The 57,349-nt window shown below is 64.1% G+C and carries 48 protein-coding genes and 2 pseudogenes (2 of these 50 running past the window's edge); 33 read left to right on the plus strand and 17 right to left on the minus strand.

Annotated features, from left to right (window positions below):
* Positions 1-665, minus strand: the 5' portion of a protein-coding gene (locus ACYG9Z_RS16725) for a L,D-transpeptidase (protein ID WP_023668871.1). Its footprint begins 103 nt before the window's first position; the window shows 665 of its 768 coding nt (coding positions 1-665); its start codon is at positions 663-665; its stop codon lies beyond the left edge, outside the window.
* 229 nt (positions 666-894) lie between these two features.
* Here ACYG9Z_RS16725 and ACYG9Z_RS16730 point away from each other — a divergent pair, with 229 nt between their 5' ends.
* The 3 genes from ACYG9Z_RS16730 to xylB all read left to right on the plus strand — a co-directional run bounded on the left by ACYG9Z_RS16730 (position 895) and on the right by xylB (position 4,404).
* Positions 895-1,518, plus strand: coding sequence for a LysE family translocator (locus ACYG9Z_RS16730; RefSeq protein WP_023715525.1), 624 nt, complete (start codon positions 895-897; stop codon positions 1,516-1,518).
* Positions 1,519-1,542: 24 nt separating this feature from the next.
* Positions 1,543-2,868 (plus strand): tetratricopeptide repeat protein, encoded by a 1,326-nt coding sequence (locus tag ACYG9Z_RS16735; RefSeq protein ID WP_023752434.1) that lies wholly within the window; start codon positions 1,543-1,545, stop codon positions 2,866-2,868.
* A gap of 81 nt (positions 2,869-2,949) precedes the next feature.
* Entirely contained in the window at positions 2,950-4,404 is a 1,455-nt protein-coding gene (gene xylB, locus ACYG9Z_RS16740) for a xylulokinase (protein ID WP_023752433.1), read from the plus strand.
* 221 nt (positions 4,405-4,625) lie between these two features.
* On the opposite strand, the gene ACYG9Z_RS16745 is transcribed toward xylB, so the two are convergent.
* On the minus strand, positions 4,626-4,988 hold the full coding sequence (locus ACYG9Z_RS16745; protein WP_023668867.1) for a nuclear transport factor 2 family protein: 363 nt from the start codon (positions 4,986-4,988) through the stop codon (positions 4,626-4,628).
* 113 nt (positions 4,989-5,101) lie between these two features.
* Here ACYG9Z_RS16745 and xylA point away from each other — a divergent pair, with 113 nt between their 5' ends.
* Together xylA and ACYG9Z_RS16755 are read left to right on the plus strand one after the other, a co-directional pair.
* Complete coding sequence (xylA, locus tag ACYG9Z_RS16750; RefSeq protein ID WP_023684279.1) at positions 5,102-6,427, plus strand: xylose isomerase; 1,326 nt, start codon at positions 5,102-5,104, stop codon at positions 6,425-6,427.
* Between the two features lie 205 nt (positions 6,428-6,632).
* Complete coding sequence (locus ACYG9Z_RS16755) at positions 6,633-6,836, plus strand: hypothetical protein (protein WP_023752432.1); 204 nt, start codon at positions 6,633-6,635, stop codon at positions 6,834-6,836.
* Positions 6,837-6,897: 61 nt separating this feature from the next.
* Here the strand turns inward: ACYG9Z_RS16755 and ACYG9Z_RS16760 are convergent, their stop codons facing one another.
* A complete protein-coding gene (locus tag ACYG9Z_RS16760) occupies positions 6,898-7,878 on the minus strand; it encodes a GlxA family transcriptional regulator (RefSeq protein ID WP_023752431.1) in 981 nt (326 codons plus the stop codon).
* A gap of 76 nt (positions 7,879-7,954) precedes the next feature.
* On the opposite strand from ACYG9Z_RS16760, the gene ACYG9Z_RS16765 reads away from it, so the two are divergent.
* From ACYG9Z_RS16765 to ACYG9Z_RS16795, 7 genes and pseudogenes are all read left to right on the plus strand, one after another.
* The gene (locus ACYG9Z_RS16765) at positions 7,955-8,878 is read left to right on the plus strand and encodes a beta-keto acid cleavage family enzyme (protein WP_023752430.1); all 924 of its coding nucleotides are present in this window, start codon (positions 7,955-7,957) and stop codon (positions 8,876-8,878) included.
* 14 nt (positions 8,879-8,892) lie between these two features.
* Positions 8,893-9,515: pseudogene (locus ACYG9Z_RS16770) on the plus strand (HD domain-containing protein).
* Between the two features lie 2 nt (positions 9,516-9,517).
* A complete protein-coding gene (locus ACYG9Z_RS16775; RefSeq protein WP_023752429.1) occupies positions 9,518-10,612 on the plus strand; it encodes a carnitine 3-dehydrogenase in 1,095 nt (364 codons plus the stop codon).
* A 5-nt stretch (positions 10,613-10,617) separates the two neighbouring features.
* Entirely contained in the window at positions 10,618-11,781 is a 1,164-nt protein-coding gene (locus ACYG9Z_RS16780; protein WP_023694246.1) for an acyl-CoA dehydrogenase family protein, read from the plus strand.
* Between the two features lie 3 nt (positions 11,782-11,784).
* Positions 11,785-13,863 (plus strand): acetate--CoA ligase family protein, encoded by a 2,079-nt coding sequence (locus tag ACYG9Z_RS16785; RefSeq protein WP_023752428.1) that lies wholly within the window; start codon positions 11,785-11,787, stop codon positions 13,861-13,863.
* Positions 13,856-14,638 carry a carnitinyl-CoA dehydratase gene (locus ACYG9Z_RS16790; RefSeq protein WP_023752427.1) on the plus strand — a complete coding sequence of 261 codons (783 nt, stop codon included), beginning with the start codon at positions 13,856-13,858 and terminating at the stop codon, positions 14,636-14,638. Before ACYG9Z_RS16785 ends, ACYG9Z_RS16790 begins: the two co-directional genes overlap by 8 nt.
* 124 nt (positions 14,639-14,762) lie before the next feature.
* Positions 14,763-15,698 carry an alpha/beta hydrolase gene (locus ACYG9Z_RS16795; protein WP_023752426.1) on the plus strand — a complete coding sequence of 312 codons (936 nt, stop codon included), beginning with the start codon at positions 14,763-14,765 and terminating at the stop codon, positions 15,696-15,698.
* Between the two features lie 5 nt (positions 15,699-15,703).
* Here ACYG9Z_RS16795 and ACYG9Z_RS16800 read toward each other — a convergent pair whose 3' ends face one another.
* The gene (locus ACYG9Z_RS16800) at positions 15,704-15,958 is read right to left on the minus strand and encodes a hypothetical protein (RefSeq protein ID WP_023752425.1); all 255 of its coding nucleotides are present in this window, start codon (positions 15,956-15,958) and stop codon (positions 15,704-15,706) included.
* 202 nt (positions 15,959-16,160) lie between these two features.
* On the opposite strand from ACYG9Z_RS16800, the gene ACYG9Z_RS16805 reads away from it, so the two are divergent.
* The 5 genes from ACYG9Z_RS16805 to ACYG9Z_RS16825 all read left to right on the plus strand — a co-directional run bounded on the left by ACYG9Z_RS16805 (position 16,161) and on the right by ACYG9Z_RS16825 (position 26,326).
* On the plus strand, positions 16,161-18,434 hold the full coding sequence (locus ACYG9Z_RS16805) for a hypothetical protein (protein WP_031244155.1): 2,274 nt from the start codon (positions 16,161-16,163) through the stop codon (positions 18,432-18,434).
* A gap of 10 nt (positions 18,435-18,444) precedes the next feature.
* Entirely contained in the window at positions 18,445-22,317 is a 3,873-nt protein-coding gene (locus ACYG9Z_RS16810; RefSeq protein WP_023752423.1) for a DUF7929 domain-containing protein, read from the plus strand.
* A gap of 375 nt (positions 22,318-22,692) precedes the next feature.
* Entirely contained in the window at positions 22,693-23,370 is a 678-nt protein-coding gene (rpe, locus tag ACYG9Z_RS16815) for a ribulose-phosphate 3-epimerase (RefSeq protein ID WP_023684266.1), read from the plus strand.
* 493 nt (positions 23,371-23,863) lie between these two features.
* Positions 23,864-24,601 carry a GntR family transcriptional regulator gene (locus ACYG9Z_RS16820; RefSeq protein WP_023752422.1) on the plus strand — a complete coding sequence of 246 codons (738 nt, stop codon included), beginning with the start codon at positions 23,864-23,866 and terminating at the stop codon, positions 24,599-24,601.
* 213 nt (positions 24,602-24,814) lie between these two features.
* Entirely contained in the window at positions 24,815-26,326 is a 1,512-nt protein-coding gene (locus ACYG9Z_RS16825; RefSeq protein ID WP_031244154.1) for a malonate--CoA ligase, read from the plus strand.
* A gap of 74 nt (positions 26,327-26,400) precedes the next feature.
* Here ACYG9Z_RS16825 and ACYG9Z_RS16830 read toward each other — a convergent pair whose 3' ends face one another.
* The 6 genes from ACYG9Z_RS16830 to ACYG9Z_RS16855 form a co-directional block, all read right to left on the minus strand.
* The gene (locus ACYG9Z_RS16830) at positions 26,401-28,455 is read right to left on the minus strand and encodes an ABC transporter ATP-binding protein/permease (protein ID WP_023752420.1); all 2,055 of its coding nucleotides are present in this window, start codon (positions 28,453-28,455) and stop codon (positions 26,401-26,403) included.
* A 71-nt stretch (positions 28,456-28,526) separates the two neighbouring features.
* On the minus strand, positions 28,527-29,639 hold the full coding sequence (locus ACYG9Z_RS16835; protein WP_352447207.1) for an NAD(P)/FAD-dependent oxidoreductase: 1,113 nt from the start codon (positions 29,637-29,639) through the stop codon (positions 28,527-28,529).
* A 9-nt stretch (positions 29,640-29,648) separates the two neighbouring features.
* The gene (gene nagA / locus ACYG9Z_RS16840) at positions 29,649-30,824 is read right to left on the minus strand and encodes an N-acetylglucosamine-6-phosphate deacetylase (protein ID WP_023752418.1); all 1,176 of its coding nucleotides are present in this window, start codon (positions 30,822-30,824) and stop codon (positions 29,649-29,651) included.
* Positions 30,821-31,852: an SIS domain-containing protein gene (locus ACYG9Z_RS16845; RefSeq protein WP_023703601.1), complete on the minus strand. Its 1,032-nt coding sequence runs from the start codon at positions 31,850-31,852 to the stop codon at positions 30,821-30,823. The genes nagA and ACYG9Z_RS16845 overlap by 4 nt, the downstream gene beginning before the upstream one ends.
* On the minus strand, positions 31,849-32,631 hold the full coding sequence (locus ACYG9Z_RS16850; RefSeq protein ID WP_023668847.1) for a GntR family transcriptional regulator: 783 nt from the start codon (positions 32,629-32,631) through the stop codon (positions 31,849-31,851). The genes ACYG9Z_RS16845 and ACYG9Z_RS16850 overlap by 4 nt, the downstream gene beginning before the upstream one ends.
* Positions 32,628-33,506: a glucosamine kinase nucleotide-binding domain-containing protein gene (locus ACYG9Z_RS16855; RefSeq protein ID WP_023752417.1), complete on the minus strand. Its 879-nt coding sequence runs from the start codon at positions 33,504-33,506 to the stop codon at positions 32,628-32,630. The genes ACYG9Z_RS16850 and ACYG9Z_RS16855 overlap by 4 nt, the downstream gene beginning before the upstream one ends.
* A gap of 198 nt (positions 33,507-33,704) precedes the next feature.
* Here ACYG9Z_RS16855 and ACYG9Z_RS16860 point away from each other — a divergent pair, with 198 nt between their 5' ends.
* The 6 genes from ACYG9Z_RS16860 (at position 33,705) to ACYG9Z_RS16885 (ending at position 40,504) form a co-directional block, all read left to right on the plus strand.
* Complete coding sequence (locus tag ACYG9Z_RS16860) at positions 33,705-34,661, plus strand: N-acetylmuramic acid 6-phosphate etherase (protein ID WP_023689957.1); 957 nt, start codon at positions 33,705-33,707, stop codon at positions 34,659-34,661.
* A gap of 1 nt (position 34,662) precedes the next feature.
* Positions 34,663-35,922 (plus strand): ABC transporter substrate-binding protein, encoded by a 1,260-nt coding sequence (locus ACYG9Z_RS16865; RefSeq protein ID WP_023668844.1) that lies wholly within the window; start codon positions 34,663-34,665, stop codon positions 35,920-35,922.
* A 245-nt stretch (positions 35,923-36,167) separates the two neighbouring features.
* Positions 36,168-37,097 carry a carbohydrate ABC transporter permease gene (locus ACYG9Z_RS16870; RefSeq protein ID WP_023707791.1) on the plus strand — a complete coding sequence of 310 codons (930 nt, stop codon included), beginning with the start codon at positions 36,168-36,170 and terminating at the stop codon, positions 37,095-37,097.
* A gap of 226 nt (positions 37,098-37,323) precedes the next feature.
* Positions 37,324-38,163, plus strand: a complete 840-nt coding sequence (locus ACYG9Z_RS16875; RefSeq protein WP_023745182.1) for a carbohydrate ABC transporter permease — start codon at positions 37,324-37,326, stop codon at positions 38,161-38,163.
* Between the two features lie 250 nt (positions 38,164-38,413).
* Positions 38,414-39,475 (plus strand): Gfo/Idh/MocA family protein, encoded by a 1,062-nt coding sequence (locus tag ACYG9Z_RS16880; RefSeq protein ID WP_023732573.1) that lies wholly within the window; start codon positions 38,414-38,416, stop codon positions 39,473-39,475.
* Positions 39,476-39,505: 30 nt separating this feature from the next.
* Entirely contained in the window at positions 39,506-40,504 is a 999-nt protein-coding gene (locus ACYG9Z_RS16885) for an ABC transporter ATP-binding protein (protein WP_023752416.1), read from the plus strand.
* A gap of 26 nt (positions 40,505-40,530) precedes the next feature.
* On the opposite strand, the gene ACYG9Z_RS16890 is transcribed toward ACYG9Z_RS16885, so the two are convergent.
* The 5 genes from ACYG9Z_RS16890 to ACYG9Z_RS16910 are packed head-to-tail and all read right to left on the minus strand — an operon-like array spanning position 40,531 to position 45,386.
* Complete coding sequence (locus tag ACYG9Z_RS16890; RefSeq protein ID WP_023752415.1) at positions 40,531-41,424, minus strand: ROK family protein; 894 nt, start codon at positions 41,422-41,424, stop codon at positions 40,531-40,533.
* Positions 41,421-42,224 (minus strand): alpha/beta fold hydrolase, encoded by an 804-nt coding sequence (locus tag ACYG9Z_RS16895; protein WP_023752414.1) that lies wholly within the window; start codon positions 42,222-42,224, stop codon positions 41,421-41,423. The genes ACYG9Z_RS16890 and ACYG9Z_RS16895 overlap by 4 nt, the downstream gene beginning before the upstream one ends.
* Positions 42,221-43,057 (minus strand): sugar phosphate isomerase/epimerase family protein, encoded by an 837-nt coding sequence (locus ACYG9Z_RS16900; RefSeq protein ID WP_023752413.1) that lies wholly within the window; start codon positions 43,055-43,057, stop codon positions 42,221-42,223. The genes ACYG9Z_RS16895 and ACYG9Z_RS16900 overlap by 4 nt, the downstream gene beginning before the upstream one ends.
* On the minus strand, positions 43,057-44,136 hold the full coding sequence (locus ACYG9Z_RS16905; protein ID WP_023752412.1) for a Gfo/Idh/MocA family protein: 1,080 nt from the start codon (positions 44,134-44,136) through the stop codon (positions 43,057-43,059). Before ACYG9Z_RS16905 ends, ACYG9Z_RS16900 begins: the two co-directional genes overlap by 1 nt.
* Before the next feature lie 14 nt (positions 44,137-44,150).
* Positions 44,151-45,386 carry an ROK family transcriptional regulator gene (locus ACYG9Z_RS16910; RefSeq protein ID WP_084566322.1) on the minus strand — a complete coding sequence of 412 codons (1,236 nt, stop codon included), beginning with the start codon at positions 45,384-45,386 and terminating at the stop codon, positions 44,151-44,153.
* Positions 45,387-45,506: 120 nt separating this feature from the next.
* Between ACYG9Z_RS16910 and ACYG9Z_RS16915 the strand changes: the two are divergent.
* Positions 45,507-45,704, plus strand: a pseudogene (locus tag ACYG9Z_RS16915) (ATP-binding cassette domain-containing protein); the annotation flags it as partial.
* An 81-nt stretch (positions 45,705-45,785) separates the two neighbouring features.
* Here the strand turns inward: ACYG9Z_RS16915 and ACYG9Z_RS16920 are convergent.
* On the minus strand, positions 45,786-47,588 hold the full coding sequence (locus tag ACYG9Z_RS16920) for a dipeptide ABC transporter ATP-binding protein (RefSeq protein WP_023752409.1): 1,803 nt from the start codon (positions 47,586-47,588) through the stop codon (positions 45,786-45,788).
* Positions 47,589-47,779: 191 nt separating this feature from the next.
* On the opposite strand from ACYG9Z_RS16920, the gene ACYG9Z_RS16925 reads away from it, so the two are divergent.
* From ACYG9Z_RS16925 to ACYG9Z_RS16960, 8 genes are all read left to right on the plus strand, one after another.
* On the plus strand, positions 47,780-49,138 hold the full coding sequence (locus ACYG9Z_RS16925) for an LLM class flavin-dependent oxidoreductase (protein ID WP_023752408.1): 1,359 nt from the start codon (positions 47,780-47,782) through the stop codon (positions 49,136-49,138).
* Between the two features lie 15 nt (positions 49,139-49,153).
* Positions 49,154-49,930 carry a DUF427 domain-containing protein gene (locus ACYG9Z_RS16930; RefSeq protein ID WP_023752407.1) on the plus strand — a complete coding sequence of 259 codons (777 nt, stop codon included), beginning with the start codon at positions 49,154-49,156 and terminating at the stop codon, positions 49,928-49,930.
* A gap of 36 nt (positions 49,931-49,966) precedes the next feature.
* Positions 49,967-51,610, plus strand: a complete 1,644-nt coding sequence (locus tag ACYG9Z_RS16935) for an ABC transporter substrate-binding protein (protein WP_023752406.1) — start codon at positions 49,967-49,969, stop codon at positions 51,608-51,610.
* Between the two features lie 37 nt (positions 51,611-51,647).
* Positions 51,648-52,607, plus strand: a complete 960-nt coding sequence (locus ACYG9Z_RS16940; RefSeq protein WP_031244152.1) for an ABC transporter permease — start codon at positions 51,648-51,650, stop codon at positions 52,605-52,607.
* Entirely contained in the window at positions 52,604-53,485 is an 882-nt protein-coding gene (locus ACYG9Z_RS16945; protein WP_023752404.1) for an ABC transporter permease, read from the plus strand. Before ACYG9Z_RS16940 ends, ACYG9Z_RS16945 begins: the two co-directional genes overlap by 4 nt.
* 99 nt (positions 53,486-53,584) lie before the next feature.
* Positions 53,585-54,070 (plus strand): hypothetical protein, encoded by a 486-nt coding sequence (locus tag ACYG9Z_RS16950; protein ID WP_023684247.1) that lies wholly within the window; start codon positions 53,585-53,587, stop codon positions 54,068-54,070.
* A gap of 165 nt (positions 54,071-54,235) precedes the next feature.
* Positions 54,236-55,675 (plus strand): aldehyde dehydrogenase family protein, encoded by a 1,440-nt coding sequence (locus ACYG9Z_RS16955; RefSeq protein WP_023746609.1) that lies wholly within the window; start codon positions 54,236-54,238, stop codon positions 55,673-55,675.
* Positions 55,676-55,690: 15 nt separating this feature from the next.
* Positions 55,691-56,272, plus strand: a complete 582-nt coding sequence (locus ACYG9Z_RS16960; protein WP_023715547.1) for a DUF1349 domain-containing protein — start codon at positions 55,691-55,693, stop codon at positions 56,270-56,272.
* 19 nt (positions 56,273-56,291) lie between these two features.
* Here ACYG9Z_RS16960 and ACYG9Z_RS16965 read toward each other — a convergent pair whose 3' ends face one another.
* Positions 56,292-57,071, minus strand: a complete 780-nt coding sequence (locus ACYG9Z_RS16965) for a helix-turn-helix transcriptional regulator (RefSeq protein WP_023715548.1) — start codon at positions 57,069-57,071, stop codon at positions 56,292-56,294.
* Positions 57,072-57,181: 110 nt separating this feature from the next.
* Between ACYG9Z_RS16965 and ACYG9Z_RS16970 the strand changes: the two genes are divergently transcribed.
* Positions 57,182-57,349 carry the beginning of a hydantoinase/oxoprolinase family protein gene (locus ACYG9Z_RS16970; RefSeq protein ID WP_023752403.1) on the plus strand. Its footprint extends 1,992 nt past the window's final position, so the window shows 168 of its 2,160 coding nt (coding positions 1-168); the start codon lies at positions 57,182-57,184; the stop codon falls past the right edge of the window.

Consider the following 57,349-nt stretch of genomic DNA (forward strand, 5'->3'; position numbering starts at 1 on the left):
CTCGCCCATTCCGGCGAACCGTGTATGCGGTAGCCGGTGTCCTTGCCGTCCTGGTAGATGTAAAGAGCGCGTGCGCCGAGCGGGTTGGTGAGGCCACCGGGCTGGCCGTTTTGCCACTTCACCAGTTCCGGCTTGCGCTGGATCATCTCCGGCGGCGGCGTCCAGGTCGGCCATTCCTTGCCGTACTGGATGTTGGCGCGGCCGGACCAGCGGAAGCCGTCCTTGCCGATGCCGACGCCGTAGCGGATGGCGTCGCCGCCCTCCTGCACCAGATAGAGCTTTCGCTCCTGCAGATGGACGACAATGGTGCCGGGCGCCTCGCCGGTCTCGTTGACGACGATCTGGCGGCGGAACTCCGGCTTGACCTTCTGATAGGGCACCGCCGGCACTTCGAAGCCGCCATCGTTGAGCGAAGCGTACATGACATCGGGGCCGGTGACGTTCTTGTCGACGCTGATCGCCGGACGGATCGGCCGCACCGAGCCGGTGACCGTGTCATCCAGCTGGAATTGCGGCAGCTCGAGCGTCGAAGTGCTGCAGCCGGCCATGCCGAGCAGCGTCATGGCGCCGGCCCCTGACAGGACGAAGCGGCGGGAATAGAGATGTTCGGTCTCGTTTGCGTCGCCATTTGCTGGCGGCGTCACATTCTGCGGCAACTCACGCATGCACCCAAACCCTACGCTGTCGGCGGGAAACACGGTCCGGCCGGATAGCAGGCAGTTTCGCCAAACATGGTTGAAAAAGGGTGAAGGCCCAACGACCGGCATTAAACTTGTGCCGCCAATAGCCGCAGCGGTCGGGCGAAATGGTCCGCCGTGCATTTTTGGGAGAGGGCTCTTTACATTCCTCCGCACACGAGGATTTATCCTTTTCTTTGCGCTCAAGGAGACAAAGATGTCGTTCGAAAACTGGGCCGCCTTCGCCGCCGCCTCCACCGTTCTGCTCATCATTCCCGGCCCGACCATTCTTCTGGTCGTGTCCTATGCGCTGGGCCAGGGCTGGCGCACCGCCTTGCCGATGTCCGTCGGCGTGGCGCTGGGCGACTTCACCGCCATGACCCTGTCGATGCTGGGCATCGGCGCGCTGCTGGCCGCGTCGGCGACCGTGTTCACCATTCTGAAGCTGATCGGCGCCTGCTATCTGATCTATCTCGGGGTAAAACTATTTCGCGCCGGCGGCGCGCTCAAAGCCGAACCACGCACAGATGCCGTCTCGGCCGCCAAGATGATGGCGCACGCCTGGCTGGTCACCGCACTCAACCCGAAGAGCATCACCTTCTTCGTCGCCTTCCTGCCGCAGTTCCTCAACCGGGAAGCCGATTTCTGGGCACAGATGCTGATCTTCGAAGCGACCTTCCTGGCGCTCGCCTTCGCCAATGCCTTCGGCTACGCGCTGATTGCGGCGCGCGCCCGCAACGTCGTACGCAACCCCAAGGCGATCCGCATCTTCAACCGCACCGGCGGCACGCTGCTGGTCGGCGCCGGGATCGCCACGGTGGCGATGCGCTCGGGCAATTAGGAACTGCGGAGCATCAGGGCCGATATGGCAGTAAGAGATCCATTCGGCCTAATGTTTTCGGGCGCGACCGAGGCCGGGTTTTCACCCTACAGCCAGGCCGTTCATGAATTGCAATGCTTCGTCGGCGACCCGGTCGGCTCCGTTGACCGCGCCATATCGGCGGATCCCGGTTTCGTCATGGCGCATGTCTTCAAGGGGTATCTGTTCGGCCTCGCCACCGAACGCGAGGCAATGGCGGTCACCCAGGCATGCCATGCTGCGGCACTGCCGCTTGCCGCGACGCCGCGCGAACAGGCGCATGTGGCGGCCCTTGGCCACCTTGCCGAGGGACGCTGGCATGACGCCGCGCGCCTGCTCGAAGATATCGCCATCGACAACCCGCTCGACGTGGTGGCGTTGCAGGTCGGCCACCAGATCGACTTCTTCACCGGCAATGCCCGCATGCTGCGCGACCGTATCGGCCGCGCGCTACCGTCCTGGCAGAGCGGCATGCCAGGTTATCACGCCATTCTCGGTATGCAGGCCTTCGGTCTCGAGGAGATGGGCGACTATATCAGAGCCGAAAGTTTTGGCCGACAGGCGATCGAGATCGAGCCGCGAGACGGCTGGGCGCAGCACGCGGTCGCCCATGTCATGGAGATGCAGAGCCGGCAACGGGACGGCATCGCCTGGATGCGCGCCAATCCCGAGGCGTGGACCAAAGAGAGCTTCCTGCAGGTGCATAATTGGTGGCATCTGGCGCTGTTCCACTACGATCTCGGCGAGACCGACGAGGTGCTCAAACTCTATGACGGGCCGATCTATGGCGAGCGTTCGACGCTGGCGCTGAACATGGTCGATGCATCCGCGATCCTGTGGCGGCTTTATCTCGGCGGTGTCGATGTCGGCGACCGCTGGGCAGCGCTCGCTGCCAACTGGGCGCCGAAGGCTGGAGCCGGCAACTACGCCTTCAACGATGCGCATGCGATGATGGCATTCGTCGGCGCCGGGCTCGAAGCGTCGGCCAAGATCTTGCTCGAAGCCCAGCACGAGGCGATGCGCGGCAGCGACGACAATGCCGCCTTTACCCGGGATGTCGGCCAGCCACTGACGGAAGGCATTAAGGCATTCGGCGAGGGCAATTACAGCGAAGCGGTGCGCCTGATTCGACCGATCCGCGCCATTGCCCATCGCTTTGGCGGCAGCCACGCCCAGCGCGATGTGATTGATCTCACGTTGATCGAGGCGGCGTTGCGCGCCGGCGACACAGCGCTTGCCCGGGCGTTGACGGCCGAGCGCGCACTGGCCCGGCCGGACAGTCCGCTGTCGGCGCTGTTTTCGCAACGCGCCGCCAATTTGTCAGAGAATTGACCCGCGGCGGATCTTGTTTTAAAAACTGGCAAGCCAGATTTTTTCGAGACCCGAAAAAATTAATGGCAATGGGAGGAATGCATGTATCTCGGCCTCGATCTCGGCACGTCGGGCGTCAAGGCGCTGTTGATGGATGCCGGGCAGAAGATCATCGGCTCCGGCCATGCTTCGCTTGACGTATCGCGGCCGCATCCCGGCTGGTCCGAACAAAACCCCACGGACTGGATCCGCGCCTGCGAGACGGCCATTGCCGAGCTGAAAGCCTCGCACCCGAAAGAGCTTGCCGCGGTCAAGGGCATCGGCCTTTCCGGCCATATGCATGGCGCCACCTTGCTCGATGCCGGCGACCAGGTGCTGCGCCCCTGCATTCTGTGGAATGATACGCGCAGCCACGCTGAGGCCGCGGCGCTCGATGCCGACCCGCGCTTTCGCCAACTCACCGGGAATATCGTCTTCCCCGGCTTCACGGCGCCGAAACTCGCCTGGGTGAAGAACAATGAGCCCTCCGTCTTCGCCAAAGTGGCGAAGGTGCTTTTGCCGAAGGATTTCCTGCGGCTGTGGCTGACCGGCGAGCATATCTCAGAAATGTCCGACTCGGCCGGCACCTCCTGGCTCGATGTCGGCAAACGGCGCTGGTCCCCCGAGTTGCTTGCGGCGACATCGCTCGACGAAAGGCAGATGCCGTCGCTGGTCGAAGGCACGGAGAAGGCCGGAGCCTTGCGCGCCGAACTGGCCGCCAGCTGGGGCATAGCATCGGGCACCCCGGTTGCCGGCGGCGCCGGCGACAATGCTGCTTCGGCCTGCGGCATGGGCACGGTCGGCGCCGGCCACGCTTTTGTGTCGCTGGGCACATCTGGCGTGCTGTTTGCCGCCAACGCTTCCTACCTGCCCAATCCGGCAAGTGCGGTCCACACCTTCTGCCATGCCCTGCCCAACACCTGGCACCAGATGGGGGTCATCCTGTCTGCGACCGATTCGCTGAACTGGCTGTCGGAGATTTCAGGCAAGAAGGCCGGCGAATTGACCGCCGAACTTGGCGATGTGCTGAAAGCGCCGAGCGGGGTGTCGTTCCTGCCCTATCTCTCGGGCGAGCGCACGCCGCACAATGATTCCGCCATTCGTGGGTCCTTCACCGGACTGGCGCATGAGTCGAGCCGCGCGGTGCTGACGCAGGCCGTGCTTGAAGGCGTCGCCTTCGCCTTCCGCGACAGTCTCGAAGCCTTGAAGACCGCCGGCACGGATTTGACGCGGGTGACGGCAATCGGCGGCGGCTCGCGCTCGCGCTATTGGCTGAAGGCGATCGCTACGGCGCTGCAGGTGCCCGTGGACATTCCGGCCGACGGCGATTTCGGTGCTGCCTTTGGCGCCGCCCGGCTCGGGCTGATTGCGGCGACAGGGGCTGATCCGCTGGCGGTGTGCACGGCGCCGAGGACGGATGCGACGATCGAACCGGATGTCCCGCTTGGCGGGGCGTATGCCGATGCCTATCAGCGCTACCGGGCGCTGTATCCGGCGATCAAGGGCGCCATGGCGTGAGTGAGCGCGGGGCACCCGGCAATCACATGAGGGAGCGCGAGGCACCCCCCTCTGCCCTGCCGGGCATCTCCCCCTCAAGGGGGGAGATTGGCAGCTTGCGCGCCGACTCTTTTCTTTCGGCGTTATTGGTTGGCGAAGGTCCGCGTGACTATCAATCTCCCCCCTTGCGGGGGAGATGCCCGGCAGGGCAGAGGGGGGTGTCTCGCGCCACCCTTAATCGATCACTGCGCCGGCACCTTGTCCAGAAACCCGGTGACGCTCTTCAGGCGCCCATTTTCGATAACACCGATATCGGTGCCTTCGATAACCGACGGCACGCCTTCCGGCCCAAGATTCCACGAGAAGCGGATGCGGTCGCCAAACCCGTCCGGCGTACCCTTCAGCGAGAACCGGAAGCCGGCGAAGCGCTGCTGTACGCCGTCGATCAGCCCAGCAACGCCGGCGTGGCCGTCGCCCTGCATGAGCGGATCGCGGTAGCTGACGTCTTCGGTGAAGGTGGCCTTGAGCAGTTCGGCACGGCGATCCGCATCGGCCTCGTTCCAGGCGGTGATGTAGTTCTCGGCGATCGTGTTGAGGTCGGTCATGGTCTGTCTCCTTCGTTGAGTGGCTTTGACACGAGCCTTTTCACCCCAAGCGAGAGCGAAACCAATTACGCCTGAGGTAATCAGGGCGAACTATTCGAGAGAGGACAGAAATCATGAGCAGCGGATTTTTCGGCGACATCAAAGCGATCAAGTATGAGGGGCCGGATTCGACCAATCCGCTGGCCTACCGCTTCTACAATCCCGACGAGGTGGTGGCCGGCAAACGGCTGGAAGACCATCTGCGCTTCGCCGTCGCCTACTGGCATTCTTTCGCCTGGCCGGGCGGCGATCCCTTTGGCGGCCAGACCTTTGACCGGCCCTGGTTTCCCAAGGCTGGCGGCGTCGACACGATGGAACTGGCCAAGCTGAAAGCCGACGTCGCCTTCGAGATGTTCTCGCTGCTCGGCGCGCCCTATTTCTGCTTCCACGACGCCGACGTGCGGCCGGAAGGCAAGGATTTCTCCGAAAGTGCCGCGCGGCTCGACGAGATCGCCGACTATTTTGCCGCCAAGATGAAGAAGACCGGCGTCAAACTGCTCTGGGGCACGGCCAACCTGTTCTCCAACCGCCGCTTCATGTCGGGCGCCGCCACCAATCCCGATCCGGATGTCTTCGCCTATGCGGCGGCGACGGTGAAAAGCTGCATCGACGTCACGAAGCGGCTGAAGGGCGAGAATTATGTACTGTGGGGCGGGCGCGAGGGCTATGAAACGCTGCTCAACACTGATCTTGCTCGCGAGCAGGAGCAGGCCGGGCGCTTCCTCAGTCTCGTCGTCGACTACAAGCACAAGATCGGCTTCAAAGGCACGATCCTGATCGAGCCGAAGCCGCAGGAGCCGACCAAGCATCAGTACGACTACGACGTTGCCACGGTCTACGGTTTCCTCAAGCGCTTCGGGCTGGAGAAGGAAGTGAAGCTGAACATCGAGCAGGGCCACGCGATTCTTGCCGGCCATTCCTTCGAGCACGAGCTGGCGCTGGCCAATGCGCTCGGCGTCTTCGGCTCGATCGACATGAACCGCAACGACTACCAGTCGGGCTGGGACACCGACCAGTTCCCCAACAATGTGCCGGAGATGGCGCTGGCCTATTACCAGGTGTTGCAGGCCGGCGGCTTCAAGACCGGCGGCACCAATTTCGACGCCAAGCTGCGCCGCCAGTCGCTCGACCCGCAGGACCTGCTGATCGGCCATATCGGCGGCATGGATTCCTGCGCACGAGGTCTCAAGGCAGCCGCCAAGATGGTCGAGGACAAGGCGCTGTCGGGTCCGCTGGCCGAGCGCTATGCCGGTTGGAACACGGCCGAGGGCAAGGCGATGCTGTCGGGCAAGCGCTCGCTGGAAGACATCGCCGAGCGCGTGGTGAAGAAGAAGATCGAGCCGCAGCCACGCTCCGGCCGCCAGGAGTTGCTGGAAAACATCGTCAACCGCTACGTCTGAGGGCGGAAAGCCGATTCGTTGTGCTCAAGGGTGGCTGGATAACATTCCGGCCGCCCCGGAATGGGGTTTGCGCAAGACCCTATCCGACGACAAGGGTTTGCCCTTTGGCGCCCCTCAATGACCTCGCTCTTGCCTTCAAACTGCCGTCACGTATCTCGTATAAGGATGCGGTTGTGGCGGGTGAAAAGGAAGGAGGCGAACCGATATGCAGCATGAACGCGAAATCGACGCCCTGCTCTCATCCGGCGAGACCGGATCGATCATCGACCGGCTGATGGCGCTGCCGCGGCCGACCGACAGCGTGAAAAACGAATGGGATCGTGCTGTCAGCAGCCGATTTGAACTCCGTCTGGCGAGGCAGATGCGCTCGCAGATGGACGCCGGCAGCGATCGACAGAACGCAGCCTGATCTCCCTTTGTCTGTGCATGTCGTAATCCCAAAACCGCGACACACTTTTGGGCGACATGCATCAACCTCGGCGCAGCCTGACCGGGGCTTCGCCGAACGCTCTTGAAAACGCTCTGGAAAATGCCGCGGCGGACGAGAACCCCGTCCGCCCGGCAATATCCGCCATGGCGATCCGCGTGTCGACCACCAGCCGCCGCGCCGCGCCCAGCCGCAGCCTGAGATAATATGCGCCCGGCGTCTCGCCGATCGACTTGCGAAAAATGCTCTCCAATGTCCGCGCCGTCACCCCGGCGCGTTTTGCCACCGCGTCGATGGTCAGCGGCTGGTCGACATGCGATTCCATCAGCCGGATAGCCTGCGCCAGACGCGGGTCGTAGCCGTCGAGCCGGCCGAGCGAGACCAGCGGCTGCGCGTCGGTCGCGGCGCGCGCCTGGTCGTAGATGAAGACGCTGGCGACATCGAGCGCGACGGCCATGCCGAGCCGGGTGCGGATCAGATGCAGCATCAGGTCGAAGGTCGGCGACGCCCCGCCCGAGGTGAACACCGGTCCGTCGATGACGTAGCGGTCCGGACGCACGTCGACGCCGGGAAAGGCGGAGGAAAAATCCTCCATGTCTTCCCAATGGGTGGTGGCGCTGCGGCCTTCGAGGAGGCCGGCGCGCGCCACCAGCCATGTGCCGGCCTCGACGCCGCCGCAGGCGCGAGCCGCGCGGGCCGCTCGCCGTAATCCGGAAAGCAGAGCCGATGTCGCGTAATTCTGGGTGCCGAAGCCGGCGACGACGACAAGCACGTCGGTCGGCTCGGCCGCATCGAAGTGGCCCCTGACCGCCACCGGCAGGCCGCTTGTGGTGACCGGCGCCTCGCCGGTGACCGAGACCAGTTTGAAATCGAACAGCGTCTCGCCTGAGATGCGGTTGGCGGCGCGCAGCGGGTCGACGGTCGACGCCACGCACATGATGGACGAGCCTGAAAACACCAGCAGCGTCACCTTGAGCGGCGATCGCTCAGCGCGAAAAATGGTCGGTTTTTCGCTTTTGATCATGAGAGCTTCGTAAATCGCAAAACAGTTTCCGGCAAGTCGGGCATTGTTGGGTCTGTTTCTATGGGAGGAGATGTCCATGCCGCTCGCGATGAACCGTGAGGTTTTCATTACCTGTGCCGTGACCGGGTCCGGCGGCTCGCAGGACCGCTCCCCGCATGTGCCACGCTCGCCCAAGCAGATCGCCGATTCGGCGATCGATGCGGCCAAGGCCGGTGCCGCCATCGTCCACTGCCATGTCCGCGACCCCGAGACCGGCAAGCCGCGCCGCGATATCCATCTCTACCGCGAAGTGACGGACCGCATCCGCGCGGCAGAAGTCGACGTGATCCTGAACCTGACCGCCGGTATGGGCGGCGACATGGTGTTCGGCTCACCGGAAGCGCCGCTGCCGCTCAATGAAAAAGGCACCGACATGGGCGGCGCCACCAACCGCATGGAACATGTGCGCCAGTGCCTGCCGGAAATCTGCACGCTGGATTGCGGCACCATGAACTTCGCCGAGGCCGATTATGTCATGACCAACACGCCCGGCATGCTGCGCGCCATGGGCGGCATGATGACGGCGCTCGGCGTCAAGCCGGAGATCGAAGCTTTTGATACCGGCCACCTCTGGTTCGCCAAGCAGCTGGTCGAAGAAAAGGTCTTGAATCCCGACGCGCTGGTGCAGCTCTGCATGGGTGTGCCGTGGGGGGCGCCGGACGACCTCAACACGTTCATGGCCATGGTTAACAACGTGCCGTCGACCTGGAACTGGTCGGCCTTCGCCATCGGCCGCAACCAGATGGCCTATGCAGCCGCTGCAGTGCTCGCCGGCGGCAATGTCCGCGTCGGTCTCGAAGACAATCTCTGGCTCGACAAGGGCGTGCTGGCCACCAATGCGCAACTGGTCGAGCGCGCCGCCAGCATCGTCACCAATCTCGGCGCCAGGATTCTGGGACCCGAGGAAGTGCGCAAGAAGCTCAACCTGACCAAACGGGCGCCGATCGCAGCAGCTGCGTAAAACGGGAGCGGATCATGGCTACCGTCAAATTCACTGCGATGAAGGATGGCGACAGGCAAGACTACGAGTTCCTGACCGCCCATGAGATCGACTATGCCGCCAGGACCGGCGAGCGGCTGCTCGACGCTTTGGTGCAGCTCGACGAAGGCCTGTCCGGCTACAAGATCACCCGGCTCGGCCATTCCTGCAGGCGGCGACTCGTGCCTGGCGCGACGGCGCCGACACCGACTGGATCGCCTGCGCGCTGCTGCACGACATCGGCGACATCTACGCTCCCTACAATCACGACGAGTACGCCGCTTCGATCCTGAAACCTTTCGTGCGCGAACAATGCACCTGGGTGGTGGAAAAGCATGGCGACTTCCAGCGGCTCTATTACGCGCATCATCTCGGCGGCAACCGCCATGCTCGCGACCGCTTCGCCGGCCATGCCTATTTCGACGATTGCGACCAGTTCTGCGAACGCTGGGACCAGTCGAGCTTCGACCCGGACTACGACACGCTGCCGATCGCATTCTTCCGCCAGTTCGTGCTCGAAGTATTCGCCCGCAAGGCCTACGACCCCTCCGTGATCCGCGTCGGCGAGCGCGTGCCTCTCATCGACCCTCAAACAGCCAAGACAAGAACCGGAGCCTGACCATGAGCATCATCAACAAGGCAGCCGCCATTGGCGGCGGTGTCATTGGCGCCGGCTGGGTGGCGCGGCTGCTGCTCAACGGCATCGACGTGTCGATCTTCGATCCGGACCCGGAAGCGTCGCGCAAGGTCTCGGAAGTGATGAAGGGCGCGCGCCGCGCCTACAGGCAGATGGTTCCCGGCGGCCTGCCCAGGGAAGGCAGACTGACCTTTGCCAAGACCATCGCCGAGGCGGTGGCCGACGCCGATTTCATCCAGGAGAGCGTGCCGGAGCGGCTCGACCTCAAACACCGCGTACTGGCCGAGATCGATCTCTACGCGCCGGCTAACGCCATTGTCGGCTCGTCCACCTCGGGCATCAAGCCGACCGACATGCAGGTGGCGATGAAGAAGCATCCGGAGCGTCTGGTTGTCGGACATCCCTTCAACCCGGTCTATCTGCTGCCGCTGGTCGAGATCGTCGGTGGCGAACAGACCTTTCCAGAGGCGATCGAGGTCGCAAAGGAGATCTATGCATCGATCGGCATGAAGCCGGTGGTGATCCGCAAGGAGATCGAGGCCTTTGTCGGCGACCGCCTGCTCGAAGCGGCGTGGCGTGAGGCGCTGTGGCTGATCAAGGACGGCATCTGCACGGTCGAGGAACTCGACGACATCATGCGCTATGGCTTCGGCCTGCGCTGGGCGCAGATGGGCATGTTCCAGGTCTACCGCGTCGCCGGCGGCGAGGCCGGCATGCGCCACTTTATGGCGCAGTTCGGGCCGTGCCTGAAATGGCCGTGGACCAAGCTGATGGACGTGCCGGAGTTCAACGACGAGCTGGTCGATCTGATCGCCACCCAGTCGGACGACCAGGCGCATGGCCTGTCGATCCGCGAACTGGAAAAGATCCGCGACGACAATCTGGTCGCGATCATGGATGCTCTGTCGAAACAGAACAAAGGCAAAGGCTGGGGCGCCGGCGCCTTGCACAAGGACTATACCAGGCAGTTGGCCAAGCTGGCGGCGAAGAAGCCGGCCGCTTCCAGGGCCGCCGAAAAGGCCAAGGCATCCAAGCCGGTGAAGAAGGCGGAAAAGTCGAAGAAAAAGAAGAAGGGCTGAGGACCATGGATTTCGGTCTTTCGGAGGAACAGAAGCTCATCGTCGAGACGACGCGCGCGTTCGTCGAGAATGAGCTTTACCCGCATGAACGCGAGGTCGAGCGTACCGGCGTGCTGCGCCGCGAGTTGATCGAGGAGATCAAGGTCAAGGCAATCGAAGCCGGGCTCTATGCGGCCAACATGCCGGCCGATGTCGGTGGCGCCGGCCTCGATACGGTGACTTGGCTGCTCTACGAGAAGGAACTCGGCCGCGCCAACTATGCGCTGCACTGGACCTGCGTCGCGCGCCCCTCCAACATCCTGCTCGCCGGCACGCCCGAGCAGCGCGAAAAGTACCTGTTCCCGTGCATCCGCGGCGAGAAGTGGGACTGCCTGGCGATGACCGAGCCCGGCGCCGGCTCCGACCTGCGAGGCATGAAGGCGACCGCGGTGCAGGACGGCCACGACTGGGTCCTTAACGGCACCAAGCATTTCATCTCCCATGCCGATCTTGCCGATTTCGCGATTTGTTTCATGGCTTCGGGCGAGGAAGAAACGCCGCGCGGCAAGCGCAAGAAGATCACCGCCTTCTTCGTCGACAAGGGCACCAAGGGGTTCACCGTGCGCGACGGCTACCGCAACGTCTCGCATCGCGGCTACACCAACGCCATCCTCGAATTCGACGATTGCCGCCTGCCGGCAAGCCAGGTGCTGGGTGAGGTCCACAAGGGCTTCGACGTCGCCAATTCCTGGCTCGGCGCCACGCGCCTGCAGGTCGGCGCCACCTGTCTCGGCCGCGCCGAGCGGGCGCTCGGTCATGCCATCGAATATTCCGCGCAGCGCCAGCAGTTCGGCCAGCAGATCGGCAAGTTCCAGGGCGTGTCGTTCAAACTCGCCGACATGGCGACCGAATTGAAGGCGGCGGACCTGATGGTGTTCGAAGCCGGCTGGAAGTACGATCAGGGCACCGTCACCGATCAGGACATGGCCATGGCGAAGCTGAAGGCTACCGAAATGCTCGCCTTCGTTGCCGACGAAGCCATCCAGATCCATGGTGGCATGGGGCTGATGGACGACCTGCCATTGGAACGCATCTGGCGCGACGCCCGCGTCGAGCGCATCTGGGAAGGGACGTCGGAAATCCAGCGCCACATCATTTCGCGGGCGCTGCTGCGCCCGTTCGGGGCATAACCCATGCACAAGCTTGAGCGTCTGTTGCGCCCAAAATCCATCGCGGTGTTCGGCGGGGCCCAGGCCGCCGCCGTCGTCGCCCAATCGATCAAGATGGGCTTTGTCGGCGAAATCTGGCCGGTGCATCCGAACAAGGACGAGGTCGCCGGCCGCAAGGCCTATCGCTCGGTCGCCGAATTGCCCGGGGCGCCCGACGCCGCCTTTGTCGGCGTAAACCGGCATCTCACCATCGAGGTGATCAAGGCGCTGGCCAAGCGTGGCGCCGGCGGCGCCGTCTGTTTTGCCGCGGGCTTTCTTGAGACCGAGGCCTATGACGATGACGGCGAGCGGCTGCAGGCCGAACTGGTGGCTGCCGCGGGCCAGATGCCGATCATCGGGCCGAACTGCTACGGCCTGATCAACTATGCCGATGGCGCGCTGCTATGGCCCGACCAGCATGGCGGCATCAGGCTGCCCGAAGGCGCCAAGGGCGTCGCTATCATCACCCAGTCCTCCAACATCGCCATCAACATGACGATGCAGAAGCGCGGCCTGCCGATCGCCTTCCTGATGACCGCCGGCAACCAGGCGCAGACCGGCCTCTCCGAAATGGCGCTCGGCCTGATCGAGGACGAGCGCGTCACCTCGCTCGGCCTGCACATCGAAGCCTTCGATTCGGTAGCCGGCTTCGAGAAGCTGGCGGCGCGGGCGCGCGAACTGAAGAAGCCGATCATCGCCATGAAGGTCGGTCGCTCCGAACAGGCGCGGCAGGCGACGGTCTCGCACACGGCATCGCTGGCTGGCTCGGACGCTGCCTCGGGCGCTTTCCTGCGGCGGCTCGGCATTGCCCGCGTCGATTCCATCCCCGCCTTCATCGAGGCGCTGAAGCTGCTGCATGTCACCGGGCCGCTGCCCGGCTATCGTCTGTCGTCGATGAGCTGCTCCGGCGGCGAAGCCTCTGTCATGGCCGACAGCGCCGAAGGCCGCTGGGTCAATTTCCCGGAGCTCACCAGGAAGCACCGCGCCCATGTCAAATCGACGCTCGGGCCGCTGGTCGCGGTCGCCAACCCGTTGGACTATCACACCTTCATCTGGAACAACGAGCCGGCGATGACCGCAACCTTCACCGCCATGGTGTCGGGTGGCTTCGACCTCAACATGCTGGTGCTCGACTTTCCACGCCCCGACCGCTGCTCGGTCACCGACTGGTGGGCGACGCTGCGCGCCTTCGAATCGGCGCTGAAGACCAACAAGGCGCATGGTGCGATCGTCTCCTCGCTGCCGGAGAACCTGCCGGAGGAATACACCGCCGAACTGATGGCGCGCGGCATGGTGCCGTTGTTCGGCATCTCCGAGGCCATGGATGCCGCAGGTGCGGCAGCCTTCATCGGCTGGGCCTGGGCCGAGCCGCAGGCGCAGTCTATCGACACGTCGGCTGCAGGTGCGGCCGGAGGTGACCATGTCACCCCTGACGAGGCCGAAGCCAAGGCGCGGTTGATCAAGGCCGGCTTGCCTGTGCCGAAGGCAGAACGTGCCGCCAATGCTGTCGAGGCCGTCATCTCATCGATGGCGCTCGGCTTCCCGGTGGCGCTGAAGGCGCTCGGAGTCACCCACAAATCGGAAGTCGGCGCGGTCAGGCTGAACCTCAAGGACGCCGAATCCGTGAGCACGGCGGCGCATGATCTGCTGCCGCTCGGCACCGGCCTCTATGTCGAGCGCATGGTGCGCGACGGCGTTGCCGAACTGATCGTCGGCTTCACCCGCGACCCGATGTTCGGCGCCGTCATGACGCTGGGCACCGGAGGCGTGCTGGTCGAGCTGTTGCGCGACAGCGTCACGCTGATGCTGCCGGCGACGCGCGACGACATCGAGGCGGCCCTGCGTGGCCTTAAACTGTTTCCGCTGCTGGACGGCTATCGTGGCCGGCCCAAGGCCGATGTCGGGGCTGCCATCGACGCCATCGCGGGCATTGCCGGCTTCGTGCAGACGAATGCCGGAGAGATCGAGGAACTCGACATCAACCCGCTGATCGTCTGCGCCGAGGGCAAGGGCGCCTGGATCGCCGACGCGCTGCTGGTGCTGGGAGAGAAGAAGAATGTCTGACGTCATTTCCACCCGCCGCGAGGGCACCATCCTCGAGGTCACGCTCGACCGGCCCAAGGCCAACGCCATCGACCTCAAGACCTCGCGGCTGATGGGCGAGACCTTCAAGGCGTTCCGCGACGATCCCGGATTGCGCGTCGCCATCGTCAAGACCGCCGGCGACAAGTTCTTCTGCGCCGGCTGGGATTTGAAGGCAGCCGCAGGTGGCGACGCGGTCGACGGCGACTATGGCGTCGGCGGTTTTGCCGGCCTGCAGGAGCTGCGCGACATGAACAAGCCGATCATTGCCTGCGTCAACGGCATGGCGGTGGGCGGCGGCTTCGAGCTGGCGCTGTCCTGCGACCTCATTTTCGCCTCCGACCATTCCTCCTTCGCCCTGCCCGAAATCCGCGCCGGCACGCTGGCTGATGCCGCGACGATCAAGCTGCCCAAGCGCATTCCCTACCATGTCGCCATGGACCTTCTGCTCACCGGCCGCTGGATGGATGTGGCGGAAGCGTATCGCTGGGGGCTGGTCAACGAAGTGCTGCCCAAGGACAAGCTCGAGGAGCGCGTCTGGGAGATCGCCCGGCTGCTCGCCGGCGGTCCGCCACTGGTGTTTGCCGCGATCAAGGAGACGGCGCGGGTGGCCGAGGCGCTGACCTTCCAGGACGCGATGAACCGCGTGACGCGCCGGCAATTGGCGACGGTCGATGCGCTTTATGGCTCGGAGGACAATATGGAAGGGTTCCGGGCTTTTGCGGAAAAGCGCGACCCGATGTGGAAGGGGAAGTAGCCTCTTTACCCTCCCCTCGATGGGGAGGGTCGGACCGAAGGTCCGGGGTGGGGTGATGCGCCACCACCCCCCACCCGCCGCTTCGCGGCGACCTCCCCCATCAAGGGGGAGGTAAAGGAGCTGCATGACCGACTACAAAACCCTCATCGACGCCGAGACCTGGGCCTTCATCGAGAAGACCAACTCCTACTATCCTCCCGACACGATCGACTACACCATCGCCCAACAGCGTGCGATCTATGACAGGATGTGCCGCGAGTTTTTTGCCGGCTATCCCGATGGCGTGACGGCGGAAACGACAATCATTGCCGCCCACGACATCCCGATCCGCATCTATCGCTCTGCCTCACCCAACCGGGACGCGATGGTGCTTTACATCCATGGCGGCGGCTTCATCCTCGGTGGGCTGGACAGCCATGACGATGTCTGCGCCGAGCTGTGCGCCCGGACCGGCTTCGAAGTGGTCTCCATCGGCTACCGGCTGGCGCCAGAGCATCTGCACCCTGCCGCCTTCGACGATGCGCTGCATGCCTTCGAATGGGCGGCCTCGAACTACGACTGCCCTATTTTGCTCTGCGGCGACAGCGCCGGCGGCAATCTCTGCGCGGCTGTCGCCCACGCAACGCGCAGCCATGCCAAAAAGCCGATCGGCCAGGTGCTGATCTATCCCGGCCTCGGCGGCGACCGTTCGCAAGGCTCCTATTTGACGCATGCGGAAGCGCCGATGCTGACGGTGCGCGATCTCGACTTCTACAGGGATATCCGCACCGGCGGCGTCGATGGGACCGGCGACATCACTTTGTATCCAATGGCCGACGCAGATTTTACCGGCCTGCCACCGACAGTGCTGATCACCGCTGAGTGTGACCCACTGTCGTCGGACGGCGAGGCCTATCGCGACCGCGTCCTCGCTGCCGGCGGCCATGCCACCTGGTTCGAGGAGCCGGGACTGGTGCACGGCTATCTCCGGGCCAGGCACACGGTTGGCCGGGCCCGCGCCAGCTTCAACCGTATCGTCGAGGCGGTGTCGGTGCTGTGCAGAGGCGACTGGATCTGGTGAACGGCTCAGCCGCGGACAAAGGCGATCAGCGTCTCGGCCATGCGCTCGGGGCGCACCTTGGTGGTGCCGGGCTCGAACTCGACCATGCGGTTGTAGAGAGCGGTGACCGAGGCGTCGCGGGATCCGGAGGCGAGTGCGGGATCGAACGTATCGGGGCTAACCTCGGTGCAGTAGACCAAGGTCTTGGCTACGGATTGATGGACCGGCAACGCACATGGAAAAAGCGCCGCCAGCAAGAGAACGAAGTGCCTGCGTGTCATGATCCCCCCAGGGTTGGGAAGACGCTAGCAGAAGCCGGCACTGACGGTAAGTAAGCCGGCCGGTCTTTCGCGCGCCAAGACTGTTTTCCACCTTGAGTTGACACAAGGAATTAGCCGCGCCTCTGTGAAATGGCGGACAGACCCGGCCGCCGTTTTGCATGAACCTTTCCGCTTCAGCCTGCGACTGACGACCAGGCGCCGCATGGTGCGGGCCGGAAAGGATGCCCCCATGACCAGGACCCCAGAGGCTCCACGGTCTCCGGGACCAACGCAAGCTCAGCGAGACCACCGCCTTCGGGATGGAGTCGATGCGCTGGGCTTTCGGCTGATTCCGTTGACCCTGCGCAGGAGCAGGCGTATCGTGAAGATGAGGAAAGCAGACAATTCGATCAGGGACGAACGTGCCGGAACGCCTCGCCTTGCCCTGTTTCGCGCGGCCGGACCGGATGTTCCTCCCGAAAACTTCGGGGGGAGTTTTATGTCCTGCGATCGCGGCGCGTCCATGTCGTCTCCAAGCGGCGGTTTGCGCCGTTCGCTCCATCTGGCCGGCGGTTTGCTTGCCCTGGCGCTGAGCGCCGCGCTCTGGTTGGGCACAGCCGCCCAAGCGCAGGAAACCCAGATCATCTATCCCGGCTCGATGGCGGTCACTGGATTTTCCGGCACCGTCATTCCCAATTTCGACTCTGCCGATTCCGAAAGGGGGGGGCTGCCGCCCGGCGTCGACCCGGTCGACGAAACCTTCATCGACACGACGCGCGCCACCTTGCGCGTCTTCGACGTTTCGGCGCTCGGCGGACCGGCTTCCGGCCAGCTCGTCTACACGCCGCCGCCTTTCGAGGTGACGGCCGAACAGATCGGCCAGGTATTCGCCATCACCTATGATGACGGTGTGCGCGACGGCGTTCCCTCGGGCGTCCCCAACCTCTATGCCGGCGCTACCTCGCTGCACGGCATCCGTATCGTCACCCCGGACGAAGATGCCGACGGTCGGCCCGAGCGACAGCGCCGCGGAACCGCAGGCGCCGTCTTCATGGACGGCCAGTTCGGCACCGAAAGCGGTGGCGGTCCGGGCACGATCTGGAAGATCGACGGCATCACCGGCGCGGTCTCCAAATTCGCCGACATTGACACCAACGGCGGTTCCGGCATCGGCGACATCAGCTTCGACAGCAATCACCGCGAGTTCTTCGCCAGCGATCTCGACACCGGCCTCATCCACCGCCTCGATGCCAACGGCACGCTGATCGACACATTCGATCACGGCGTTGCCGGGCGGCCGGCGCATGGGCTGGCTCCCGTCGCCGATGACGGTGCGGTGATGGACATACAGGGTGCTGCCTTCGACTCGGAAGACCCCGACACATGGGGCTACACGCAGGACGAACGCCGCGTCTGGTCCGTCGCCTATCATGGCGGCCGGCTCTATTATTCGGTCGGCGAAAAGGCCGAGATCTGGTCGGTTGGCATTGCCCGCGATGGCAGCTTTGCCGGTGATCCGCGCTGGGAGCTGACGGTCAAGGCCGACAAGGACTACGCCGTCACCGACATCGCCTTCGACAACCAGGGCTTCATGTATCTGGCGCAGCGCGGCCCGGTCGAGAATCGCTACGATTACAGCCAGTTCGCCGATTCCGGCAAGGGCGAGGTCATCCGCTACTGGCGCGAAAACCCGGACGATCCGGCGACGGAATCGGTCTGGGTGGAAGAGCCGCAGGAATATGCAGTCGGCTTCCCGCAAGGCAACCGGCAGTCGGCCGGTGGGCTCGACCTGCAATATGGCTATGACGCCGACGGCAATCTCGACACCGGCGTGTGCACCGACACGCTGGTCAACACCGGCGACAAGCTGCGCGACAACCCGACACTTGCCGACCAGCTCGCCGCCGGCGGGCCGCTTGCCGTGCACGGCGTGCAGATCACGCCGACGCCGTTGGTCAAGCCGGCCAACGTGCCGCCTTTCGGCTCGTGGTTCGTCGACTTCGACGGCTATTTCGAAGACCCAGAAGTGGAAGGCCATGTCGGCGACGTCGAGGTCTGGCACCCCTGCGAAGGCCGGGCCGGCTATTATGAAGAGATCCCCGGCGGTTATCTGCCGCCGTTCTATCCGCCGGACTTCCCACCGCCCGGCGATCTGCCTCCGTGCATCGATGTCGAGGATGTTCAGTTCTACTGCACGCCTCGCGGCCTCCAGGCCGACCTCTATCTCCATGACCATGCCGGCTTTGGCGGCGATTCGATCAAGGTCCAGCCTTCCAGTGAGACAAAGTCCAGGACACCAGGCGTCGGGGTGACATCACCCCAGTCGCATGCTCCCGGCAAGCCTTACACGGTCGACATCACCGGCCATTCTCCGGGCGACAGAGTCGATGTTGGACTTTGCTTCTACAGGCAGTCCGACAAGGACAAGGGTGGCTACTACCCTTGCTGCAAGATGACTTTGCCGCTCAGAACCCCAGCCGTCAGCTGCGAACGTTGAGGAGGGGAAGATGAAAAATCTCGCACTTTCCCCGACCGCGAACAGCAGTCAATCCACCGGCAAGCAGCCAACCGTCATGGAGACCATCATGAAACCCCCGTCATATGCCAGGCGCGGCGCGCGCTGGCTGATGGCGGCCGGTATCGCGGTCGCCATGTTCACCCCTGTGGCAAGCCACGCCGAAGATGCAGTCCCGATCACTCCGGAACTGCGGCTCGACCTCGACAATTCAAAAATCGTCAATCCGAGGCCGGAACGGATCGTGCCGTTCTTCACCAAAACAGGCACACAGAGGAGCTGCGACTACGTCGTCTACTCCCTGAGCTTTGGCCTGCGCGGCGACTCGCAAGGCTTTGCCGACCCAAGCTTTTCGGCCAGGCTGAAGAAACTCCAACTCGACTTCAAGGATCAGCTTCCGCACGGTCTTGCGATCGTCAACGTCAACGTGTCCGGCGACGGCACGGATGCGTCTGGCGGACCGCTGCCGGGTGCGACAATCAGCACCTCGGCTAATCCGAACGATACGGCAACGGTTTCCGATTTCCGGATTTCCACCACCGATCTCGACGGCGCTGGGGCTGGCAATGAACGCGTCATCAATTTCAAGATCACCGCCAAGATCGACCATGCGGCGTTTCCTTCGCCGACCATCGTCGACAACCAGGGCATGATCAAGGTGACGCCGGGCGTCGGCACGGGGGCCATCATCCCGTCGCAGGATCCGGGCAAGCCCGACGACGGCGACTACAAGACCGGGGCCAAGACCTCGATCAAGATCGACCTCACCAACTGTGACAAGCGGCCTCCGCCTCCCGACCGGGAATGTTTCAAGGTGGAGCGCGGCACGGTCGATTGCGTGCAAGGCGGCGGCGCGTTCATCTACCACATGCCTGTCGGCCCGGAGATGGGCGGAAAATGGGTGCAGGTATCGACGACGACCCCAGGCATCACCATCATCCCCGACACGCAATTGGTGCCGGCGGGCGGCGGTGTGCTGAACTGGAAGATCGTCGGTGCATCGCCCGGCGACGTCATCCACCTCATCGTCACCGGCATCGAGACCTATGCCGGCCCGAAGGAGGGTTGGGGACTATGCTGCACGCAGACCATCGACATCGTCGTCCCGCGTGACTTGAGATGTCCCCCCAAGGACAAGGAACCGGACCTCAAGGTCGAGAAACGCGCCGACGTGACGCGTTGCACAATGGGGGGCGGCTGCGACTTCACCATCAAGGTCACCAATGTCGGCGACGGGCCGTATCACGGCAAGATCGTGCTCGACGAGGTGACGCTGCCGGCCGGCTCGACTCTGGATTCAGGGCCCAATCCGCCCTGGGTATGCATGCCCGGCGTGACCCCGATGACGTGCACCTATCCGGTGACCACGCTCAATCCGGGGGCCTCCATCAACCTCAAGCTCGGCTTCAAGCCGGCGGGTGGTTGGCAAGGCAGCGCGCTGCGCAACTGCGCCACCTATAATTACGGCGCCAGCGGCAAGCCGCTGTTCGGCAGCCAGCAGAACGATCGCGGCTGTGCCTCGATCCCGATCTGCCGGCGTGGCGACCGCGACCGCGATTGCCGGCCCCCGGTCGACAAGAAGGTCGACCTGATCCTGAAGAAGCGTGCCCGCATCCCGGTCTGCACACCCGACGGCATCTGCTACTTCGTGATCGACATCATCAACAATGGCAGCGTCCCCTATAATGGGCCGCTGACGGTTATCGACAATTACCCGGGCGGCGCGCCGGCCTCTTCGACCTTCGGCCCGTCTCCGCCCTGGACATGCGGACCGAACGGTCCCGGCCAGTTCCGCTGCGACAATGCAGGCATCGTGCTGATGCCGGGCGCCTCGACGCCGATCGTCGTCAGGGCGGTCATGCCGGCCGGCTACCAGTCGGATTCGGTCGAGAACTGCGCGGCGCTGAAGCCCGTCCCCGGTGAGGTCGACCTCACCAACAACAAGGCCTGCGCCAAGGAACGCTTCCGTCATCCCAATGGCGGCAAGCCGACCCTACGCATCACCAAGGTCTGCAATGGCTCGCTCGCCGGTGCGGCGGTGGTTTCCTGCCGCATCACCGTCATCAGCCTTGGCACCTCTGCCCCCACCGGTCCGGTGCGGGTCAACGATGCTGCCACGCTGATATCGGGTGGCGCGCCGGTCCAGATCCAGACCGTCACACCCGACGGTGCGGAATGGGCCTGCGGAGCGGTTCCGGCCAATGCGCTGTCATGCCAGATACCCGGCGCCGCGATGACGCCCGGAACCTCCAGGCACTTCGACGTGACGGTCTTGGCCAATGGCGCGTTCGAGAACTGCGCACGCGGCTCATACGGCCCGGCCCCTGGAGACGACGTCGTCTACCCGATCGGCCAGGCCTGCGCCAAGGGCGGCGGCACGTCCACCATCAGCGTCAAGAAGACCGGCGATGCCGAGTGCCAGCCGGGGCAACCCTGCTCGTTCGAGATCACCATCACCAATGATGGCCAGACCGCCTTCTCCGGTCCGGTCCGCATCGGCGATGCGATCGGGGTGGACGGGCTGGGGCGGCTGCAAGGCGTCGCGATCACCTCGATCGAACCGCCCTTCGGCTGCTCGCCCGAACCGACGACCTTGCCGTTGACCTGCATTGCCAACCTGACGCTCGGCGCCGGGGAAAGCCATGTGCACAAGGTCACCGTGGTCCTTCCCGACGCTCCCTTGGTCAATCTGCGGGGCAACGTCAGCGGCCAGAACTGCGTCGGCGTCTTGTCTCCCGACACCAGGGTGCAAGGCGGCGGCGACGTACTGCCCGGCGACCTGACCAACGTCCAGGGCGATCGCGGCAAGGCCTATGCCTGCCATCCGTTCACCATCAAGCGCGAGGTGAAGAAGGAATGCTCGCCAGGCTTCGTCATGAACGATGCCGGCCGGTGCGTGTGTCCGGAAGGCACGACGTTCCGCAACGGCCAGTGCTCGCCCGACGGCGGCGTCATCATCCAGCCGAAGGATCCGAGGCCCTGTGTGCTGCTCAAGGGCCAGATCCGCACCGAGGATGGACGCTGTGTCTGCCCGCGCGGAACCGAGCTTGAGAACGGCGCTTGCGTCAAGACCGACAAGCCTGGCTGCACCATCCCCGGTTCGGTCCCGACGTCGGACGGCAATGGCTGCTACTGCCCGGAAGGTACGCATCTCGACCGACAGGCAAATGCCTGCGTGCGCGACAAGCAGAAGCCCGAGCAGTGCGGCATACGCGGCCAGGTTCATGACGCCGATGGCGATTGTGTCTGCCCGCGTGGGACAGAGGTGCGCAATGGAGCCTGCCGGCCGATCCGGCCAAAGCCTGAACAATGCTCGATCCGTGGTCAGATCCAAAACGCCAATGGCGATTGCGTCTGCCCGGACGGCACAGAAGTCAGGGGCAAGGTCTGCCGGCCGATCCGGCCGAAGCCCGAGCAGTGCTCGATCCGCGGCCAGGTCCACGACGCCAACGGCAATTGTGTCTGCCCGCGGGGTACCGAGGTGCAAGGCAATGCCTGCCGGCAGAAGAAGCCTGTGCTGGAACAGTGCGACATACGCGGCCAGGTGCACAACAAGCGCGGCGAGTGTGTTTGCCCGCGCGGCACCCAGGTGATCGACGGCGCATGCCGCAAGCCGAGGCCGCAGGTGGGAGACTGCGCCCCGGGCTCGCAGATGGTCGGCGGCCAGTGCGTGCCGATCATCAGGCGGCGCTGCCCCGAAGGCACCGTTGGTCGGTTCCCGAACTGCAGAGCCATCCGGCAGCAGCCGTCGCTCGACCCGACCCTGTTGCTCAATCCAGGTGTCCTTCAGCAGTTCATACCGAAGCGCACGCCGCAGACGCAGGTACAGCCGCAAAGGGATCCGGCGGCCAACTTCAAGCCATAGGATCTGACACGAGTCAAAATTCAGAACCCCGCCGGAGCGATTCGGCGGGTTTTTTTCGTCAGCGCGATCGGGGTCCGCCGCATCTCGTCGTTGAAATGCCGGTGCAATCTTCCTCGGACGCCAGCAAGCCGCTGTCGCCCGACGGTCCCTCGATAAAGCCGTCCAGCGACGTCAGCATGGAAGAGACGGTCTTTCCCTCTGAGCTCTCCTTTCTGTTTTCGCCAATTGGGCCATAACCGGAAGCGAGGCCGAGCAGGTAAGGCATCAGCCGGGCCGCTCCTAGCACAACAAATACCGACTTTCCCTTTTCGGGATCATGGTCTAGGCAGACGTTTGGATCGCGCCCGCAAACAGGGCGCCCAAAGGGGCCGCATCATGAGCAGGAAGACCCTGATCGCGCCATCGGTGCTGGCGTCGGATTTCTCGAAGCTCGGCGACGAGGTCGAGGCGGTGGCGGCGGCCGGCGCCGACTGGATCCATCTCGACGTGATGGACGGGCATTTCGTGCCCAACATCACCTTCGGCCCGCCGGTGATCAAGGCCATCCGCAACCGCACCAAGGCCTTCTTCGACTGCCATCTGATGATTGCGCCGGCCGATCCTTATCTGGCCGCCTTTGCCGATGCCGGCTGCGACGGCATGACCGTGCATGCCGAGGCCGGACCGCATCTCGACCGCTCGCTTCAGACCATCAAGGGTCTCGGCAAGAAGGCCGGCGTATCGCTTAATCCGGCGACGCCGGAAAGTGCGATCGAATATGTGCTCGACCGGCTTGACCTGATCCTGATCATGACCGTCAATCCGGGTTTCGGCGGGCAGGCCTTCATCCCGGCCATGGTCGACAAGGTCAAGCGGGTGAAAGCGCTGATCGGAAACCGGCCGATTCGCATCGAGATCGACGGCGGCGTGTCGCCGGAAACCGCCCCTCTGGTCACATCAGCCGGCGCCGATGTGCTGGTGGCGGGCGCCGCCATCTTCAAGGGCGGCAGCGTCGAAGCCTACCGGGCCAATATAGAAGCCATCCGAACCGCGGCCGACCGGGCTGCCGGCTGACATCAGTTCCAGGGCAAGTTCCCGGCTGGTCGGTTCTCCTCGGCCTGATCTCCCTGCCTGATCCTTCGATCTCCCAAAAAGCCGTCAACGGGTGGCAGCCGCAAGGGCATCGCGGCAAGCGACAGGATCGCGGCATCCGGCACTAGTTTTGGCCCATAAATCTAGTGGATAACTGCCGAGGGATCTGCATGCGGGGAGAGGTCAATCCGGCGGCATGACGCGCGTTAAGAAAAAATTATCCGTATTCGGGATCTCGAAGCTGTTTCTCGAGGGCGCCTGCCATGCTGGGAGACAAACTTTCTTCAGAAGAACAAGTTTTTCACGATTTTAGTTACTTCCGGCGGATAAGATGCGGTCAACCTTCCTCTTTAGGTCGAATATCGTGATCTTTCGCTTGAGGGGCGGATGCCTTAGGAGTTACAGTAAATTTACAGGGGAAATCGTTTGCTTCGCGAACGGCCTAGCGGAGCATGGGAGAGCTACAGGAGTCATATTGACCTACGGATCTGCCGATGTGAGCGAAGGCGCGGGACCCAAGAGCACACTCGCTAGTACGGTCTATCAACAGCTTCGCGACGATCTCCTGCGCGGCGTGTTTGAAAGTGAAAGCAAGCTTCGTGTCGAATGGGTGGTTTCCCGTTACGGCGCCGGCGCCTCACCGGTTCGCGAGGCCCTCAACCGACTTGCTTCGGAAGGCCTGCTCGGCCGCCACGACCAGCGCGGTTTCTTCATCATGCCGGTCAGTGCCCCGGAACTCGAGGAATTGACGCGCACCCGCTGCTGGCTGGAAGAGCGGGCGCTGCGTGAATCCATTGCCAACCGCACCGGCGAATGGGAAGAGCAGCTCGTGCTGGCCTTGCATCGCCTGGCGCGTGCCCCGCGCCGCTTGCCGGAGAATCCGTCCTCGAACAATCCGGAATGGGAAAAGCTGCACCGCGCCTTCCATCGGGCACTGATCGCAGGCTGCCGCTCGCATTGGCTGACCGGCTTTTGCGACCAGCTTTCGGATCAGGCCTCCCGCTACCGGCTGATCTCCCAGGACGGCAGCGAGCGCGACGAAATCAGTGAACATCGGCTGATTGCGGAGCGCACGGTGGATGGCGATGCCGACGGCGCCGTTGAAGCCCTCCTCAACCACTACCGTCTGACGGCAGCCATGTGCATGGAGCGCTTCAACGACAGCGGCGATCCACGCGTGAGCGCCACCAAGGCGCTGCGCAGCCGCAGATAGAAGCGCTTCCGGTCCGCTATCCAAAATCCGCCAGCTATCCAAGTCCGCTTGCGTTCATCTGATCGGCGGCAAACCCGATTTCACGTTTTTGCCGGACGGAGGCGAAATCGTTTCCTTTGTTCCAAGGCCATCCGGCTCTGAATCAAAGGGATAGAGCATGACGTCCTCCGAAAACCGCTTCACACTTTTCGGCATCATCTCAAGGGAATGCGCATGACCAATCACCTGTTCGACGCGTTCCGCAGCCGGATTTCAGCCTCCGAGCGCATCCTGATGGCGACCGATGACGGACGCGCGATCGCCTATGGCGACATGTTGGCGCAATCGACACAGCTGGCACATGCGCTGAGGCATTTCGGCGTCGAGCCGGGCGACCGCGTTGCCGTGCAGGTCGAAAAAAGCCCCGAATGCATTTTCCTTTACCTCGCCTGCCTGCGCGCCGGCGCGGTCTTCCTGCCGCTCAACACCGCCTACACGCTGGCCGAACTCGGCTATTTCTTTGGTGATGCCGAGCCGCGGCTGGTCGTCTGCGGCCCGGCCCGCGCCGGCGCTATCGCGCCGTTGGCGCAGGCGTCGGGTGCTGCCACCGTCACGCTTGGCAGCAATGGTGAGGGCTCGCTGACCGAACTGGCGGCACAACAGCCCACGGATTTCGACGCCGTGGCGCGCGGGCCGGACGATCTGGCCGCAATCCTTTACACATCCGGCACCACCGGACGCTCCAAGGGCGCCATGCTCAGCCATGAAAACCTGGCCTCCAATGCGCGCGTGCTGGTCGAGCAATGGCGTTTCACCGGGGATGACGTGCTGATCCATGCGCTGCCGATCTTCCACACGCACGGCTTGTTCGTCGCCACCAACGTCACCCTGATGGCCGGCGCCTCGATGCTGTTCGAGCGGAAATTCGACGCCGGCCGCATCGTCTCGCTCTTGCCCCGCGCGACAGTGCTGATGGGCGTGCCGACCTTCTATACCAGGCTCTTGCAGCAGGACGGGCTGGATGCCCAGGCGGCGAAGAACATCCGCCTGTTCGTTTCCGGCTCGGCGCCGCTGCTCGCCGAAACGCACAAGGCTTGGCGCGAGCGCACCGGCCACGCCATTCTCGAGCGCTACGGTATGACCGAGACCAACATGAACACGTCGAACCCCTATGAGGGCGAGCGTCGCGCCGGCACGGTCGGCTTCCCGCTGCCCGGCGTTTCGCTGCGCATCGCCGACCCTGACAGCGGCGATGCGCCTGGCCAGGGTGAAGTCGGCATGATCGAGGTCAAAGGTCCGAATGTCTTTTCCGGCTATTGGCGCATGCCGGAAAAAACCAAGGCGGAGTTTCGCAAGGACGGCTTCTTCATCACCGGCGACCTCGGCATCATCGACGCGGACGGCTACGTCCACATCGTCGGCCGCGGCAAGGATCTCATTATCTCCGGCGGCTACAACATCTATCCCAAGGAGATCGAGAGCGAGATCGACGCGGTTGCCGGCGTCTTGGAAAGTGCCGTCATCGGAATTGCCCATCCCGATTTCGGCGAAGGCGTCACCGCTGTCGTGGTGCGTGCGCCGGCATCGCAGATCACCGGGGCCGAGATCGTTGGCGCCATTGCCGACCAGCTGGCCAAATACAAGCATCCGAAGCAGGTGATCTTCGTCGACGAGCTCCCGCGCAACACGATGGGCAAGGTGCAGAAGAACCTGCTGCGCGAGACCTACAAGGGTCTCTACGGCTAATCCATAGCCGGCTAATGTCTTTGCCCAAGCGCTTCGCCTGGACATCTCTGTTCGCGGTTCGGCAGTGGCGCCTTTTACCTGCGCGGCTTTTTCACCCGAGTGCTGGAACCCCACAAAGCGCGGTTCAGCAGGCTGCGTTTGCGCTTGCGCGGGATGAGGTCGACGTCGCTGACGAGCTTGGCGCCGCCCTCCCGCCGCTCCAGGGTGATCTTGCGGCTATGGAAGGCTTCGAGCTCCGCACGATGCGCCACGCTGATGATGGTGACGTCAGGCAGTTCGCGGATCACCGTCAACATCATCGTGTCCTGGCTCTTCTCGTCGAGCGCCGAAGTCGCTTCATCCAGCACCACGATATCGGGGCGATGCAGCAGCAGGCGCGCGAAGGCGAGGCGTTGCTTTTCGCCGCCCGACAGCGTCTGGTCCCATGGCGCCTCTTCCTTGATCCTGCCGGTGAGATAGCCAAGCCCCACCTTGTCGAGGGCAGCCTTGATTTGCTTGATGGTCCACTTGTCCGCCGCCGCGGGATAGGCGACCGCGCGGCGAAGCGTTCCGGAAGGGATGTAGGGGCGTTGCGGCAGCATGAACAGGCGCCTGTCGGTGTGGAAATTGACGCTGCCGCCGCCCCATGGCCACAGGCCCGCGACGGCCCGCACCAGCGTCGACTTGCCTGAACCGGATTCGCCTGAAACCAGCACCCGCTCGCCCGGCTCGATCACGACCTCGGTTTCCTTGACCACGGAGGTGCCGTCGTCGAGTGTCACGGAAAGATTGTCGAGGCTGAGGATGGCGCCGTCTTCCGCTTCGCCCCGGTTGATGCGTCCGAGCGCATCGCTCTGCTCGGCGCGCTCGAGCCCGTCGAGCGACATCATCAGCGAGGCAATGCGCCGCGCGGAGGCGTTCCAGTCGGCGAGGCGCGGATAGTTGTCGACCAGCCAGCCGAACGCGCCTTGCACGATGCCAAAGGCAGACGCCGCCTGCATCACCTCGCCAAGCGTCATCGAGCCTTCGAGGAATTTTGGCGCGCACAAAAGGATCGGCACGACCGGCGCAAACAGGCTCGATCCCTGCGACACCGCCGCCGTGCGCATGTGCTGTCCGGTCAGCAGCGCCCATTGCCTCAGCACATGGCCGAAATTCCTGTCGATGCCGCTGCGCTCCTCGTCCTCGCCTCCCAGCAAGGCGATGCTTTCGCCGTTTTCGCGCACGCGCGTCAGCGTGTAGCGCAGTTCGGCCTCCGCCTGGTTCTTCCGCTCGGAGAGCTGGACGAAGTCGCGGCCGATGACCACCATCGAGGTCGAGGTGATGGCGGCATAGATGATCGCGGTGATGACCAGAAAGCCGGGAATGGTGATGCTCTCACCGCCGACCGGCAGGGTGAGCGCGCCACCGATGGTCCACAGCACGACGATAAAGGTCGAGGCCGACAAGAACGCGTTGAGGACGCCGGCGGTGAAATCGACCGGCGACTCGGTGGCGATGCGCAGATCCTCGGTCATGCGGGCCTCGGGGTTCTGGTGGTCGCCGCCCACGAGGTTCAGCTGGTAGTAGCGGCCGTTTGCCAGCCAGCGCGCGACGACCCCGGTGGTCAGCCAGGAACGCCAGCGGCGCTGGATCGTCATGCGCAGGTAGACCTGCGCGACGACAAGGCTGCCGCTGCAGATCACCAGCGGCACGAATACGGCGCTGAGGAGATAGACCGTGCGGGCGTTGCGCTGCTCGAGGGCATCGAACATCGAGCGGTTCCAGACATTGATGCCATACTGGAAACCGATGTTGATGCAGATCAGCAGCAGCACTCCGATCGTCAAAGGCCAGGCGAGCTTGTCGCCATGCCTCCCCCAATAGCCGCGCCCGCTGATCCAGAAACGCCGCAGCAGATATTTCTTGCGCGCCTGCTCGGCCTGCTCAGGCGTCAGCTTGGGATCGGGTTCGACGGCATCCGGCGGCGGCGCAGCCTCGCCAACGGGCTCGGACGTGGCTTCGGCGGCCGATGCTTTTTTCTCGCGCGGCGTGTCCTCGCGCGGTCCATCTCCGCGCGTTTGCCGTGACGGCTTTTCCCGACGCGACTTCGTGGCATCGCGCGCTCCGACACCATCGGCCGGTTTCGATTTGGGTTTTGCCTCGGACATATGCCCCGACAACGACCTCCATATCAAAAGGTTTCATGGTATGCGCCTGCCCGACGTTTCAGGAACGCCCGTCATTGCGGATATAAAAGCCCAACGACATGTTCTGCGATGGCGAGGCTGGCGGTAAGGCCAGGGCTCTCGATGCCGAACAGATTGACGATCTGACCGCCCCCGTGGTCAGCCGGTCCCTGGATGACGAAGTCGGCGGCCGGCTGGCCCGGACCGGACAGTTTCGGCCTGACGCCGGCATAGGCCGGTTGCAGGGCGCCGTCCGCCAGGCCGGACCAGTAGCGCCTGATTTCGTCGTAGAAGGCAGCGCCTCGTGCGGGATCGACGGTATAGTCGACGCGATCGATCCATTCGACATCCGGGCCAAAGCGCGCGCTCCCCGACATGTCGAGGGTCAGATGCACGCCGAGGCCGCCATGGACCGGCACCGGATAGATCAGCCGCGAAAAGGGCGAGCGGCCGGAAAGCGCGAAATAATTGCCGCGCGCCAGCCACAGCGGCGGAACACGGTCTTGCGGGAGGCCTTCGATGCGGCCGGCGAGCGCCTGCGCGTCGAGGCCGGCGGCGTTGATGAAGGCGCCGGTCTTCAAGGTGAAACCCTCGCCATCGGCGTCGCGCGTGTCGATCCGGATGCCGTCGGCTTCGATGCTCGCGCCTGAGACAACGGTGAGCAAGGCGAAAGATGCGCCGGCCGCTTCCGCGTCTCCACGCAATGACAGCATCAGCGCCTGGCTGTCGACGATGCCGGTTGACGGCGACAGCAGCGCGCCGGCGCAGCTCAGCGCCGGTTCCAGGCTTTCGGCCTCTGCGCGCGTCAAAAGCTTGAGGTCACCGACTCCGCATTGCGCCGCGTTGATCTGGATCGCCTGCAGTTTGTCCAACTGGTCGGGTTCGACGGCAACGATCAGTTTGCCGGTGCGATGATGGGCGACGTCGTGCTCGCGGCAATAGGCATAGAGACGCTCGCGGCCGTTGACGCAGAGACGGGCCTTCAGGCTGCCCGGCGTATAATGAAGCCCGGCATGGATGACTTCGGAATTGCGCGAACTGGTGCCGGTGCCGATGGCTGCGGCCTTCTCGACCACCAGCACCTCGCGGCTCGACAGCGCCAGCGCGCGGGCAATGGCGAGGCCGACAACACCGGCTCCGGCGACAACGCAGTCGACATCATGCATAAGTGGACTTTAGCGCGGACTGTCCGCGCCTGCAAAAACCTTGTCGCCGCCGATCCAGACGCCGTTGACGTCGAGGTTGTCCGACAGAGCGACAATATCGGCAGCCGTGCCACTGGCGAAGCGGCCGAGCCGGTGGGCCTGGCCGACCGCCTGCGCCGGATAGAGCGAGGCCATGCGCAACGCTTCCGACAGGTCCAGCCCGACGATCCTGTGCATGTAGCGGACGGCCGAGATCATATCGAGATCGGCGCCGGCCAGCGTGCCGTCGGCCAGCCGCAGACTGCCATCCTTGCGATAGATGATGCGGCCGTTGAGGGTGAACGACGTCATGTCGGTGCCGATCGTCGCCATGGCGTCGGTGACCAGCACGATCCTGCCCGGCCCCTGCTTGGCGCGCAGCGCGATTGCCATGGTGGCGGGATCGACATGGATGCCGTCGGCAATGATCCCGGCCGACAGACTGCCTATGTCGATGGCCGCACCCGCCAGCCCCGGCTCACGGTTGCCGATCTGGCTCATGGCGTTGAACAGATGTGTGACCACGCTGGCGCCCGCGTCGGCAAAGGCTCTGGCCATGGCATAGCCGGTATCGGAATGGCCGAGGCTGACGACGATGCCGGCCTTGGCCAAAGCCGCAACACGGGCGGGCTCGACGGATTCGGGCGCGATCGTCGTCAGCAGCACCGGCAGGTTTTTGCGTGCCGCGACCAGCGCCGCTTCATCCGCATCCGTCATCGGCCGGATCAGCGCCGGTTCATGCGCGCCCTTGCGGGCGACGGAGAGATGCGGTCCCTCGAGATGCAGGCCGAGAAACCCCGGCAGTTTTTGCCGTGCCGCCTCGGTGCCGGCGGCAATGGCCGCGGCGGTGATGTCAGGCGTATCTGTGATTAGCGTCGGCAGCAGTGCGGTCGTGCCGAACGGCGCATGCGCCCGGCAGATTGTTGCCAGCGAGGCGACATCGGGATGGTCGTTGAGCATGACGCCGCCGCCGCCATTGACCTGCAGGTCGACAAAACCCGGCACCAGCATGCCGCCCCCGGCGTCGATGCGGGCAACGCCCGACGGAATGGCGCCGACGGGATGAATGCCTTCGACCACATCGCCGTGCACGACAAGGGCGGCGTTGTCATGCCAGTCGTCGCCATCGAAAATTCGGGCGCCAGTCAGGGCAAAACGGTCGCTCATACGGTTTCCGTCACCTTGCGCAGATTGCGCGGTACGTCCGGATCGAGGCCGCGATGGCGGGCGAAGGCTTCGACGAAGCCGTAGAAGGAGACGATCAGCGTCAGCGGGTCGGTCAAGGGATGACCGGTGGCGACATGCGGCAGCCGCGCCGCGCTCTTGGCTTTGTCCGAGGTTACAAAAACTGCTGCACCCTTGCCGGCAAGGTTGTCGGCAGCCTCTGCCACGGACGGCTCGGAGGCATCGCGGGCGGCGAGCGCCAGCACCGGGAAGCCTGGCCCGACCAGCGCCAGCGGGCCGTGCATCACTTCGGCGGCGCTATAGGCCTCGGCATGCATGCCGCAGGTCTCCTTGAATTTCAGCGCCGCCTCGTCGGCCATCGCCGCCGACGGGCCACGTCCCAGGATGAACAGCGATTGCGGCGTCTCCAACGCGCCGGCCAGCGCCATCCAGTCGCAGGCGATCGCCTTGCTGAAATGCTCGGGCAGGCGGGCAAGGGCGGCCAGCAGTCTGTCGTCGCCGGTGCAATGCGCCATCAGCGCCAGGCCGGCGACCGCCGAATTGACGAATGTCTTGGTCGCCGCGACGCTGCGCTCGGGGCCGGCCAGAATGTCGATGGCAAAATCCGAAGCCCGCGCCAGCGGCGAATCGGCGGTGTTGGTGATGGCGACGGTGAGCGCACCGCCGGCCCGCGCCGTCTCGGCCATGGCGACGATGTCAGGGCTCTTGCCGGATTGCGAGATGGCGAGGCAAGCCGAACCGGCGAGCTTGAGCTTGGCGCCGTAAATCGAGGCGACCGATGGACCGACCGATGCCACGGCCAGGCCGGCGGTCAGTTCGACGGCATATTTCATGAAGGTGGCGGCATGGTCGGACGAACCGCGCGCGACAGTAACGACGAAGCTCGGATCGCGCTCGCGAATGCCGCGTCCGGCCTCGGTCAGCACCGCCGCCGAGCCATCGAGCAGGCGCGCGACGGCTTGCGGAATTTCGTCGATCTCGCGCCGCATATGGGTGGTCTTGGGGATCATGGTCGGCCCTCTTCGCTCGGCCCTGTCAGGCGCAATTCGGCGACGAAATCATAGGCATCGCCGCGGTAGATGGAGCGGGTGAACTCGATCACCTTGCCGCTCGCGAGATAGGAAATGCGTTCGATGTGCAGGCCGGCAATGCCGGATGGCACTTCGAGCAGACGCGCATCGGCGTCGCCGAGATTGGCGGCGGAAATGCGCTGCACCGCCCGCACCGGCCGGTTGCCGGTCAGTTGCAGCGCCGCATAGAGTGACGAGCCTATCCCGGCCGGATCCGGCAGCACGCTGGCCGACAACGAGGCGCGTTCGATGGCCAGCGGCGTGTCGTTTGCGATGCGCAGGCGCGCCACGCGCGCCACCAACTCGTTCGAGGACAGGCCGAGCACCATCATCTCGTCGGGCGAGGGCGGGTAGAGGTCGCGGTCGAGCCAGGCTGAACGCACCGCCATGCCGCGCCTTGCCATGTCCTCGGTGAATGAAGTGAGCCTGGACAGCGACTGCTCGACGCGCTCCATGCGCGGCGCGACGAAGGTGCCGGAGCCGTGGCGCTGCACGAGGATGCCGCCCTTGACCAGATCCTGCACCGCCTTGCGCACGGTGACGCGCGAAATGTCGGCCTTGGTGGCGATGTCGCGCTCGGAAGGCAGCGCATCGCCCGGCCCGATCAGGCCGCGATTGACGGCGTCCTCGATGCTTTTCCTGAGCTGCAGGTAGAGCGGGGCGCCGCTCTGCGACGACTGCCTCAGCGTGGCGAAGATCTGGTCGGCGGCATCGCTCATCGCGTCGCCTCCGCTTTGACGAAGATGCGGGCCGCCATCTGCACGGCGCCGCCCAGCGCATCGTCGAGCGGCGCTTTCAGCAGCGCCTGGTAGCGCTGGGAAAGGCGCGGCCCATAGAGCGGCGCCAGCCCGCCGAGCAGGCAGAGCGGGGCGTCATCAGAGAGGTCGAGCGCGTGGAGCGACGCCTCGACTTCGGCAACCGACTTGTCCACGATCCAGTTGGCGACGCTGTCGCCCTTCTCGGCATGCTCGAAAACCTTGGGCGCGAAGCCGCCGAAATCGCCGGGCTTGGCATTGGTGGTGAACTCGACCACGTCTTCGGGATTGTTGCGGAAAATGGCCATCATGCTGTCGGTCAGGGCTGAGCGCGGCCGGACGCCGTCATGGGCGAGCAGCGTCTGCTCCAGCAGGTCGCGGCCGATCCGGGCGCCGCTGCCTTGATCACCGACCTGAAAGCCCCAGCCGCCGATGGCGCGCGACGTGCCGCCCTTGCGCGCCATATAGGCGGTGCCGGTGCCGAGGATGGCCATGGCGCCGTCACCAGAGCCGACTGCCCCTTCGAGCGCGATCTCGGCGTCCGTCTCGACGCGGCTGATGCTGAACGGCAGGATTGCTTCAAGCTGCTGGCGGTAGGTGCCGACATTGGCGCCGGCAAGGCCGAGAATGGCTGGTGTCTGCGGGATCAGGTCCGGATCTTGCCCGGCGGCGATGAAGGCCTGACGAGCAGCCTCGACGATGTGGGTGCGAGCGCCGGTGAGATCGGTGCGGATGTTGGCGGCGCCGCTTTTGGCACGGCCAACGACAACGCCATCGCCTGTCGCAAGGGCTGCCCTGCAGCTGGTGCCGCCGCCGTCGATACCGAGCACGAATTTCACGCGATGTCTCCTCCGGGCGGATAATACCAATAAAATACCAATAGCCAAGGGATTAATTTCCGTTTCAAAAAGATTAAGGCGTATCAGGTTGAAAACCCGGGAATTTCGCCGGCTCAACGCTTTCCAGTTCGCAATTTCGTTAATGCGTGTGGACAAGTGGTATTTTTTTGGTATTGTTCTTCCATCGGAGGGACAGGGATGGCCGAACCGCGCACCGAAGCGCTTCACAGCAATGCCGAGGGACTGGACATCCAGGCCCCGGACGCCATCCTTTCTTCTTTGGTCAATGCGCAGATCGAGGCCGCCAAGGCTGTGCGCGACGCCATTCCCGCCATCGCCGCCGCAGCCGAAATCATCGCCGGGCGGCTGAACGGCGGCGGCAAGCTCGCCTATGCTGCGGCCGGCAGCTCCGGCCTGATGGCGCTGGCCGACGCGCTGGAGTTGCCCGGCACCTTCGGCATCAAGCGCGAACGCATCGCCATCCTCATCGCCGGTGGCGACGACGCTTTCAAGACCCTGGCCGGCGGACCGGAAGACGACACCGACGAAGCCTCGACGGCAATTGCCGGCGCCGGCATCGGCAAGGGCGACTGCCTGATCGCGATTTCGGCCAGCGGCTCGACGCCCTATGCGGTGCAGGCGCTGAAGGATGCGCGCAGCCGGGGCGCGGCAACCATCGCCATTGCCAACAACAAGGACACGCCCCTGCTCAGGCTGGCCGACGTCGCCATCCTGCTCGAGACGCCACCGGAGGTGATTGCCGGCTCGACGCGCATGGGCGCCGGCACTGCCCAGAAGATCGCGCTCAACATGCTGTCGACGCTTACCGCCATTCATCTCGGCCATGTCCATGACGGCTACATGGTCAATCTCACCGCCGACAACATCAAGCTGCGCGACCGCGCGGCTCGCATCGTCGCCGCTATCAGCGGCCGCGACCGGCAAGACGCCGTGCGGCTGCTCGAAGCGAGCGGCGGCGTCGTCAAGATAGCCATTCTGCTCGCCGCCGGCGCTGCCAACGCCGTTGCGGCCGAGAAGATACTGGAAGGGACCGGCCAGAAGCTGCGGCCGGCCCTTTCCGCGATCGAGGGGAACAAGGGCGCGAAGGCCCCTGTTCTCAAAACCGAACCTGAAAAAGGTCAACAGGGAGACTAGCATGACAACGAAATTACTGACGGCACTGCTTCTCGGCACCAGCATTCTCGGCACCGCCGGGTTGGCTCACGCCGATGACGTAACGCTCAATATCGAAAGCTGGCGCGGCGACGACCTTGCCATCTGGAAGGACAAGCTGATCCCGGCTTTTGAGGCCAAGAACCCGGGCATCAAAGTGGTGTTCGCACCGTCGGCGCCGACCGAGTATGACGCCGCACTCGGCGCCAAGCTCGCCGCCGGCTCGGCTGGCGACCTGATCACCTGCCGCCCGTTCGACAAGTCGCTCGAACTGTTCAAGAAGGGCAACCTTGCCGACCTGTCGGCGCTGCCCGGCATGGAAAACTTTTCGCCCGTTGCCAAGGCCGCCTGGCAGACCGACGACGGCAAGGCGAGCTTCTGCGTGCCGATGGCCTCGGTCATTCACGGCTTCATCTACAACAAGGACGCCTTCGACAAGCTCGGCCTCAAGGTGCCGACGACGCGTGACGAGTTCTTCGCCGCGCTCGACAAGATCAAGGCCGACGGCACCTACATCCCGATGGCCATGGGCACCAAGGACCTATGGGAAGCCGCGACCATGGGCTATCAGAACATCGGTCCGAACTACTGGAAGGGCGAAGAGGGCCGCGCAGCGCTGATCAAGGGCGACCAGAAGCTGACCGACAAGGACTGGGTTGCTCCCTATGAGGAACTGGCCAAGTGGAAGCCTTATCTCGGCGACGGCTTCGAGGCCCAGACCTATCCGGACAGCCAGAACCTGTTCACGCTTGGCCGCGCCGCCATCTACCCGGCGGGATCGTGGGAGATCGGCCTGTTCAACACCCAGGCGCAGTTCAAGATGGGCGCCTTCCCGCCGCCGGTCGAGAAGGCCGGCGACACCTGCTACATCTCCGACCATACCGATATCGGCATGGGCCTGAATGCGGCGTCGAAGAATGCCGACGCGGCCAAGACCTTCCTGTCCTGGGTCGCCTCGCCGGACTTCGCCACCATCTACGCCAACGCACTGCCGGGCTTCTTCAGCCTGAATTCCACCCCGGTGAAGATGGAAGACCCGCTGGCGCAGGAATTCGTCTCCTGGCGCGACAAGTGCAAGTCGACGATCCGCTCGACCTACCAGATCCTGTCGCGCGGCACGCCGAACCTCGAGAACGAAACCTGGGTTGAATCGGCCAACGTCATCAATGGCACCGACACGCCGGAAGCTGCCGCCAAGAAGCTGCAGGACGGCCTCGACAGCTGGTACAAGCCGGGCAAGTAAGAGCTCAGACAACAGACAGGGCCCCAAGTGGACGGCCCTGCGTTTTTCGACAGCATCATCGACTGCGAACGACGGCGCCGCCCCTCATCCGCCTGCCGGCACCTTCTCCCCGTATAGTGACGGGGAGAAGGATCAGCCGAAACGCAGGCGCCCCCTCTCCCCGTCCTTCACGGGGAGAGCGTGAGGGTGAGGGGCAGCGCTGCCGTCGAAGGCATTGCTAAACCTGATCGGCGGGGACCGCACTCATGGCCGCACAAACACGACCGAAACGACCGTTCCGCTGGCATATCGGCGTCTTCCTGGCGCCGGCGCTGCTGGTCTATACGGCGATCATGATCCTGCCGCTGGCCGGCACCTTGCAGCTGTCGCTGTTCCGCAACGTCGAGCAGCATCAGGTGTTCGTTGGCTTCACCAACTTCCGTACGTTGTTCGGCGACCCCAACTGGTCGGTGGGTTTCTGGAACGCGCTGAGGAACAACACCTGGTTCTTCATCATCCACATGGTGGTGCAGAACCCGATCGGCGTGCTTCTGGCCGCACTTCTTTCCAGCCCGAGGCTGAGGTTCGCCGCCTTCTACCGCACCGCGATCTTCGTGCCGACCATCCTGTCCTTCGTCATCGTCGGCTTCGCCTGGAAACTGATCCTGTCGCCGTTATGGGGAGTGGCGCCGCATCTGATGGACCTGGTCGGCTTGAAAAGCCTGTTCACGCCGTGGCTGGGCAAGGAACGATATGCGCTGACCGCGCTCAGCCTGATCTCGGTGTGGCAGTTCGTCGGCATCCCGATGATGCTGATCTATGCAGCCCTTTTGTCGATCCCCGAAGAGGTGATCGAGGCGGCCGAATGTGACGGCATCACCGGCATGTCGCAGTTCTGGAAGATCAAGCTGCCGCTGATCCTGCCGTCGATCGGCATCATCTCGATCCTGACCTTCGTCGGCAATTTCAACGCCTTCGACCTGATCTACACCGCGCAAGGGGCGCTCGCCGGCCCGAACTATTCGACCGATATTCTGGGCACTTTCCTCTACCGCGCCTTCTTCGGCTTTCAGCTGCAGACCGGCGATCCCAATATGGGCGCGGCGATCGCCACGATGATGTTCCTGATCATCCTCGGCGGCGTCTGCGTCTACCTGTTCCTCGTCCAGACGCGCCTGCGTCGCTACCAGTTCTGAGGGGCGAGATGTCGAGCTTGAACACCCCCCTCTGGCCTGCCGGCCATCTCCCCCGCAAGGGGGGAGATTGGCAGCTCTGGCCTTGCCGCTCGTCTTGCAACGTTGGCGATTGGCGAAAGCAGTCGCGGCATCTGATCTCCCCCCTTGCGGGGGAGATGTCCGGCAGGACAGAGGGGGGTGCCTTGGTGCCGACCTCAACAGTCATCGCTCGTCAGGAGACCTTCCAATGAGCACCGCCACCCGTTCGCTGCCCCGCACCATCGGCGCCCACACGATCCTGCTGACCTATACGGCGATCGCACTGTTTCCGGTGATCCTGGTGATCATGAATTCGTTCAAGTCCCGCGCCGGCATCTTCAGCGAACCGCTGACGCCGCCGACGCCAAAAACCTTCGACCTGATCGGCTATACCACCGTGATCGGGCAGGGCGACTTCATCCACTATTTTCAGAACAGCCTCGTCGTCACCGTCGCCTCGCTGTTCTTCGTGCTTCTGTTCGGCGCGATGGCGGCGTTCGCGCTCTCGGAATACCGCTTCCGCGGCAACACGCTGATGGGGCTTTACCTCGCGCTCGGCATCATGATCCCGATCCGGCTCGGCACCGTCGCCATCCTGCAATTGATGGTGGCGAGCGGGCTGGTCAACACGCTGACGGCGCTGATCCTGGTCTACACCGCGCAAGGGCTGCCGCTGGCCGTCTTCATCCTGTCGGAATTCATGAAGCAGGTGTCGGACGATCTGAAGAATGCCGGCCGTATCGACGGGCTGTCGGAATACACGATCTTCTTTCGGCTGGTGCTGCCGCTGGTGCGGCCGTCGATGGCGACGGTCGCCGTCTTCACCATGATCCCGATCTGGAACGATCTGTGGTTCCCGCTGATCCTGGCGCCGTCGGAAGAGACCAAGACGGTGACGCTCGGCGCGCAGTTGTTCCTCGGCCAGTTCGTCACCAACTGGAACGCCATCCTGGCCGCACTCTCGCTGGCGATCATGCCGGTGCTGACCCTCTACGTCATCTTCTCGCGGCAGCTGATCCGAGGCATCACATCCGGAGCCGTCAAGTGAGCGGAGCCCTACAAATCTCTGCTGGAGCCTTCACCCCACCCGGCGCTGCGCGCCGACCTCCCCATCAAGGGGAGGTAAAAGGTCGTGGCTTCATTCACGACCGCCAAAGGGCGACTTTCGGAGAAGCTTCTTTGGCAGTGAGGGTGTTCGCGCCAACGTCCTACCTCCCCTCGATGGGGAGGTCGGCGCGAAGCGCCGGGTGGGGTGACACCCTCTCAGAAGGAACAACTGGAACATCTGGAGTAGTTAGGTGACCTCTAAATCGCCCCTTCGCGTCGTCGTCGCAGGCCTCGGTAATATGGGGCGTAGCCATGCGCTGGCCTACCACACTAATCCGGGCTTCGAGATCGCGGCCCTGATCAACCGCTCCGACGTGCCGTTACCGGACGGGCTGTCGGGCTATGACATCCGTCGTTCCTTCGACGATGCATTGCGCGATGAAAAGCCCGACGTCGCCTGCATCGCCACCTATTCCGACAGCCATGCCGACTATGCGGTGAAGGCATTCGAGGCCGGCTGCCACGTCTTCGTCGAGAAGCCGCTCGCAACAACGGTGGCGGACGCCAAGCGCGTCGTCGCGGCGGCCAAGGCCAATGGCAGAAAGCTGGTGATTGGCTATATCCTGCGCCATCACCCGTCCTGGGTCCGGCTGATCGCCGAGGCGCGCAAGCTCGGTGGCCCTTACGTGTTCCGCATGAACCTCAACCAGCAATCGTCAGGCCCGACCTGGCAGACGCACAAGCAGTTGATGCAGACGACGTCGCCGATCGTCGATTGCGGCGTGCACTATCTCGACGTCATGCTGCAGATCACCGACGCCAAGCCGGTCGAGGTGCGCGGCATGGGGCTGCGGCTGACCGAGGAAATCGCGCCGACCATGTACAATTACGGCCATCTGCAGGTGCTGTTCGATGACGGTTCGGTCGGCTGGTACGAAGCTGCCTGGGGACCGATGATTTCGGAAACGGCGTTCTTCGTGAAGGACGTGATGTCGCCCAATGGCTGCGTGTCGATCGTCATGAAGGAAGGTGTGAAGTCGGACGACATCGACACCCACACCAAGACCTCGACCATCCGCCTGCACAGCGCTGCGACGGGTGCGGACGGCAAGTTCGCCAGGCCGGACGAGATGCTGTCGATGGACGGCGAACCCGGCCACCAGGATCTCTGCGACCTCGAACAGGCCTTCGTGCTGAAGGCGATCCGGGAAGACATCGACCTGACCCGCCACATGGACGACGCGGTGAAATCGCTCGCCGTCTGCCTTGCCGCCGATGAGAGCGTGCGCAGCGGCGCCCCAGTTAAGCTCTAGTAGGGCAAACTCTAGAACAAGGACGAAGCCGTGGGCTCGCTGGTAATCGAGAATGTGAAGAAGGCCTTCGGGCCGGTCGAGGTGCTGAAAGGCATCAACCTCGAAGTGACCGACGGCGAATTCGTCGTCTTCGTCGGCCCATCTGGCTGCGGCAAGTCAACCTTGCTCAGGGTCATCGCCGGGCTGGAGGATTCGACCTCCGGCAGGGTGGTGATCGACGGCGCCGATGTCTCGGCCACGCCCCCGGCAAAACGCGGCATCGCCATGGTGTTCCAGACGTACGCGCTCTACCCGCATCTGACGGTGAAGAACAATATGGGCCTCGGCCTCAAGCAGGCCGGCACGCCCGCCCCGGAGATCGAACGCCGCATCGGCGTCGCCTCGTCGATGCTGTCGCTGGAACCGTATCTCGAGCGGCGGCCGGCGGAACTGTCGGGCGGCCAGCGCCAGCGCGTCGCCATCGGCCGCGCCGTGGTGCGTGAGCCAAAACTGTTTCTCTTCGACGAGCCCTTGTCGAACCTCGATGCAGCGCTTCGCGTCAACACGCGACTGGAGATCGCGCAGCTGCATCGCCGGCTGAAGGCAACGATGATCTACGTCACCCATGATCAGGTCGAGGCCATGACGCTGGCCGACAAGATCGTCGTGCTCAACGCCGGCCAGATCGAGCAGATCGGCGGCCCGATGGAGCTTTACAATGCGCCGGCAAACGAGTTCGTCGCCGGCTTTATCGGCTCGCCGAAGATGAATTTCATCGACGGCGCCAGATTGGGCGAGACGGCCAAGACGATCGGCGTGCGGCCGGAGCATCTGACCGTGGATCCAAAATCCGGCGCCTGGAAGGGAACGGTGGTGCACGCCGAACATCTCGGCGCCGACACCAACCTCTATCTCGACTGCGAAAAGGCCGGGCTGATCACGGTGCGCATTTTCGGTGTCTACGACGCCGAGCCCGGTGCGACGCTGTATGCAACGCCCGAGCCGGGTAAGACATACCGGTTTGGGGCGGACGGCAAGACGATCAAGTAATCCTTCGCCGACAGCAACCACGGCGATCACACCGCGCCGAGCAGCACCGCGCCATGGATCGCCGCCTGCCAGCCCAGGGCCGCCCAGCGTATGTCCAGAGGCTCTACAACAAGCGAATGCGGTAGGCTGTCCGCGATGCGCTGCTTGAGCGTCTGGCGGGGATAGGACTTCATGTCGACGATACCGCCGCCGATCAGGATCGTCTGCGGGGAAAACAGGGCGGCTGCCGTTGCGACGGCCACCGCCTGCTGCCAGACGATTTCGTCGAGCCATTCGCGCAGCGATGGCGGCTGCCCGGCCGCCGAAAACAGATCGGCCACCGGGATATCGTAGTCTGTCGCGAGTTCGACAAGCGTTGCCCCTGAGGCGTAGGTCTCGACCCGGTTTGGCGGTCCGCTTTCGTCAGGCCGGTAGATCGGCATATGGCCGATTTCCAGCGCCCAGCCGCCGCCCCTGAAAATGCCGTCCTTGCCGAGATAGGCCGCACCGATGCCGGTGCCGAGATAGACCGCCAGCACCTCCTTTTGCCGCTTCACCGCGCCGGCAACGCTTTCGCCCAGCAATTGCAGCACGACGTCGCGTTCGAGCCGCACGGGAACGCGGAGCCGCGATGCCAGTTCCGTACCCAGCCGGATACCGTTCAGTTCGGGAATGTTGGCCGTGTGCAGCACCGTGTCGAAGTCGCGGTCGATGAACCCAGGCACCGTCGCAACGACCCGTGCAGGTTTGAGCCCGGCATCGCGGCAGGCTGCGGTGACCGCATCGGCCAACCCCGCCACAGGCGCGCCCTTGCGCAGTTGCGCGGTCGGGTAGGTGCGGGCGAAATCCACCGGGTGGCCGCGATCGGCAAAGCCAACCTTGACCGACGTGCCGCCGATCTCGACCACGGCGATGGTCTCATCAGTCGTTTTGTCGGTCATGCGAGCGGTTCCAGGAATTCCGAAAGACAGGCGCGGAATTCCAGCCGGTAGGCGGCGCGATCCTGCGATTTGGCTGTGATGGTGCAAAGCCGGGCCGACGGAATGAGCCCGGCCAGCGTCTGTGCGTCGTCCAGTCGATGGACGAGGTCATGGTCATGGCCGATGACAAGAGTCGGCACCGCGATAGCGCGGATCTCCGCCTCGCTCACGCCGGGACCATCGCCGGCGATCGCCGAAAGCAGCCTGCCGAACAGAACCGGGTCCGGGCGAGTGAAGAAGCCTTGCAGGCTGCCGAGATTGTCCGGCGCCAATCTGGCCAGTTCGCCGGCAACAGCGCTGTCATCGAACAGACGCCTGGCGTCTTGGGGCGAATGCCGCATCAAGAGATCGCCGACGACGGCATAGGGCTTCATATTTTCCGGAGCCGCCTGGACCACCCAGGCTGGTCGGGCGAGCACCAGCGCCCGCACACGAGCCGGCTTGTGCACTGCCAGGCGCAGCGCCAGTGCGGCACCCATCGAGATGCCGCCGACGACGGCCGAGCCGAGGCCGAGTTCGTCGGCCAGCGCTTCGACGTCTTCGGCAAACGTGGCAACCGAAAGCCGCTCGACCGGCCCGTAGCTGGATCCGCCCTGGCCCCGGCATTCGAGCGTCACGCGCCGGGTCACCGGCAGATCGGGAAACACGTCGGCGACCTGCGCCTCATCGCCGCCCAGCCCATGCTGGAAGATGACGGGAAGGCCCGTGCCGACCTCCCGGTAGGCAAGGTCGACGCCATCGCGGCTGAAGGTCTTTTTCACGCGCGCTCGCTCTCTTCAAGTACGGTGCGCAGAAAGGCGCCGACACCTGGCGCCTCGGCCTCTGTCAGGCCATGCGTGATCAGGGGGCCGTCGAACCCGGCGGCTCTTAGGCAGCCGATGAAATGCGGGAAATCGACGACGCCCTGTCCGGCGGCGGCAAAACTGCCATCGGCATTGCGGTCTTTGGCATGGGCCATGCCGATCTCGGCGGCCAGCAGATCGATGGCTTCGCGGATGAGGCGATGACGCTCCGCGCTGTCGGCCACTTCGAACAGATTGGCCGGGTCGAGCACGATGCGCAGCCGCGTGCTGTTCATTTCGTCCAGCAGGCGGCGTGCGGCCCGGGCGCTGGAGAGGACATTGGCCAGTTCCGGTTCGATGCCAAGCTCGATGTCGAAGCGCTCGGCAATCGCGATCGCCGCTTCCATCTCCGTCCGCAGATCGCTCCATGCCGCCTCGCTTGCATTGTCGGGATGCCAGCGCCACTGATCCTGCGCATCCCTTGTGCCGGTGCACAGCGTAATCAGACGGGTGCCCATATCGGCGCATGACGCGGCCAGTACCTCAAGCCGGGCGAGTCCCTGGATGCGAACCGTGCGATCCGGGTGGATCATGTTGTAGGTTCCCGAAACCGCCGCGATCGAAACGCCGGTTTCACCGCTCGCCTCAGCGACGGACCGGGCCGCGTCGCGTTCGATGCGGTCCGGCATCGACGGCAGTCCAAGGCACGCCATGTTGAACTGCGCCGCCGTGTAGCCGCCGTCCGCGACCGCGCGCAGCACCGGCAAGGCGCCGGTGGTGGCGAAGGTCTTGGCGAAAATCCCAAGCTGCATCACACCACCCCGTCGACATCGGGGAGACGGACGGCGCGGCCGCCGGCAGCGGCCGAGCGGGCGATGGCCGCCATGCCCCTGACCGATGCGATGCCGTCCTCGATGCCGGCGCCGATCATCGGCGCGCCATTCAGCACGACATCGGCAAAGCCTTCGAGCTGGCGGCGATAGAAGTGGCCATCCGCGCCAAGCGTGCGGTGCCAACTGCCATCGGCCTCGCGGAAAATGTCGACCTCACTGCTCTTGTAGTACCAGGGGTTATACGTCTTCGCGAGAACGCTGCCGTTCTCGCCGTAGATCTGGAACCCTTCGTGCCAGTCCATGCGCACGGCGACCGTCAGGTCGAGATGGCCGATCGTGCCGTCGGCGAAGATGGTGGTGATGAACCAGCAATAGGCGCCATAGCGCTCGGTGAGCCGCGCCTCCACCGCTTCGATCGGCCCATGCAGATGGCGCGCCGTATCAAGGAGATGGCTGCCATGCGCCAGCATATAATACTGGCGCAGATCCGCCTTGGGATTGACGGCAGGCTTGCGCGCCTTGGCGCTGGTGATGATCAGCGGCTGCACCGCATCGGTCATTGGGTAGCGGTGGGTGCTGTCGCAATACCAGCCCTTGAACGCCAGCCGCTCGCCCATTTCGTCGTCGACGAAAGCCTTGGCCGCTTGGATGCCGGGGTCGAAGCGCTTCATATGGCCGACCTGGAGCACCTTGCCGCTCTTGTCGAGCGTGGCCCGCAAACCTTCGACCTCCTCGACCGAAACGCCCAGCGGCTTTTCGCAAAGCACATGCTTGCCGGCATCGAGCGCCAGTTCCGCGGCCTTGACGTGAAAAATGTCCGATGTCGCGATGATGACGGCGTCGAGATCGGGATCGGCCAGCATCTGGTCGTAGTCGGCATAGGATTTTTCAGGCGCGTAGGTCGCGGCCATCCTGTCGCGCAGATCGTCGGCGACATCGCAGATGGCATAGAGATCGGCATTGCGTGCCTTGGTGCAGGATTCGAAATGCGCCGCCTGGGCAATCGGACCGCAGCCGAGCACGCCGACACGCAGCCGCTTTTCGTCTTTGCGAGGCATTGAATCTCTCCTGATTAGCGCGCGGCGAGGCCGCGAAGTTGAAATTGCGGATCGCCCGACAAAGCTGCCTGATGCAGCAGACAGGCAGCGCCCAATGCCGGACCGTCGGCGCCGACGCGCGACAGTTCGACTGTGGGAACCGGATAACCTTCAGCCAGGAAGTCCGAGAGGAAAGCTTCCACCTGTTTGGCGACAAAGGGATAAACCGCATTGACGGAGCCGGAGAGGATGATGCGCTCCGGCTGCAAGGTGCAGGCAAGTGTCGCCAGGCCGCGGCCGAACCAGAGCGCCCAGTCGCGCGCGGTGGCAACGGCTTCCGGATCGCCGCCGGCCAGCGCTGCGACAAACTCATCCACGCCGGCGCGCAGTCCGCTTATGTGCAAATAGCGAGCCAGCAACGCATCCTTGCCGACATAGGATTCCAGTCGGCCCGGGCGCTTCGCGTCGAAGACAAAACCTTCGTCGCCAATGCGCAGATGCCCGATTTCCCCGGCGCCGCCGAGCCGGCCGCGATGCAGCCTGCCGGCATTGATGATGCCGCCGCCAACGCCGTTCTCGATCAGGATGACCAGAGCATCCTCGTCGTCCTTTCCTGGCCGCGACCGGTATGTCTCGGCCACCGCCACGGCATTGGCATCGTTTTCCAAGAGGATTGGAAAGTCCGCGCCAAAGGCAGTGCGCAAAAGCTCCGCCAGATTGACCCCATGCCAGCCAAGGATGGTGGCATGGTATGAGACGCCGTCAGCGGCGGGGAAGCCGGGCACGGCGACATTGAGCCCGTAGGGGCGCGTACCCGCAGGCAATTGCGAGCGGATCTCGGCGACGAGTTCCCCGATGATGTCGACCGCGGCTTCGGGCGTGCTACCGGGGCCGGCAAATGCCCTAGAGGCGCTCGCACGCCGCGCGCCGGCAAGGTCGACAGCCACGGCTGCGATCCAGTTGACGCCGATATAAGCGCCAAGGAAGAAGCCGCCATTGCCGTCGATCTCGACCAGGATACCGGGACGGCCGACCCGACCCTCGCTATCCTGCTCGTCATCCGCTCCATCCGACCGCTCGCGCGCCAGACCGGCTTCAGTCAGCCCCAGCACCAGGGCGCCGGTGGTCGACCGGGTCAGGCCGAGATCGCGTGCGAGCGCTGCCCGGCTCGACGCGCCGGCACGAAACAGCGCCGCAAGTGCCCGCGTTTCGTTCGGCCGAAGATCGGTCGACACCAGCACGTCGTTCTCCACAATTTGTTTGATTGTCATACTAATAGAATTCTAGGCGGTTTGAAAGACCCAAGGTTGGGTGCGTTGCAACAAAACATTCAGCATCCCCATGCCCATTGACCCAAGTTTCAACGATGATTTGTATCAGAAACTTACAAATTGGCATGGGAGGATGGGAGGCCGGTTCTAGCGCGTCTCGAACATATCGTGAAGGATTTCGGTGCCGTCCGCGCGCTGGACAACGTCTCGCTCGACATAAACGAGGGCCAGGTTCTCGGCCTGATGGGCGACAATGGCGCCGGCAAATCGACGCTGGCCAAAACCATCGCCGGAAATTTTCAGCCGACGTCCGGCACCTCCCAAGCCTGTCCTCCGGCGCATCGGCCGGGGGACATCTCTTCGAAGGCAGGCTTGCAGTTGGGCCGGCCCGCTTCGCAATCAGAGACTGCCTGTGTCCCTCCAGCAGGCGATCAGATGACCGTCGCCGGCCTGCCTGACGGGTGGTTGCGCCTTTCGGCAATCGGGCAGCGCGACAGGACAGCGGGCGGCAAAGGAGCATCCGGAGGTCTCGGCATCGTGTGCCGCGACGTCGAGCTGAGCCGGAGCCTTCGGCGCCGTCTCATCCGAGGAGGCGGCCAGAAGCAGCTTCGTGTAGGGGTGGTTGGGGCCACGGAAAATCTGCTCGGATGAGCCGGTCTCGACCAGCCGGCCGCGATAAAGCACGCCGATCCGGTCGGCCATATAGCGCACCACCCTGAGGTCGTGGCTGATGAACAGATAGGTGGTGTCCTTGTCGCGCTGCAGGTCGTTGAGCAAATTGAGCACGGTCGCCTGCACGGAAACGTCGAGCGCAGAGGTTGGCTCGTCCAGCACCACGAGCTTCGGCACGCCGGCAAAGGCGCGCGCAATCGCCGCACGTTGGCGCTGGCCACCAGACAGCGATCTCGGCTTCTGGTCGACCGTCGTAGCGGCAAGACGAACCGAGGCCAGGAGATCGGCGACACGCTGCTTCACCTCGCTGCGGCCAGAGCCGGCGAGCCGCCGCAGCGGACGGCCGAGGATCCTGCCGATCCGCTGGCGCGGATTGAGCGTGCGGTCGGGTGACTGGAACACCATCTGCACGTCGCGCCGTTCGCTCAGGCTTCTTTTCTCGACGCGCGGCGCGACAGTGCTGCCGAACAGCTCGACCGACCCAGCGTCCGGCGTCTGGAGGCCAGTCACGATCCTTGCCAATGTCGACTTGCCGGAGCCGGATTCGCCGATCAGCCCGAACGTCTCGCCCTGGGCTATCTCCAGGTCGATATCGTGCAGGACGGCCTGGGAGCCGAAGGCGTGGCTGATGCCTTTGCAGGCGACCGCGATCGGACGTGCGGCTTCCGGTTGATCGCTGCGGACAGGCTTCGACGGGCCGGTTGTGTGCATCTCGGCCAGCCTGCCGTCGCGCTTGGTGAAGTTGAGCGCCGGGATCGAGGCGATCAGCGCCTTGGTGTACGCGTGAACAGGGTTCTCGAAGACATCGTTGGCGATGCCGCTTTCGACCACCGTCCCCGACTGCATCACGGCCACCCGATCGCAGGCCCGGCGGACCATGTTGATGTCATGGCTGATCAGCAGAACGCTGGTTTTGTGATCGCGGCGCAAGTCCTGCAGGATGGCGACGATCTCGGACTGGACGCTGGCGTCAAGCGCCGTCGTCGGCTCGTCCAGCACCAGCAGCGACGGGTCGAGCGCAATGGCAATCGCGATGTTGGCGCGCTGCTGCATGCCGCCCGACAATTCGTGCGGATAGAGATCGAGCACCCGTTCCGGATTGCTCACCCTGACACGGCTCAGCAGCTCGGCGGCGCGGGTGCGTGCTTCGTCCTGCCGAACCGGGCGATGCCGCATGATCGTTTCGGTGATCTGCCGGCCGATCGTCATGGCCGGATTGAGTGCCGCACCTGGATGCTGGTAGACGGCCGCGATGCGATCGCCCCTTAGCCGGCGAAGCTGCTCGCCGGAGAGACTGCGGATCTCGCGACCCTGGAATTCGAGCGCCGACGCGGCGATTCGGGCGTTGCGCGGCAGATAGCGCAGAATAGCGAGAGCCACCGAGCTCTTGCCCGATCCGGACTCGCCGACAAGGCCGAGCGCTTCGCCTTCGCCGATGGCGAGCGACACGCCGTTGACGGCCGGATGCGATCCCCGGCGTCCATCATAGGCGACGGTGAGCTGCTCGACGTTCAGAACCGATGACGACATGTCTTGCTGAAACCACTTTCTTCCGGCGCGGTCTTCGAGGGCAATCGCTTCCGCTTTCGCGCCGCACAATCTCTATAAAATTACTCGAATTAAGCTGGAGCGCAATCTACCTTTCATCGCTCAGGAGAGATTGTCGCAGCCGGTCGAGGCGTCGCGACGGTCCCTTGGAGCAGTTCTGCAAGGAGGCCGACATGGCACGCGACCACATGATCCTCAGCGCGTTTTTCTTCAACCCGCAGGGCGATCATCGCATGTCATGGCGCCATCCGCGCGCGCCCGGCCGCGAAGTGCTCGACTTCGACTTCTACCGCGATCTCGTCCAGTCTGCCGAGCGCGCCGGGATCGATACGATCTTCGTCGCCGACCATGTCGCGATCTGGGATTCCGTACAGAGCGGCGTCGCCCATTACGCCAATGCCCGCCTGGAACCGCTGACGCTGTTGTCGGCGCTTGCCGGCGTGACCAGGCATATCGGCCTCATCACAACCGCCTCGAGCTCCTACAGCGAGCCCTACAATGTCGCCCGCATGTTTGCCTCGCTCGACCATATCAGCAAGGGCAGGGCGTCGTGGAATGTGGTGACGTCGGCCATGGACGAGGAGGCCCGCAATTTCGGCCGCGACGGCAATATCGAGCACGCCTTTCGGTATGAGCGCGCCACCGAATTCCTCGATATCGTCAAGGCGCTGTGGGACAGCTGGGAAGACGAGGCGCTACTGATCGACAAGGCAACGGGCTATTTCGCCGATCCCAACAAGGTCCATGCGATCAACCACAAGGGCCCGCATTTCAAGGTGCGCGGACCGCTCAATGTCTCGCGCCCGCCGCAGGGCCATCCGCTGATCGTCCAGGCCGGCTCGTCCGAAGACGGCAAGAATTTCGCTACCGCGCATGCCGATGCGCACTTTGCCATCTACAGCACCAAGGAAGACGGCATCAAATATAGGCAGGACATCAACGAGCGCCTCGCCCGTTACGGCCGCAAGCCCGAGAGCTTCAAGATCCTGCCGGGCATCCTGCCGATCGTCGCAGCTTCCGAAGCGGAGGGACGCGAGCGGCAGGAGTATCTGCAGAGCTTGCTTCCCGATCGGGTCGGCATCGACCTTCTCTCGAGCTGGAGCGGCGTCGATCTCTCCGTATATCCGCCGGACGGCCCGCTGCCGCCGCTGCCGGACGAGAGCACCTTCAATGGCGGTCGCACCTCGCTCAATCGCGTCAAGGAATGGTCGAAGCAGAACCTCACTCTGCGCGAGATCGCTCGCAAGCTCGCCAACAGCGGTTCGGTGCCGACCGTCGTCGGCACACCGAACCAGATCGCCGATCAGCTGCAGGACTGGTTCGAGGCAGGTGCCGCCGACGGCTTCAACCTGATGTTCCCGCTGCTCCCGGAGGATTGGGTGAATTTTGCCGAGCAGGTCGTGCCGGAACTGCAGCGCCGCGGCGTATTCCCCACCGAATATGCGCCGGGGACTCTGCGTGATCGTTTCGGCCTGGCTCGGCCGGCCAACCGCTTCGCCGAACAGCGCGACAATGTGCGCGCCGTATCCTGACTTGGGGCAACTGATATGACCGCAGCGCCAAAACTTCAGCCCCGCGAAGCCACGGCTCCGCAGCTCATCAATGTTTTGCACAGCCCCAAGCGCATTCGGGTCAAATTCGCCGGCCGCACCATCGCCGACAGCCGCAACGTCCTGGTGCTGCGCTCCAACCATTTTCTGCCGATCTATTTCTTCCCGGCCTCCTCGGTGGACCGCTCGCTCTTGAAGCCGTCCGAGCATCGCCAGCCGCATCCAGTCGGCGGCGAAACCACCTATTGGGACCTGGAGACGGGATCGAAAGCTTCTCCCAATGCGGCCTGGTCGTTTGTCGCGCCGCCGGATGAAAGCCTGTCGCCACTGGCCGGCCGCATCGCCTTCACCTGGAAAGCGGTCGACCAATGGTTCGAGGAGGAGGAAGAAGTCTTCGTCCACGCCCGCGATCCATACGCACGCATCGATGTGCTGCAGAGTTCAAGTCACGTCCAGATCTGGTTCGACGGCGAAGTGATCGCCGACAGCCATCGCCCGGTGCTGCTGTTCGAAACGCATCTGCCGACGCGTTTCTATTTGCACCCGGACGATGTCAGGCTCGACCAGCTGACCGCTTCGGACAGCACGACGCGCTGTCCCTACAAGGGCATCGCCTCCTACTGGTCGGGCCGGCGCGCCGACGGCTCGGTAAGCCCCGATGTCGCCTGGAGCTACCGCGATCCCATTGCCGAAATGCCCAAGATCAGGGGCCTCATCGCCTTCTACCCGCAAGCCGTCGACCGCATCCATCTCGACGGCGAACCAGTCGCTTAAAGCCATTCAACAGTCATTTCAGACAGGGATTTCAAAATGACCAAACGCAACGACATCGATACGCTTCGCAATCTGTCCGGCGACATCTGGAACGTCGCCGTCGATGAGCACCAGGCCGGCTTCCTCAAGCGCCGCGATCTCCTAAAATACGCAGCCTTGATCGGCCTCACCGGCTTTGCCGCCTCGCAGGGACTTGTTGATTTCGGCACGGCGCGCGCTGCCGGCGCCGGCGGCACGGTCCGCGTTGGGCTCGGACAGCCGACCAAGGCGATCGATCCCGTCTCCATCACCGATCCGGCCAGCATCGGCGTCATCAGCCAGGTCGGCGAATATCTCATCCTCGACGATCCCAAGGACGGTCTGCAGCCCAAGCTCGCTCTGTCGTGGGAGGCCGACGAGACCGCCAGCCGCTGGACCTTCAAATTGCGGCCGGGCGTGAAATTCCACGACGGCCGCGCCGTCACCGCCAAGGATGTGGTGGCGAGCTTCGAGCGGCTGGTCGATCCGGCCAGCGGTTCGTCCGCTTTGTCGGCCTATAAGGGCATCCTGTCCAAGGGCGGCGCCAAGGTCGTCGACGACCAGACAGTCGCCTTCGATCTCGACGGGCCCAACAGCAACTTCCCCTTCTATGTCTCGTCCGACGTCTACAATGCCGTCATCCTGCCGGCCGACTATGCCGGCGATTTCGAGAAGAATTTTAACGGCACCGGCCCGTTCAAGCTCGAATCCTTCCGCCCCAAGCAGGGCGCCAGCTTCGTGCGCAACCCTGACTATTGGGGCGACAAGGCGCTGCCCGACCGCGTCGAAATCAAGTTCTTCGACGACGAGCAGGCGCAGGTGCTGGCGCTGCAGGCCGGCCAGCTCGACGTCATCCCGAGCACGACCCGGCTGGAATTGGCGATCGAGGGCAATCCCAACTTCAAGCTGCTCAGCGTGCAGGCAAGCTCGCATGACGAGGTGCATCTGCGGACCGACCAGGCGCCGTTCACCGACAAGCGCATCCGCCGCGCACTGGCGCTCACCATCGATCGCGAGGCGGTGGTCAAGGGCTTGCTCAAGGGCCGCGCCATTGTCGGCAACGACACGCCGTTTGCGCCGATCTTCCCCTCGGCCGATCCGTCGGTGCCGCAGCGCAAGCAGGACATCGCCGAGGCCAAGCGCCTGCTTGGCGAGGCCGGCGTGCCGAACGGCTTCCCGGTGACGCTGACCACCGAACGCGCCTATGACATTCCCGATTATGCCGTGCTGATCCAGAATTTTGCCAAGAAGGCCGGCATCGACATCAAGCTCAACGTGCTGCCGCAGGACGCCTATTATGGCTCGGCGAAGTTCGGCTCGTCGCCATGGCTCGATTCCAATCTCGGCATTACCGATTTTGGCCATCGCGGCACGCCCGACATCTTCCTCAATGCGACGCTGAAGAGTTCGGGCGCCTGGAACGCGGCGCATTTCAACAACCCGACCTATGACGGGCTGCTGCTCGAATATGGCAAGGCCCGCGACCTTCAGGCGCAACGCCTTGCCGCGGGCAAGATCCAGACCTTGCTGCTGGACGAGACGCCGCTGATCATCAGCTACTTCTCGCAATACAGCCGCATCGTCTCGTCGAAGGTCGAGGGCGTCCGCTTCACGGCGATCTCGCATCTGCTGCTCGACCGCGTGACGTTCGCCCAGGCATGATTGCGAGACGTCCAGCCACTCCGGGCACTAAAATCCGATGCTGACCGGCCGCACTGTGTCGGTGCGGGCAGCCTCGCTTCTGCTCACGCTGTGGCTGGTCAGCATGCTGGTGTTCTTCGCCGGGCAGGTTCTGCCCGGCGATGTCGGTCGCCTCATGCTCGGGCCGTTCGCCGATGCCGATGCCGTCGCGGCGCTGAACAGGCAGCTCGGCGCCGACCAGCCGGTGCTCGTGCAATACTGGCACTGGTTCAGCAGCGTGCTGTCAGGCGATTTCGGCACCTCCCTGTCGCTGCGTCTGCCGGTGGCGCCCTTCGTTCTGGAAAGCCTCAAGCGCTCGGCGGCCCTTGCCGGAATTATCCTCGTCTTTCTGTTGCCGCTGGGCATCGGCGCCGGCATCGTCGCCGGTCTCAACCAGGGCCGCTTTATCGACCGCCTGATCGTACTCGCCGGCGTGTCCTTCGGCATCGTCCCGGACTTCGTCTCCGGCCTGCTGTTGCTCATCGTCTTCGGCCTGTGGCTGAACTGGTTCCCGATCACCGGCGCTGCTCCCGATGGCGCCGGGCTGTGGGTCAGTGGCTATTATCTGATCCTGCCGGCGCTGCCGCTGGTGCTGAACCTTGCCGGCTACATCGCCCGCATGACGCGGGCCGGTGTGATCGAGGCGCTGGCCGCCGACTATACGCGCACCGCCGTCCTGAAAGGCCTTGAGCGTCGCGAAATCCTCATCCGGCACGTGCTGCGTAATGCGCTGACGCCGACCATCGCCGTGCTGGCGACGCAGACCGGTTACATGCTTGGCGGGCTGGTGGTGATCGAAGCGCTGTTCGGCATACAGGGTCTCGGCAATCTGGTGCTCAACGCCGCCAAGTCGCGTGACTTCCCGATGCTCGAAGCCGGCGTGCTGGTCATGGCGACCATCTTCGTGCTGTCGGCCGCGGCAGGCGATCTCGTGAATGCCTTGCTCGATCCGCGGCAGCGCCGCCGTGTTTCGCCATGATGGAACTGATGGAATTGCCGGAGCGCCGTACGCTGGGCTGGCGGGCAGCAAGTCGCATCCGCGAGACTGTTTCGCAGCTGCCGCCCTCGGTCATCATCGGCTCGCTGATCCTGCTGTTCTGGGTCGGCTGTGCCGTGTTCGGCAGCCTGTTTGTGCCCTACGATCCCTATGCCGAGGATTTCCTCGTCATGCTGGCGCCGCCCGACGCGGCGCACTGGTTCGGCACCGACCAGCTTGGCCGTGACGTGCTGTCGCGCATCGTCGTCGGCTCGCGTGACATCCTGCTGGTCGCGCCGGCAGCAACCCTGCTCGGCGTAGCCGCCGGCAGTGTGCTTGGCCTCGTGCTCGGCTATTTCGACGGGCTGATCGACGCCATCGGCGCCAGGCTGCTCGACACGCTGATGGCTTTTCCCTTCATCGTGCTCGTCACCATGACGCTGGTCGCGCTCGGGTCGTCCAACCTCACCGTCATCCTGGTGATCGGCATCGCCTATGCGCCGCTGGTGGCGCGAACGGTGCGCGCCGCCGTGCGCGAACAGCGCGACCGCGACTATGTCAGCGCCGCCCGTCTCGGCGGCGAGAGCGCTCTTGCCATCATGTTCCTCGAGATCCTGCCCAATGTCAGGGAAACCATCCTCATCGAGCTGGTCACAAGGCTTGGCTACGCCTTCTTTTCGATCGCCACGCTGAGCTTCCTCGGCCTCGGCATCCAGCCTCCCTCAGCCGATTGGGGACTGGCGGTCGCCGACGGCTACGGCTTCCTGACCGGCGGCAAATGGTGGGTGGTGATCTTCAACTCGGCGGCCATCGTTTCGCTTGTCATGGCAACCAATCTGATCGCGCAAGGCATGGGCGCCTTCGAAAACAGCGATCGGTGAAGAGCGGAACGCTCAGCAAAGCTGACGCGCAATCGCGGACCGTGCGCTAAAATCGTTCCTCGTGATTCGGCTCTGACAGGCCTCAAAGAAAGGAACGGCATGAGCAAGGCCCTCATTACATTCGCATTGGTCGCGGTGCTCACCGCATTGCTCATGGCGCTCAGCCTGGCGGTGGCCAGGCACGGCTATCCCTATGGCGCGATCGGCGTGAGGCGGCTGGACGGCATTGCCGATGCCGGCTCGTTCCTGCCGCTCGCCGCCGTCTATTTTTTCGGCGCCATGCTGATGATGATCCTGCCGATCCGCGCCGCCGGCATCGTCTTGACCCATGCTGCGGATGCGCTGTTCTGGGCGGTGATTGCCCTGTTCGCCACAATTGTCGGCTGTCTCGTCGCCCGCTGGGCTTTCGGCCAGAGCAGCGTGCTGTGGGCGCTCCTGAACTGGCGTTTCCTGTTCGCCGCGGCCATCGTTGGCAGCCATTTCACCATGAACGGGCTGCGCCGCAACATCCTGCTCAGGAGCTTGTTCTTCGTCATCTTCGCCGCGGCGACGCTGGCTTGCCTGTTCTGGACTTTTCCGACCTGACAGGGCCGCTTCATATTGTCCATCTTGAGGTCGCGGCTTTCATAGCCGCGCGCCATCGGCTATCCAGTCCGCAGCTAGATTTCAGCCCTCACAGTGTCGTCATTTGTCTGATAAATAATTCAGGCATACGGCACCGCCAGCGAACCAATACAAGGAAACCGCGACATGAGCCTGTTTCGTAAAAATCTGATCGATGGCGAGTGGGTGGGCGAGGCCGGCTCGCGCAACATCAATCCCTCGAACACGGGCGATGTCGTTGGCGAATATGCCTCGGCCGGCGCCGAACAGGCAAAGCAGGCCATAGCGGCGGCCAAAGCCGCCTTCCCGGCCTGGTCGCGTTCGGCGCCGCTGGTGCGCCACGCCGTGCTGAAAAAGGCGTCGGACGAGATCATGGCGCGCAAGGACGAGATCGGCCGCGCGCTGTCGCGCGAAGAGGGCAAGACGCTGGCCGAGGGCATTGGCGAGACCATCCGCGCCGCCCAGATCTTCGACTTCTTCGCCGGCGAGACGCTGCGCCTGTCGGGTGAATTGGTGCCCAGCGTGCGCCCGGGCGTCGGCGTCGAGATCACCCGCGAGGCCGTTGGCGTCGTCGGCATCATTACGCCGTGGAATTTCCCGATCGCCATTCCCACCTGGAAGATCGCGCCGGCGCTCGCCCACGGCAACACCATCGTCTTCAAGCCGGCCGAATTGGTGCCGGAGAGCGCCTGGACCATTGTCGACATCCTGCACCGCGCCGGCCTGCCGAAAGGCGTGCTCAATTTGGTCATGGGCAAGGGCTCGGTGGTCGGCCAGGCCATGCTCGACAGCCCCGACCTCAACGCCATCACCTTCACCGGCTCGGTCGGCACCGGCAAACGCGTGGCCGCGGCAAGCGTCGAGCACATGCGCAAGTTCCAGCTCGAAATGGGCGGCAAGAACCCGATGGTCGTGCTCGACGACGCCGACCTCGCCACGGCTGTCGAGTGCGCCATCAACGGCGCCTATTTCTCGACCGGCCAGCGCTGCACGGCATCGTCGCGCCTGGTGGTGACCGAAGGCATTCACGACCGCTTCGTTGCCGCGCTCAAGGAGCGCCTGGAAAAGCTCGTCATCGGCGATGCGCTCGATGCCAAGACCCAGATCGGGCCCGTCGTCGATGCGAGCCAGCTGAAGCAGGACGAGGACTATATCGCCATCGGCAGCCAGGAAGGCGCCAACCTCGCCTTCGGCGGCGAGCGGCTGGACCGCGAAACACCCGGCTTCTATCTCAGGCCGGCGCTGTTCACCGAGAGCACCAACGCCATGCGCATTTCGCGGGAAGAAATCTTCGGGCCGGTCGCCAACGTCATTCGCGTCAAGGACTATGACGAGGCGCTTGCGGTTGCCAACGACACCCCCTTCGGCCTGACCTCCGGCATCTGCACCTCTAGCCTCAAGCATGCCACGCATTTCCGGCGCAATTCCGAGGCCGGCATGGTGATGGTCAATCTGCCGACTGCCGGCGTCGATTTCCACGTCCCGTTCGGTGGCCGAAAGGGATCGAGCTACGGCCCGCGCGAGCAGGGCCGCTATGCCGCGGAGTTCTATACCACGGTGAAGACAGCCTACACCTTTGCCGGCTGATCGACGGGTGAACCGATGACAGCGGCGAAAGAGGAACTGACCTGGCTCAACCCGCCGCCGCACCATGCTTTCGGTAATGGCATCGTGCATGTGCGCACCGGCGGGGAAACCGACTTCTGGCGCGAAACCTTTTACGGTTTCTGGCGTGACAATGGCCATTTCCTGTATCGGCCGGTCGAGGGTGACTTCAGCGCCGAAGTCACCGTCAAGGGCGACTACAAGGTGCTCTACGACCAGGCCGGGCTGATGCTGCGGCTGAGTGAAACGCACTGGATCAAGGCCGGCATCGAATACACCGACGGGCTGGCTTACTTTTCGGTGGTGGTCACCAACGACACCTCGGACTGGTCGCTGCTCAGCATTCCCACCGGCCCCGACGGCGTGCGCATCCGGCTGACCCGCCATGCCGAGGCGATCCGCATCCAATATCTTGATACCACCGATGGCAAGTGGAAGCCGGTGCGGCTGGCTTATTTCCCGATCTCCAAATCCGTCGATGTCGGTATAATGTGCTGCTCGCCGCAGCGCGAAGGGTTTGAGGTAACATTCTCCGGCTTTACTGTCGGCCCGCCGATTTCCAGGCAATTGCACGACTGACGGCCATATCGATGGCGGACTAACCGTCTGCCCGATGCTGGAAGAATTCCAAAAACAGCTCCCGTTCGGTGGTTATGTCGAGCTTCTCGTAGATGCGGCGGCGGTGGTTCTTCACCGTGCCGACGGTGATGCCGAGCCGCTCGGCGATATTGGCGGTCGGGTGACCCGCGAGGATCAGCTGCACCAGTTCGCGCTCGCGCAAGGAAAGCTCCGGCCACAGGCTGGCCGGGATGGTCGGCTCCTGCCGGGGGGAGGCGCCGGGGCCGGTTGGCGCCGATGTGCGGGAGAATTCTGCTCCCCGCGCCTTGGTGTCGAGTGCATGCAGCGCCTCGAACACCGGTAGCCGCTCGTCCAGCAGCGCGATCTCGCTGTCCTTGAATGAAGCGGTTGAGCGGTCGAGGAAGATGCCGAGGCACCAGTCGCCGCCATCCGCCAGCATGATGCCGACCTCGTCGCAGATTTCCGACTGCGCCAGGAAGCCCGCTATGTACTGGCCGCGCTTGGCCTCGTCGTCGGCAAGCCGCTTCAGCGGCAGGATGCCCAGCCGGCGTTCACGCCGCCACGAGGCATAGAACGGGTCGAAGACGTAGTAATTGTCGAGATAGCGCCGGACCATCTCGTCGGAGAAGCGCCGGTGCTTGATGAATTCCGGCGTCTGCGTCGCCGAATATCGGGTCACGGTGACGAGATCGTGCTCGATGTCGGCGCCGATCAGGTCAATCAGGCAGTCGACATGCCTGTCCGTACCGGTGGCGGCAATCGCCCTGGCGAGCGGCCCCCAGATATTGCCCATGCGCATGCCCTTTTCTCGGCGATCCCGGTCCGGCGGACATTGTGTCTTTTGGCATATGGCGCAAGGCCGCCCAAGGAATCTAGCTTGAGCCATCCTACAGCAATCCTGAGGCGACCGTGACCCAACCCAACCTCACCAGCCCCATCGTCGGCAATCCAATCGTCATCGGCATCGACGCCGGCGGCACCATGACCGACACGATCCTTGTCGACCAGGACGGCCACTTCAAGATCGGCAAGTCGGCAACCACGCCGAAGAACGAGGCCGAGGGTTTCCTGGCCTCG

The organism is Mesorhizobium sp. RSR380A, from assembly GCF_054719385.1.

Excerpts from the sequence above, each read along its gene's own strand:
- ACYG9Z_RS16730 (WP_023715525.1), top strand. The coding sequence starts at position 895 with ATGTCGTTCGAAAACTGGGCCGCCTTCGCCGCCGCCTCCACCGTTCTG.
- ACYG9Z_RS16735 (WP_023752434.1), top strand. The coding sequence starts at position 1,543 with ATGGCAGTAAGAGATCCATTCGGCCTAATGTTTTCGGGCGCGACCGAG.
- xylB (WP_023752433.1), top strand. The coding sequence starts at position 2,950 with ATGTATCTCGGCCTCGATCTCGGCACGTCGGGCGTCAAGGCGCTGTTG.
- ACYG9Z_RS16745 (WP_023668867.1), bottom strand. The coding sequence starts at position 4,988 with ATGACCGACCTCAACACGATCGCCGAGAACTACATCACCGCCTGGAAC.
- xylA (WP_023684279.1), top strand. The coding sequence starts at position 5,102 with ATGAGCAGCGGATTTTTCGGCGACATCAAAGCGATCAAGTATGAGGGG.
- ACYG9Z_RS16755 (WP_023752432.1), top strand. The coding sequence starts at position 6,633 with ATGCAGCATGAACGCGAAATCGACGCCCTGCTCTCATCCGGCGAGACC.
- ACYG9Z_RS16760 (WP_023752431.1), bottom strand. The coding sequence starts at position 7,878 with ATGATCAAAAGCGAAAAACCGACCATTTTTCGCGCTGAGCGATCGCCG.
- ACYG9Z_RS16765 (WP_023752430.1), top strand. The coding sequence starts at position 7,955 with ATGCCGCTCGCGATGAACCGTGAGGTTTTCATTACCTGTGCCGTGACC.
- ACYG9Z_RS16775 (WP_023752429.1), top strand. The coding sequence starts at position 9,518 with ATGAGCATCATCAACAAGGCAGCCGCCATTGGCGGCGGTGTCATTGGC.
- ACYG9Z_RS16780 (WP_023694246.1), top strand. The coding sequence starts at position 10,618 with ATGGATTTCGGTCTTTCGGAGGAACAGAAGCTCATCGTCGAGACGACG.
- ACYG9Z_RS16785 (WP_023752428.1), top strand. The coding sequence starts at position 11,785 with ATGCACAAGCTTGAGCGTCTGTTGCGCCCAAAATCCATCGCGGTGTTC.
- ACYG9Z_RS16790 (WP_023752427.1), top strand. The coding sequence starts at position 13,856 with ATGTCTGACGTCATTTCCACCCGCCGCGAGGGCACCATCCTCGAGGTC.
- ACYG9Z_RS16795 (WP_023752426.1), top strand. The coding sequence starts at position 14,763 with ATGACCGACTACAAAACCCTCATCGACGCCGAGACCTGGGCCTTCATC.
- ACYG9Z_RS16800 (WP_023752425.1), bottom strand. The coding sequence starts at position 15,958 with ATGACACGCAGGCACTTCGTTCTCTTGCTGGCGGCGCTTTTTCCATGT.
- ACYG9Z_RS16805 (WP_031244155.1), top strand. The coding sequence starts at position 16,161 with ATGGTGCGGGCCGGAAAGGATGCCCCCATGACCAGGACCCCAGAGGCT.
- ACYG9Z_RS16810 (WP_023752423.1), top strand. The coding sequence starts at position 18,445 with ATGAAAAATCTCGCACTTTCCCCGACCGCGAACAGCAGTCAATCCACC.
- rpe (WP_023684266.1), top strand. The coding sequence starts at position 22,693 with ATGAGCAGGAAGACCCTGATCGCGCCATCGGTGCTGGCGTCGGATTTC.
- ACYG9Z_RS16825 (WP_031244154.1), top strand. The coding sequence starts at position 24,815 with ATGACCAATCACCTGTTCGACGCGTTCCGCAGCCGGATTTCAGCCTCC.
- ACYG9Z_RS16830 (WP_023752420.1), bottom strand. The coding sequence starts at position 28,455 with ATGTCCGAGGCAAAACCCAAATCGAAACCGGCCGATGGTGTCGGAGCG.
- ACYG9Z_RS16835 (WP_352447207.1), bottom strand. The coding sequence starts at position 29,639 with ATGCATGATGTCGACTGCGTTGTCGCCGGAGCCGGTGTTGTCGGCCTC.
- nagA (WP_023752418.1), bottom strand. The coding sequence starts at position 30,824 with ATGAGCGACCGTTTTGCCCTGACTGGCGCCCGAATTTTCGATGGCGAC.
- ACYG9Z_RS16845 (WP_023703601.1), bottom strand. The coding sequence starts at position 31,852 with ATGATCCCCAAGACCACCCATATGCGGCGCGAGATCGACGAAATTCCG.
- ACYG9Z_RS16850 (WP_023668847.1), bottom strand. The coding sequence starts at position 32,631 with ATGAGCGATGCCGCCGACCAGATCTTCGCCACGCTGAGGCAGTCGTCG.
- ACYG9Z_RS16860 (WP_023689957.1), top strand. The coding sequence starts at position 33,705 with ATGGCCGAACCGCGCACCGAAGCGCTTCACAGCAATGCCGAGGGACTG.
- ACYG9Z_RS16865 (WP_023668844.1), top strand. The coding sequence starts at position 34,663 with ATGACAACGAAATTACTGACGGCACTGCTTCTCGGCACCAGCATTCTC.
- ACYG9Z_RS16870 (WP_023707791.1), top strand. The coding sequence starts at position 36,168 with ATGGCCGCACAAACACGACCGAAACGACCGTTCCGCTGGCATATCGGC.
- ACYG9Z_RS16875 (WP_023745182.1), top strand. The coding sequence starts at position 37,324 with ATGAGCACCGCCACCCGTTCGCTGCCCCGCACCATCGGCGCCCACACG.
- ACYG9Z_RS16890 (WP_023752415.1), bottom strand. The coding sequence starts at position 41,424 with ATGACCGACAAAACGACTGATGAGACCATCGCCGTGGTCGAGATCGGC.
- ACYG9Z_RS16900 (WP_023752413.1), bottom strand. The coding sequence starts at position 43,057 with ATGCAGCTTGGGATTTTCGCCAAGACCTTCGCCACCACCGGCGCCTTG.
- ACYG9Z_RS16905 (WP_023752412.1), bottom strand. The coding sequence starts at position 44,136 with ATGCCTCGCAAAGACGAAAAGCGGCTGCGTGTCGGCGTGCTCGGCTGC.
- ACYG9Z_RS16910 (WP_084566322.1), bottom strand. The coding sequence starts at position 45,386 with ATGACAATCAAACAAATTGTGGAGAACGACGTGCTGGTGTCGACCGAT.
- ACYG9Z_RS16920 (WP_023752409.1), bottom strand. The coding sequence starts at position 47,588 with ATGTCGTCATCGGTTCTGAACGTCGAGCAGCTCACCGTCGCCTATGAT.
- ACYG9Z_RS16925 (WP_023752408.1), top strand. The coding sequence starts at position 47,780 with ATGGCACGCGACCACATGATCCTCAGCGCGTTTTTCTTCAACCCGCAG.
- ACYG9Z_RS16930 (WP_023752407.1), top strand. The coding sequence starts at position 49,154 with ATGACCGCAGCGCCAAAACTTCAGCCCCGCGAAGCCACGGCTCCGCAG.
- ACYG9Z_RS16935 (WP_023752406.1), top strand. The coding sequence starts at position 49,967 with ATGACCAAACGCAACGACATCGATACGCTTCGCAATCTGTCCGGCGAC.
- ACYG9Z_RS16940 (WP_031244152.1), top strand. The coding sequence starts at position 51,648 with ATGCTGACCGGCCGCACTGTGTCGGTGCGGGCAGCCTCGCTTCTGCTC.
- ACYG9Z_RS16945 (WP_023752404.1), top strand. The coding sequence starts at position 52,604 with ATGATGGAACTGATGGAATTGCCGGAGCGCCGTACGCTGGGCTGGCGG.
- ACYG9Z_RS16950 (WP_023684247.1), top strand. The coding sequence starts at position 53,585 with ATGAGCAAGGCCCTCATTACATTCGCATTGGTCGCGGTGCTCACCGCA.
- ACYG9Z_RS16955 (WP_023746609.1), top strand. The coding sequence starts at position 54,236 with ATGAGCCTGTTTCGTAAAAATCTGATCGATGGCGAGTGGGTGGGCGAG.
- ACYG9Z_RS16960 (WP_023715547.1), top strand. The coding sequence starts at position 55,691 with ATGACAGCGGCGAAAGAGGAACTGACCTGGCTCAACCCGCCGCCGCAC.
- ACYG9Z_RS16965 (WP_023715548.1), bottom strand. The coding sequence starts at position 57,071 with ATGCGCATGGGCAATATCTGGGGGCCGCTCGCCAGGGCGATTGCCGCC.